Below are 57,671 nucleotides of genomic sequence, written 5' to 3' on the forward strand. Positions count from 1 at the left end.
AAAAAGGAGCTGCCCTAAACAGGCTGGCACAAAGCCGCCTTGAAAAATAAAGATAGAAATTATTTGGAATTCATCACAGAATCTTTAATTGGCCCCTTAAAGCCAATTAAAGATACAATGGACAGCGTGTAAAAGCGCCCAAATAATAATATTCTGATCTTAAATAAATTTGAACATTTTTTAGATCATCTGGGCGTTACCCTGAAGAGGGTCGCGCTTTACGTTGCAATCTTTTTGCTCGTTCCTCGCAAAGGATTTCCTCTGCAATCGCTAACAGTGAAATAGACATCACTTCCAAGCGCTAACGACGGGGCCAACCAATCAAATTCTCCTTATTATTTGAATAATGCAAAAAATTTATTAGTTTGCGATGACCTTTTAGGACAATACTAACCAATCCTTTACCAACCAAACTATGTTCAAATACGCTACCCCGCTAAATGTTTTTTTGCTAAGTTTCCTTTTTATTTTTACAGGAAGTTCTGATAAAACCCCACCGATCAACCCAAAATGGCAGCAACTTTTTAACGGCAAAAACCTTAAAAACTGGTATGCAAAAATTCGTTATCACGATTTGGACGATAACTTTAAAAACACTTTCCGTGTGGAGAATGGCTTACTTAAAGTTAGTTACGATCAATATGAAGATTTTAATGAAACCTACGGGCATTTATTCTACAAAAAGCCATTCTCCTATTATTTAATAGCGGCGGAATATCGGTTTGTAGGTGCACAATGTAAAGGCGGCCCTGGATGGGCAAATAGAAATAACGGCATCATGATTCATGGCCAATCGCCTGAGAGCATGAAAAAAGATCAAGACTACCCAACCTCAATGGAGGTGCAATTGTTAGGCGGTTTGGGCGGCGGCGACAGGTCTACTGCAAACCTTTGCACACCAGGCACCCAGTATGAAAAAGACGGAGAGATCGTATCGCAACATTGTACAGATTCGAAATCAAAAACATATAATGGCGACCAATGGGTTCGTGTTGAGGCATTGGTGCTGGGAGATTCTCTAGTGGTCCATTATGTGAATGGAGAAGAAGTATTCCGCTATCAAAAACCACAAAAAGATCCTGCAAAAGGCCAAAAAGAGGGAATGTTTTTAAGAAGTGGCAGCATCTCTATTCAGGGAGAAAGCGCACCTACCGACTTTAGGAAGATAGAAATTATCGATCTAGAAAAATACGCAAACGATCCGGCTGAACTGAAAGCTGTTGTTGATAAACTGATGTCTCAAAAAAGAATAGCGGCACAAAACTAAAATTTACCGAATTATGCTTAAAATAACTTTCAGCTTTCTCTCTGCCTTCTCTATTTTTTTTTGGATAGCACGCGTTTCTGAGAAACCAACCGCAATATTTGCCAATCCACCAGAACTTAAAATTACTCCCTTTGCTGGTCCGGATTTGACGCCAAGCCCTGCTTGCTTAACGGTTGCCGCAACCGGCGAAGTTTATGTGGGCGTAGACATGATTGGATCATTAGGTAAAGAGGCCGGAAGAGGCCGTATTATTAAATTGATAGACAGTGACAACGATGGCAAAGTAGACAAACACATTGAATTTGCGCGGGTAGATAATCCTCGTGGTATAATTGTTAATGGGAACAAAGTGTATGTGCTACACACCAATTTCTCTAAAGAAACCGGCATCGCTACTGGCATGAGCCTTTCCGTTTTTGAGGATAAAGATGGGGATGGCAAAGCTGATGGACCTGAGCAACCACTTATAGAGCACTTTAGTAACACGAAATACATTCAAGAACGCGGCACAGATCATGCTACAAATGGCATTCGCATGGGTATAGATGGTTGGATTTATGTGGGTGTGGGCGATTTTGGTTTCCATAATGCCGTTGACCGTAGTGGCAAAAAACTAACGATGCTTGGCGGAGGAATCGTACGTGTGCGCCCCGACGGCACAAATATGGAGGTTTACACGCATGGTACCCGCAATGTTTATGATGTAGCGATAGATCCATTAATGAACATATTTACCCGTGAGAATACGAATGATGGAGGTGGATGGAATATTCGGTTTTCCCACAGCATCCAATCTGGGGAATATGGTTATCCCCTGCTTTTTCAACACTTTACGGATGAAATTATACCCGCACTGGTAGACGTTGGTGGTGGTTCGGGAACCGGAGCACTTTTTATGGACGAGCCTACGTGGCCAGATAAATACAATAAGGTGCCAATGATGGCAGATTGGGGGCGCAGTATGCTATACATTCATCGGGTTACACCAGATGGTCCTACATTTACTCAAAAAGATGAAGAATTTATAAATCTCCCACAAATAACAGATCTAGATGTTGATGGTTCGGGCAGACTGTATTTATCTGCATGGGATGGCGCCGGATATAGCGGAAATCCAAGCAAGGGTTATGTAGTTAGGGTGGTCCCAAATAATTGGACATATAAAGCATTTCCTGACGTGCAGAAGATGTCAGTAAAGAAACTAGGCGATCTATTAAAATCCAAAAGTGCCGTTGCACGACTTAACGCTTCGCAGGAGTTATTGAGGCGACCTGCAAAACAGGCTGCTGAAATTAGTCTAAAAATAGCCGCAGACAAAAACTTAAGTTTGGAGAGTCGTGTGGCCGGGATATACACGTTTGCGCAAGCAGAAGGCGAAAAGGCAATCCCTTTATTAACAGTATTTACGAAAGAATCTACGATGCGAGAATTTGCTTTGCGTATTCTTGCCGACCGCAAAGAATGGGCGTCTAAAGTATCGATCGAACCTTTTTTAGCAGGATTGAAAGATCCAGATCCACGCGTGCAAGCCGTGGCAACCATTGGGTTAGGGAGACTTGGAAACCGAGCAGCTATTCCAGCCTTGTTGTCAACAAAAGTACCTGATTCTTTTGCTGCTCCTGCAAAAGAGGTTGCCGAAGGACCACATGCCACACCAAATTCGCCCATTATAATACCACATTTAGCAGTACAGGCCTTGTTGGCGCTTAACGCTGTGGATGCATCTGTGGCAGCTATTGGCACAGCAAATTCGACCCTTGCTTTGTGGACCCTACGTTATACGCACAAGAAAGAAGCAGTAACAGGGTTAATTGCTGCTTATAAAAGTGCCAACGATAAAAAACTGAAAACCCAAATTCTAACCACAATATCACGACTTTACCGCGAAGAAGGGCCTTATGATGCATCATGGTGGTGGGGAACTCGCCCTGACGCTCCGGGTCCGTATTATAAAGCAATTGTTTGGTCGGAATCGCCAACAATTGAGCGTTTCTTGAAAGCCGAATGGGAAAAAGCAGATGCAAATGGAAAAGAATACTTCACTTACCTAAATGTCCGTAACCGCATGGACATAGACGCCTTTGGTGTTGCAGATAAACCCATTTTGGCAGATAACGAAACTAAAATAGACTTAGAGAAAATTAAAAATCAAAAAGGTCAGGTGGGTAAATCATCTATCGAAGATGTGCTGTTGGCAATTAATAAATTAGAGGGCGACCAGGTAAAGGGAAGAGTAATTTTTAATCAGCAGGGTTGTAAAAATTGCCACACTTTGAGTAAAACCGAGAAATTGAAAGGCCCATTTATGGGACAAATAGGATCGATTATGAACCGGGAGCAAATAGCAGAGTCGATACTTAAGCCAAACGCTTCTATATCGCAAGGCTTCGCCACCAACTTAATAACTTCTAAAGACAAGAAGAGTTACATGGGTTTTGTCACTTCAGAAAGCGCCGATCGATTGATAATGCGCGACATTACGGGAGCTATTTTTTCAGTAAAAACGAGCGACATACTTACGCGAAAAGAGCTTGGAACGTCCATGATGCCAGAGGGTTTGGCAAACGCTTTATCTTATGAAGAAATGGCTTCGTTGGTCACGTTTTTAGCTAAACAAAAAAATTAACAGGCCAAAACAACTTCAAAGCCCGTATTCTTTAGGTTTACGGGCTTTTTTTTTAGCATCTAACTTCTCCGAGAATTGGATCAGCAGGGCCAGTCCTGACATCGGTATTGATTTGAATGTTTCTAAATTTATATTTAAATCCTTTTATATTTTCCCCATAGCAACAAATTTTTACAGCCATCTCATACGCAGTAAATTCAACTTAGAACACCATTCAAAGCTGAATGGTAAGATGTAAAACCATTCAAGGGTCAAAATCGCAGTTTAAGAAACGTCAAAAAACATAAAAAATTTCCATTTCTGATTTCCGAGTCCTGATTTCCGAGTTCCTACCGCATTTTTTCTAACCGAAAAGAGCAAAAAATCCGCAAGGAGATCCGAGCGAGGATTTGCAAGATTATCCCGACCCATCGCTGGAGACACGATCAAAACACTAATACCTCTAAAAACTTAGGTAAAATTTAACACCTCTTAAACGCATTGTTTTCTCCGCGCGTCACCGCAAAAGGGTGTAGCGCTTTCTATTGCGATCTTTACGCGCGTGCCCCTCAAAAAGCGCACTCAATGCGGTCTTTAAGCCGGAAATAACACTTAAAACGACAATTTCAGTTTGATTTCTGCAAAACTGTTTTACTCTGAAATGGCTATCAATTATGAATAAAGTAGTAAAATCTTGATCTCAGGCCGGTCTCGCGGCATGCACAAATACAGAAATAGAAAACGTTTGCCCTTTTAAAAAATCAGCGCGAAGGGCTAAATTAAGCACTAGGACTAGTAACCGAAATAAATTATTAGACTAATCTAATTTATTTGTTTTGTTATAATAATTAAATTAATAGATTTGAATAAAATAAAATTTAATCATCTGAAACAATCACTAAATGAAGTTTACTCCCTTATCCTTCGTTAAATTCGGTACCATCTACACGTGTTTAACAATTTTATCGACCCTCATTTTCTTCAATGCATTTTCGCAAGACGTTACAATAAGTGGCGTAGTAAAAGAAAACCAAACCAATCAGCCAGTTGGTTACGGCACTGTAATCCTAAAAGCTTCTTCAAAGGGCACCAAAACAGACAATGAGGGCAAGTTTAATTTGAAGATTCCAAAAACCAAGATCGGGGCTGTTCTAATCATTTCCTCTCTTGGGTATCAATCACAGTCGGTTTATCTAGAAAAAGATAAAAGCAATTATCAGATATTTTTAGAACCTTCAAACAACTATTTAAACCAAGTGGTGGTTACCGGGGTTGCCCGCGCAACACTAGCAAAAGAAAATCCGATACCGGTAGTGGCGGTTACTACCTTAAAATTAGAGCAAGCGACCGAAAGCAATGTAATTGATGTGCTGGTAAAAAACGTACCCGGATTGAATGCTGTTAAAACGGGTCCAAATATCTCTAAACCCTTTATTAGGGGTTTGGGATATAATAGGGTGCTTACGCTCTATGATGGAATAAGGCAAGAGGGACAACAGTGGGGAGATGAGCATGGTATAGAAGTTGGCCCATACAATGTTGAACGCGCGGAGGTCGTAAAGGGTCCATCAAGTCTTATTTATGGATCAGACGCACTTGCGGGCGTAGTGGGCTTAATTCCCTTTGGTCCACGAAATACGGATGGAAAAATAATTGGAAAGTTTACCACAGAATATCAGGGAAATAATGAAATGATAGGAAATGGCATACACGCTATTTACGGAAATAAACATTGGAGTTATGCCTTGAGCGGCGCTTACCGCCTCGCAAAAGATTATGAAAATAGCATTGACCGGAAAGTTTACAACACAGGTTTTAAAGAGGCAAATGCTACCGCTGGGGTAAAATACACCAACGACAAAGGCGCATCTTCCATTCATATCACTTTGTACGACAACTATCAGGGGATTCCAGACGGGAGTCGCGATTCTTTGAGTAGGGCTTTTACCTATCAAACGAAAGAAGGCAGCGAAGATAATATTTTTGATAGGCCGGTTGTTCCTCAAAATGTGCTAAATGCTTATCAACAGAGTCCTCTAAATCAGCACATCCAACATTATAGAATTTATACCAAAAACCACTATCAGCTGGGCAAAGGCGACTTTGACATATTACTGGCGTTTCAACAAAACATTAGGAGAGAATACACACACCCAACAATCCCAGATCAGGCAGGGATGTATGTTCGATTAAATACCCTAAATTATGGTTTAGATTACCATGTCCCTATTTTTAAGGAAATTGAGCTGTCTGCGGGATTTAACGGTATGTACCAAGGCAACATCAGTAAGAATGCAACCGATTTTCCAATTCCTAATTATACCCTTCTCGATGCCGGAATATATAGCTATGCAAAATGGAAACATAGAAAATGGACTGTCGGCTCAGGCATTCGTTATGATCAACGCCATTTAAAAGGGGCAGATTTCTACACAAAACCAGATCTTATGGGTTTTGTTAGGCAGGTAAAAGATGGCCATATAAACGGGGCTTATTTGCAATTCCCTTCTTTCGAAAAAACTTTTCACGGGGTTTCGCTAAGTGTTGGAAGTACCTACGCTCTAAATGATTACGTCAGTTTAAAAGCAAATATCGCAAGAGGATACCGCGCACCGAGTATTCCAGAGTTCTCATCAAACGGACTGGATCCAGGCGCGCACATTACTTACTTGGGCAATAGAAGTTTTAAACCAGAGTTTTCACTGCAAGAAGACTTAGGCATAGAAGCAAGTACCAATAACTTTACGGCAACTTTTAGTGTTTTTAATAACAACATCTCTGATTATATTTTCCTTACCCAATTGGTAGATGCAAGTGGTAATCCGGTTGTAGATGCGCAGAAAAATAAAACTTATCAATACCAACAATCCAAAGCACAATTATATGGTGCGGAGGCAACATTTGGCTTACATCCTGCCGCGTGGAAAGGATTTGAATTTGATCACTCTTTTTCCATTACCTATGGTTTTAATCGAGGCGATAAACTTACGGATAAAGGTTTGCAAGGCGCATATTTACCGCTGATTCCACCCTTACATTATCTGGGAAGTATTAGCCAAACGTTCGATTTAAAATCAACTATTTTTAGCTCCATAAATATTAAAGGTGTCGTCGATTTTAATGGTGCCCAACCGCGTTATCTTGCATTAAATAAAACAGAGACTTTTACCCCAAGCTATACCTTGATTGATTTTGGAATAGTAACGAGTATAAAATATAGTGATGATCGTAAAATACACCTGCAATTTCAAGTAAATAACATATTAGATAAGGCATACCAATCTAACTTAAACAGATTAAAATATTTCGATTACTACGCTGCTTCGCCAAACGGACATTTGGGTATTTACAACATGGGCAGAAATGTGAGTGTGAAAGCAATCATACCATTTTAAGATTTTAATTTGTTTGTTAAATAAGGAAAGTCCACCGCGCTTGTGTTTGGAGAAATGTTTTTAAAGTTTATTTTTGATAATGGTTTATAAACGTTCCCTGCCCAATTTAGTAACACACTAATCTTCGTTGTTTACCTCATTTTACAGATCTGTATTTTTTAAAAAACCAGCATTAAGATTACTTTGAAGACGTTGTTAACTCCTAACTATTTAATCGAATGACATCCCTTGCATTATCTAGATAATTACAACTGCGTCGGCTAATTTTTCCATATTACTCCAAAAGCATATAACAAGATCCGTTGGATAAGCCATGCTCGAAACCCATTCCACTGACTTATTCAATTGTAAACGTTTTAGCATTTCTGCTAAGATTGAAAAAATGCCCGCTCGCTGTGCTACGTCCAAACCCTAAAAGTCCATTTCGCTAGATACGTAATTTGCTGAAATTCGAAAAACTTTCCTTCCTTTTGAAAATTAAATGTTAATTTGACAAATATTATTTCATATGAGCGAAAACAACTATGTAATTGGTGTGGACTTCGGCACAGATTCCGTTCGTTCGGTAATTCTAGATGCCTCAAACGGGGATGAATTAGGTGCTTCGATAGCACACTATCCGAGGTGGAAAAAAGGACTTTATTGCAATGCGGAGACTTCTCAATTTAGACAACATCCCGCAGATTTTATTGAAGGAATGACCGAAGCGATTGCTAAAAGTCTTGCGGTGGTAAGTGAAGAGGTACGGAAGAACATTAGGGCAATTTCCATAGACACCACTGGTTCTACGCCGGTTGCAGTAAATGAATCAGGAACTCCCTTGGCTTTGCTGCCCGAGTTTAGCGAAAATCCGAATGCCATGTTTGTGTTGTGGAAAGACCACACTGCAGTTGCAGAGGCGGCGGAAATAAATGCACATGCCAAGCTTTTTAAGATTAATTACCTACAATTTGTAGGTGGGGTTTATTCATCGGAATGGTTCTGGGCAAAGCTGCTTGGAATACTTCGAGCAGATGAGCAAGTGAGAAGCGCTTGCTTCTCTTGGGTGGAACACTGCGATTGGATTCCTTTTTTATTAACTGGTGGCAATCATGTAGCCGACCTAAAAAGAGGCGTGTGTGCTGCTGGTCATAAAGCACTCTGGGCTGAAGAATTTGGTGGACTTCCACCAAAAGATTTCTTCGCTTCTCTAAGTCCATTGTTAAACAATTATACGTGTCTATTCGACAAGACCTACACCTCTTCTACATCAGCAGGAAACCTATCTAAAGAATGGGCGGAAAAGTTAAACTTAAGTGAAGAAGTTAAAGTAGGTGTCGGCGCTTTCGACGCACATATGGGTGCAGTTGGTGGACAAATTGAGCCTTATTATTTAAGTAAAGTGATGGGCACTTCCACTTGCGACATGTTGGTTGCCCCTGCAATAGAAGTGAACGAAAAGCTCGTTTCTGGTATTTGCGGACAAGTTAATGGATCTATTATACCTGGAATGATTGGTATGGAAGCTGGACAATCTGCCTTCGGAGATGCATATGCATGGTTTAAAGAAATACTCCTCTGGCCTACGAAAAACCTTTTGGGCGATTTTGATCCCGGAACCCAACAGAAAATTTTAGAGAGTTTAAATACAAATCTCATTGCTGCTTTAAGCGAGAAAGCTGCGCAACTGATCGTAAAAGAAAATGACGAAATTGCCGTTGATTGGTTAAATGGAAGAAGAACTCCAAATGCAAACCAGGCATTGACTGCGGCCTTCTCCGGCTTAAATTTAGGCACAGATGCGGTTAAAATGTTTCGTTCCCTGGTTGAGGCGACCTGCTTCGGAGCTAAAAAAATAATCGATCAATTTGTGAGTGAAGGAATAGAAGTAAAGGGTCTAATAGGCTTAGGCGGAGTGGCAAGAAAATCCAAATTCATTATGCAAATGATGGCTGATGTGACTGATATGCCGATAAAAATTCATAAATCAGAACAAACCTGTGCAGTTGGAGCAGGCATGTTTGCTGCAACCGTTGCAGGTATATATCCAAGGGTGGAAGATGCAATGTTGGCCATGGGTCAAGGTTTCGATAAAGAATATCATCCAAACCGACAAGTTGTTGCCCTATATGCGAGCCGTTACAAAAAATATTGTGAGCTAGGAGATTACATAGAAAAACCTAACAAATAAACGTTATGGGAAAATACGAACACATAAAAGAAGAAGCACTAACCGCCAATTTAATGCTGCCTAAACTAAATCTTGTACTTTTTACATTTGGAAATGTAAGCGCAGTTGATAGGAATTTGGGAGTTTTCGCCATTAAGCCCAGTGGTGTTCCATACGAAGAACTCGAGGCAAACAGCATGGTGGTCGTTGATTTTAATGGTAAAACCGTAGAGGGAGCACTAAGGCCTTCGTCTGATACGAAAACCCACGCGGTGTTGTATAAAAACTGGACCGATATTGGCGGAATTGCGCATACGCATAGCACCTATGCAACCGCTTGGGCGCAAGCTCAGAAAGCAATTCCAATTTACGGAACCACGCATGCCGATCATTTAACGGTCGATGTGCCCTGTGCGTCGCCTATGGACGACAAACGCATTGCCGGGAATTATGAACACGAGACAGGTTTTCAGATATTAGATTATTTTAAGTCGCTCGGACTAAGTTACCTTGAGGTAGAAATGATTTTAGTAGGAAATCATGCACCGTTTACCTGGGGAAGCAGTGCAGAAAAAGCTGTCTACAACAGCGCCGTTCTAGAATCACTCGCTCAGATGGCTTTTTTGTCTGAGGGAATTAATCCATCCGTGCAGCGCATGAAAGACAGCTTAATTAAGAAACATTTTGACAGAAAACATGGTAAAGAGTCCTATTACGGGCAATAACTATCAATACTTTATGAAAAACTTAAAAAACTTCGAAGTTTGGTTCCTTACCGGTTCACAACATTTATACGGTGCAGAAACTTTAGAAAAAGTTGCCAATCATTCTAAAGAGATTGCAGATTTTATGCATAAATCGCAGAAGATTCCAGTTTCCATTGTGTATCAACCAACGGTGAAAACGCCTGAGGAAATACATGCGGTTATCTCGGAAGCAAATAAAAACCCAAATTGCATTGGCATCATCACTTGGATGCATACTTTTTCTCCTGCTAAAATGTGGATCAGAGGATTAAACATCCTACAAAAACCCTTATTGCATCTACACACTCAGTTCAATAGAGATATTCCTTTTGAGGAAATAGATATGGATTTTATGAACTTAAATCAAAGTGCACATGGGGATAGAGAGTTTGGGTTTATGGTATCGAGAATGCGTTTAGAGCGAAAAGTAGTCGTTGGTTTTTGGCGCGACGAGGAAGTGTTGGAAGACATTAATGTTTGGTGTAGGGCCGCTGCAGGATGGAACGATTGGCAAGGTGCAAAATTTGTTCGTTTCGGCGACAATATGCGTTATGTTGCCGTAACTGAAGGCGATAAAGTGGAAGCAGAAATTAGACTTGGATTTTCTGTAAATACATACGGAGTTGGCGATTTAGTGGCTGCCATTGGAGAGGTTGGCAAAGGAGCTTTAGATGCACTAATACAAGAATATGAGCATTCCTATCAGCTTGCAGAAAGTTTAGGCGTAAATGGCAAGCAACGGAATGCGTTGGTCGAAGCGGCTAAAATTGAGCTCGGCATTAAGGCATTTTTAGAAGATGGAAATTTTAAGGGCTTTACAGATACTTTCGAGGATTTACACGGAATGGTGCAACTGCCCGGCATTGCAGCCCAGCGGTTGATGGAGCAGGGTTATGGCTTTGCTGGCGAAGGCGACTGGAAAACAGCTGCTTTGGTGCGTGCGTGCAAAGTAATGGGAACGGGATTGCCTGGGGGAAATGCCTTTATGGAAGATTACACATATCATTTAGACCCAAATAACCCGATGGTTTTAGGTTCACACATGTTAGAAATCGATAGTTCTCTTGCGTCAGAAAAACCAAGATGCGAAGTGCATCCTTTGGGTATTGGGGGAAAAGCAGATCCCGTTCGGTTAGTGTTCAACGTAGCTTCTGGAAAGGCTTTGAACGCCTCACTCATTGATATGGGAAATAGATTCAGGCTGTTGGTAAACGAGGTAGAAGCGGTTAACCCGAGAGAAAATATGCCAAAATTACCCGTTGCAAGAGTTTTTTGGAAACCGCTTCCAAATTTTAAAACCGCACTCGCTGCTTGGATTTATGCGGGTGGAGCGCACCATACGGTTTACAGTCAAAATTTAAGTACCGCTTATTTTAAAGATTTTGCCAAAATGGCGAAACTTGAACTTATAACTATTGATGCGGACACCTCTTTAACCCATTTTGAGAAAGAATTAAAGTGGAATGAGCTGTATTATAGATAAATTTTAAGACTGCCTATACATTTTATTCAAAGACAAATTTAATTTTAAAAATGAGGTATCAAGGTCAAACTCGAATTTTGGTCGCAGTGGATTGTATTGTGTTTGGCTTTGATGGCGAAAAGATTAAACTTTTGCTTATTCAACGGGGTTTTGCACCCCAAAAACTCCACTGGAGCTTGATGGGAGGCTTTTTAAAGGAAAATGAGCATTTAGATCATGCGGCACATCGAATACTCCATCATCTAACGGGATTAGAAAACGTTTACTTGGAGCAGATGTCGGCGTTTGACAAAGTTGACAGAGATCCGGTAGAAAGAACGTTGTGTTTAGCCTATTTTGCACTAATAGACATCCATAAATATGAAAAGCAACTGACAGAGGAATTTCATGCAGAGTGGTTTGATGCCAGCGATTTACCTGAATTAATTTTCGATCATTTGGACATGGTGAAACAGGCAAAAATCAAGTTGCGTTATAAAGCGGCCCTGCACCCAATCCTGTTTGAACTGCTGCCAGAAAAATTCACCATTCCATCGCTCCAAAATCTTTATGAACAGATTTATGAAAGCAAATTCGATAGCCGAAATTTTAGCCGGAAGTTACTCTCTTTGGGCCTTCTTGTTAAGTTAAAAGAAAAAGACAAATCCTCTTCAAAGAAAGGTGCATTTTACTATCAGCTTGACAAACAAAAATATAGGGCAGATTTTCAGGCTTTTTTAAACTTAATTCCTCATCCAGATAGGCTTTCAAAAGAACATATGTATCTGTAAAAAAACCCTTTTCCATAAACAATAGAAAAGGGATCTTTTTCAAACCCATAGTTGGCTATTTCTTACCAAAAAACGGTGTAAAGGGCTACTAATATTCCTATAATCAAAACAGCACCTACAATAAAACCTGGTCTTGGCTTGAACATACTCGCATCTATTTCTAGACCTTTTGGATTTTTGCTGTGTCTAAATTCTAGCAGGCTGATCAAGATCATTCCGATCACAGAAAAGATAAATACAAATCCCATCCTGTCCAGAAATGGGATTTCGTAAACGCCATTTACAGGAACCGCAAATCCTGTAGAATACAGAAAAGACAGATCCGCAAACTGTGGCAGAAATTTTAAGAAAACCGATAACATAAAACCTCCGATGGTGGCGAAAAGTGCCGCTGAAGAAGTAGTGCGCTTCCAGAAGAAGCCAAGCAGAAACATGGCAAAGATTCCCGGAGAAACAAAGCCAGTATACTCCTGAATAAATTTAAACCCGCCTTTTTCTATTCCAAGAAATGGGGAGATAATGATTGCTAACAGCATGGCAACTACCACAGCAATTTTCCCGGTAACCACCAGATTTTTTTCAGTTGCGTTTTTGTTGAATACTTTCTTGTAAATATCCAGTGTAAAAATGGTGGAGATGCTGTTTGCCTTACCAGCAAGTGAGGCAACTACTGCAGCGGTAAGCGCCGCGAAAGAAAGCCCTTTTAATCCACTTGGCAGTAAATTTAACAATACAGGGTAGGCCCTATCTACTTCCAATCTACCATTTACCAGCATTTCTGAGTTAAAAACCTCCTGTTTGTAGAGTACAAAAGCCGCTATTCCAGGCAAAACAACGATAATAGGCATTAACAGTTTTAAAAATGCAGCGAATAATATTCCCGCTCTTGCTGTTTTTAGATCGGCTCCGAGAGCTCTCTGTGTAATGTATTGGTTACAGCCCCAATAGTTTAGGTTAACAATCCACATACCGCCGAGCAAAACTGTTAGCCCAGGCAATTCTATATAGTTTTTGTTGGTCTTGTCGAAAATCATGTGGAAGTGGTCACCAGCTTTTTCTGTCATCAAATGAAAGCCTTGAATAACTCCGGATTGGCCGAAATGGCTAGAAACCATATCTAGTGCGAGGTATGTAGTAGCCAATCCTCCCAAAATAAGGAAAAATACCTGAATCACATCCGTGTAACCAATCACCTTCATCCCGCCAAGTGTAATCACTATGGCGAAGATGGCCATTCCTAGCATGCATACCGTAAAGTTTATTCCCGAAATACTGCTTACTGCGATGGCGCCCAGAAACAAAATGGATGTTAGGTTGACGATAATGTAAAGCAACAGCCAGAAAACTGCCATAATCATTGCTACGGTATCATTGTACCGCTTGCTAAGAAACTGCGGCATGGTAAATATCTTGTTTTTTAAATAGACAGGAATAAAAAACACCGCCACGATCACCAGCGTAATCGCCGCCATCCATTCATATGTGGCGATGGCAAGGCCCAACTGAAAGCCAGATCCACTCATGCCAATGAACTGCTCGGCAGAAATGTTTGAAGCAATGAGCGACGCGCCAATGGCCCACCACGTCAGAGAACCTTCTGCAAGAAAATAATCTTTAGAATCGGCATTGATGCTCTTTTTCCGTCGATAGATCCAAAAACCGTAGCCGGCAACAATGATAAAATAGCCTAAAAATACGATGTAGTCGGCGAGGGACAATGAATCGGTTCTCATTAATTGGTTAAATTAGGTTTGGTTTGGTTAATAAATATTATAACGTTTCGCTACTGGTTACTTTCCTCACTTCAAAAAGTGTGAAAAAAATTCATGCTCATTTCTGGCTCATTAGAAAATGGGTAACTGTTTGCTAAAAATAAATGTTATTTTGACAATAAAAAAATTTTATTGATATTTTATTTAAGGTGCTAATTTTAGCACGCAAATTATCGCTTTGCTTAGTTAGTAAATTGTTACAAAATTTATTAGGTCGTGTTATTGGTAGAGATTTAAATCGCTTGGTTAAACAACTCTAAAAAACCCTACCTTTGTGTTCGTAAACATAAAATTAACGCCTAAAAAAGTGGAAATTATGTTTGAGGAAATTGCGTCGGCATTAAGTTTTCCTATTGGATTTGCTTTTCCTATTTACACACCCTTCAATTCTAAATAAATGTCAAATCTCAGTAGTTTTAAAGCCCTTATAATTATCTTAGTTTTTTCATTTTTTTGGTCTGCAAAAGGATTTGCTCAAAAGAAGCCAAACATCGTAATTATTATTTCCGACGACCACTCCTACCAAACCATCGGAGCTTATGGGAGTAAATTGGTTAGAACGCCAAACATAGACCGCATCGCAAAAGGCGGGGTAACATTTAACAAAGCTTATGTAACCAATTCTATTTGCGGTCCAAGCAGGGCAGTGATTTTAACCGGAAAGTACAGCCATAAAAACGGATTTAAAGATAACGAGACATCGACATTCAATTACAAGCAAGATATGTTTGTAAAACACTTTACTGCAAATGACTATCAAACAGCCTGGATTGGGAAACAACATCTGGGCAATAAAACCGAGGGTTTCAGCTATTATAATTTGCTACCGGGTCAAGGCAGTTATTACAATCCAGATTTCATCAACATGGACGCAACAACAGAAAAAGTTGAAGGGTACGTAAGTAACATTATCGAAGATAAAGCAGAAAAATGGTTAGATCAGCGTGATACCACGAAACCTTTCTTATTAGTTATCGGACATAAAGCAACCCATAGAACGTGGATGCCAGATACTTCAGATTTTTCTCTGTACAATAACGTTAAATTTCCATTGCCCTCTACTTTTTATGATGATTACAAAACACGTAAGGCCGCAGCTGTGCAAGATATGACCATCGATAAAACAATGCAAATGGGCTACGATTTGAAAATGATTTACGACAGCCCAAAGGGTGATGGAACAATAAACAGACTAAATCCAGAGCAGCGCGCAAAATTTGATGCGTATTACAAACCTATTCAAGACGATTTAAAAGGTAGAAACCTTTCGGGAAAAGCATTAGTAGAATGGAAGTTCGAAAGGTATATGCGAGATTATGCAAGTACTGTTGCTTCGTTAGATCGGAATATTGGAAGAACACTCGACTATTTAGATGAAAATAAACTCACTGAAAACACGGTAGTTATCTATTTATCAGATCAGGGTTTCTATATGGGTGAACATGGATGGTTTGACAAACGCTTTATGTATGAGGAGTCTTTTCGCACACCGATGGTTATGCGTTATCCAGGGGTGATAAAGCCGGGAACAAAAAACGAAAACATGGTGCTTAATTTAGACATCGCTCCTACCATGTTAGCCATTGCAGGCTTAAAAATTCCCCAAGATATGCAGGGTGAGTCGTTTCTTCCACTAGTTACAGGAAAAGAAAAAGACGGCCGAAAAGCAATCTTCTATCATTACTATGAAAACGGAGAACATTCTGTTTCGCCACATTTTGGCATTCGAACCAAAAAATATAAGCTGATCCGCTTTTACAAAAGGGTAGACAGTTGGGAACTGTTTGATTTAGAAAAAGACCCAAGAGAAATGCGCAATATCTATGGCGAAAAAGGAACGCAAAAAACTATTGAAATGCTCAAAAAACAGCTTAATCAACTGATCGAACAGTATGAAGATACCGATGCGAAAAAGATTTTGGCAGGTAGTTAAAAGCGCTATCTGTTTCGGAGAAGTTGCTATTTAAAAATTATTCTATCTGAGAAGTTTTACACTAATGTTGTGTTTAGGGTTTTATGCATTTGCTTCCTCTGCACAAAGAGATACGATTCCGTTCAACAAAAATTGGCACTTTACTACCGATAAAAAAGTGGAAGGTTTAAATCAGGAATGGTTCAAAAATAATCTAAAAAACGCTAGAATAGTTACTGCTCCGCATACTTGGAACGTAGAAGAGGAGAATCAGAATTTCTACGGAATGGCTTGGTATCAAAATGAGATTGTTGCACCGTCGGCTTGGAAAAATAAGAACGTGGTTATTGCGTTTGGCGCGATAAACCATACTGCCTTTATTTATCTAAACGGAGAAAAAATTCAAGAAAACATTGGTGATGGCTTTGATAAAATCTACGTTAACCTCAATGGAAAACTGAAATACGGTCAGAAAAATGTGCTAACTGTTGCCGTTAACAATGATTACGGCAAAAACAAGGTTCCCTTTGGAAGCTCATTTGATTGGCCAAATGATTGTGGTCTAATTAGAAAGGTAAACTTAATTGTGTCGGGAAAGCCTTCGGCTTCTTACCTCAACGTCGATCCAATGCTAACTTTGAAAGACAGTTCTGCAACGGTTAAAATAAAGTTAGGCTTTGATAATGCTGTACAAAAAGATTTAACCTATAAAGTAACCATCACAGAAGATAACCAGCAAACCAAAAAGATACTGTTAACTAAAACGAGCAGGGCGACTATAGAAAATGGCGAAGCAGCGATAAACTATAACCTCGCTAAAGTTAATCCATGGCATTTCGATCATCCAAATTTATACCGTATTGATGTCCAAATTTTAAATAAAAACAAAGCGGTAGATCATATTTCTACCAGTGTAGGTTTTAGAGATTTGCATTTTAAAGAGGGCAAAACCTATCTGAATGGCGAACAAGTAAAGCTTATGGGCATTGAATGGACCGCCGGTTCTAATCCTAATTTTGGTTTCGCCGAACCTGATGAAGAAATAATTAAGCATGGCAGATTGATGAAAGAAGTCAATGCTATTTTCAGCAGAATCCACTTTCAACAAGATGATTTATTCTACGATTTCTGCGATAGAAATGGGATTATTTTACAAGCCGAGGTTCCGTTATGGGGCGGAGAAACTCCAGCGAACGACACCATTGAAAGTATTGCCATGAGTCAGCTAAGCAAGATGATTCAGCAACGCTACAATCATCCTTCTATTTATGCTTGGGGAGTTGGTTATGTTAGCAATACCATCACACAAGGATTTAAAGAAAGCGCAAATTTCTAACCTGATGCGGGAAGTCTTGGAGATTATTTGATGATGAACGAATATTCGGCAAGTTGGTGGAGTATTCCAGAAGCAAAACTTTCTAATTATTTGGATAGCGTTCATAACTCCTACCCTACCAAAGCACTCTTTATATCGGAGTTCGGCTTATGTGGGCCAAATTTTAAAGGAGGGGATGAAAGACGAGTTCGTGATATGATTTACCACATGGCAGTGTACGAGTCGAAATCTTACGTAGAAGGCGCAATCTATTTCGATTTAACCGATTACCGCACGCACTATCCAGGAACAAGCGACAATGATAAATTTAGAAGACGGGTGCACGGTGTTTATGATATGTAAGGCAAACCAAAGCCCTCTGCAAAAACGCTGAGAGAACTTTCTTCTGGCATTACTCTGTTATCCTTATGCTTATACTAAGTAGTTTAGCGGTAGCAAATGTACTCTGGAACAGGAAGAAATTTGATAAGGGTTTGGAAAAAAACTAGAACTTCAACTGCTGAGACTAATAATATCTATTGCATCTAAGCGCTGTAATAGTGGATCTAAATCCGGAAGGACTTAAGGTAGGTCATATTATTTTGGCAAAAAGCCAGATATGATGCCAGTTTCCCAAAGACATTTTTTCTAAATGATCTTTAGCCCGAAATAACTTAAGCCACAAAAACTACGCGTTAATTTTTCGTTTAAAGAACCAATTTTAAAATTAAATTGATTTGGGCGCTTTAACACGCTGTCCATTATATCTTTTTGGCCCAAAAGCCAAAAAGGATGTCATTCCCATCGTTAGCGCAAAACATCCCGTGGAAAAAAAAATTACCTTTTGTAAGGAATATAATCCAGCTCTAGTGCTAGATGAGAATCCGGCGATTGCTTAAACCATAACGCAACCCAACCTAAGAACCACTTTACATTGTACCTAAACCCGATTGCCGTGAAAAGCCCGGAGCGAGGAACGAGTGAGGACTTGCAACAAAAAGCGGGGCTACAATTGCCGATACTTGCTAAACTTTCGTTTTCAAGTCATTAAGATCATTTATACCCCGCGCCTGCTTTCGCAGACGTCTACCTTCAGCCATCAACCTAAAACCCTTAACCCTCAACCTTCAAAATCTACTTTTTAACCTTTATTCTCACCCCTTCACTATGGCTGCTAAATTCTGGCGCATACATACATTGAATGGTAGTGATGCCATTGCTGAAATCGCCAGAATGGGTTACAAATAATGGATATTCGAACACATAAGTTCCCTTTGGCAGCTGAGAAAAGAAAAAATTGGTACTTGCATCTTTAGTGCTTTCGTAATAACCAAGTCCATCTTGATATTTGTAACTGCTAATCACATTTACCGGTTCGGTAGCAGAAGCGCGCATATCTTTCATATGCACGTATTCCATATCCCGATCGGCACGTAACTCTATCCGAACTTTAAGCTTATCGCCAATCTTCAGCGCTGCGCCTTCTTTAACTGCTATCAACAACGGACCTTTGTCAGAATTGGTTTCTATAAAAAGTTTTTTAACCAATTTTAAGGGGGTTTCTGCAGTGGTAATCTTATCCAAATCCTCAAAATATTGCCAATAAACAGCGCCCCAAGAAGTGGAGCTAGATTTTGTATTTGTGCTAGTCATATCCACCCTTATATTCCCCATTTCGGGAGTTACTTTATCGCCATCGATTCTTTTCTTAAAGTAACCAGTTCCTGCTTCAGCGCCATCCGAAGAAGAAATTACAGTATTTTCTCCTAGTGTAATGGCTACCTTTTTTTCTTCTGTGAGCCAATTGCTACCATTAAGTAAAAGTGCATAACAAGCTTCTGCAGTTGCCTTTGTTGTCCGCCAATTCTGAGTTTGCTTTTGCTTAAGCAACCAGGTTTTCAAATCATTTACTGTTGCCTCATTTTGATCAATCGCAGCAAATGCTTCTATAATAATGGCTTGACTCTCTATAGGCGCTTGGTACCAATACCATCCTCCTTTAGTAAGGTCTTTCCAATACATACCCATTTCTTCATTAACAATTGCTGTCTCTTTTAACGAAGTTATAATTGCTTTTGCAGTTTTACTAGAACCACTCCGGTGCATTGCCAAGGCAATCATCGCTTGGCTGTATTTATTATTTTTTAGCCAGTATTTCTCTGCCTGACCGAAATAATATTTATAGGCAGTATTTGCTTTTGCAGAAATAGCTGTCTCCGGGAAAAAGCTGCGCATGTACAAATATTGAACAGCGGTATTGCTTAAATTATTATCCGTCAGATTTCTCTTATATTTAATCAAATCCTCATACTCGTCATTTAATCTTGCATCTAAATACGGAAGCGCTTTGGCTACCATCTTTTTTAATTGATAGTAATCTTCGGAAGACAACGCCTTTAATTCGCGTAAATGGCCAATTCCAGTAATAATATATTGGGTAATGTACCGATCATCGCGGCCACCTTTAAACCAACTGAATCCTCCAGCGGCAGATTGCATTTCTTCTAGCTTACTGAAAGTTTTTTCTTTTTCTTTCGCTAGGCGGACCATGTTGAACAAGATGCCAATATTTTTTTTCTGCTCGGCCTCGTTCTTTGCTTGTAAAACCCAAGGCGTTTCTTGAAGCAAAGCAGACTTTAGTTCTTCATTTTTTTGCAGATTGCTCATTAGAGCCTCACCCCCCGCCCTCTCCAAGGGAGAGGGAGCTCCTGCCGCTTGGGTAGAATCTTTGCCGCTCGCTTCCCACTTTTCAAAAACTGCTTTAATTTTAGGTGTGCTATTTGCCATATAAGCGGCTAAGGTGTTTGCATAGTATCGGTTAAAACTTTGTTCTGCACACTCGTACGGATATTCCATTAAATAAGGCAAAGCTTGCACCGCATACCAAGCCGGATTGGATGTATACTCTACCGTAAGTGATTCATTTGTAAGTGAAGTGGAAGTTTTTTCTGAGCTAAGTAGTTTATCGAAAGTAAAACTCTTACTATTTGTGTTTCTCACATTTAACGGAAGTGATTCTGTAACCAACATCCTATTTGTCAACACAGCCAATGCCGCTTGTTCGCCATCGCTAAACGTATTACCGGTACTGTCTTTGGTTGAAGACTGCGCAGTAATTCGGTAAGATAACGCACTGTTAAAGTTCAACGGAATGGCAATTGGAAATTTTACCGCTATACTTTGTCCGGCAGGAACAATAAAGGTTTGATTTTGGGTCGCGTTTTTAAACAACACATCTACATTCTTATTGGTAACTGCATCGAACAATTTCAATATAGCGTTACCTTTAATTTCCTTATCCGTTAAGTTTACAATTTTTGCAGAAAACTCTAGTGCGTCTCCCTCTCTTAAAAAGCGTGGGGCATTTGGCTGAATCATCAATGGTTTTTGGGTGATGAGTGTTTTTTCACCGTAAACAGATTGCAGGTCTTGGGTATGGGCCATCGACATCATTTTCCAAGAAGTTACCGCTTCTGGCATGGTAAACGAAAAACTAATGTTTCCTTGCTCGTCTGTCTTTAAATCTGGAAAGAAGAAAGCAGTTTCATTAAAATTCTTCCTAATTTTTATTTCTACTTGAGGTTTTACTAAAGTGTATTGGCCCGTTTTTGTAGTAATTATAATTACTCCATTTTTACCTTTTTCCCCATATAATGCAACTGCAGCTGCATCTTTTAAAACTTCTATGCTTGCAATGTCAGTTGGATCAATTTCAGAAATATCTGTTAATTTGGTATTAACGCCATCAATTACAATAAGTACATTTCCGCCTAAGTTCGAATTAACGCCGCGCACAACTATTTGCTGCACATTAAGACCTGCCACTTTGCCTTGCAATAGCTGCTCTACGTTAGCAACTGGCACATCCTGAACAGCACCTCTAAAACCTGATGCAGCTGAATTTCCCTTTCTTACTAATTTGCCATTAACTATATCACCTGAATTAATCGACTCGAAATTGTAGACCTTATTATCATCCCCAAAAGCCACAGCTATCCTTGGTATTTCATTTAGCGAAGAATTAATGATAGTCGGATAAACGATGTTGTTAATTATTAAATATTTAGACGCTAAATTATTGTCGTTTCTGGAATTGTCTTGCGTAAAAGTTCTACTATACCATTGTGCATAGTATCTTAAAGGCTTCCAAACATTCTGAAGACTCTGCCAACTATGCGGCCTTAATTGATCTAATGAAGCATCGTACATGCTTATTAATGCTTCTGCCGCAATTGCATCCTTCTTTTCTCCACTTATTTTTACACTCCATTTTTCTTCGCTACCCGGCAATATATTGTCTCGAAAAGTGGTGTATTCTATATTTAACACTTTATTGCTCCATGGAATATCTGTAGTCTTGCTAGAGGTATAAAGTCGGTTATGTTGCACAAATGCTTGTGATTTTAAAACTCCGCCCCTGTCATTTTCCGTAACAGAGATTTTATTTTGGTACCCTTCACCTTTCGAAACTTTTACGAAATTAAACGTCGGATCGATTTCCATTCTTTTCGTCTCTTCTATTACCCAAATATTATCGAAGCCTGTTTTATATTCATAGTTGATATCTTGACCTGGCTGATAAGTCGTTTTATTCTCTGTGGCTACGAACGGCGCCACGTATATTGTTTTTTTACCCGTGAGTTGGATGTATTTTATGTCTTTTACTTCCTCTCCAAACTTATCCTTCGTGCTTGCGGTAAATCGATACCAACCCTCAGGTAATTTTAAGTTGGTAAGCGACCAACTGCCATCTTTTTGAGTTTCGGCGGTAATTACCTTGTAAGTTTTCTCCGTCTGCCAAGTTTGTACTTTAGCCTCATCATTATATTCATCGTAAGGAAAATATTTATGATACTCCTCAGTACTCATTGCAAACTGATCTGGCTTTTGCCAATACCTAGTCCGATACATTCGTTCAACAGCAACTAATTTTTCTACCTGCAGGTTAACTTTGGCGGGCTCAAATGCTCCACTCGTATTGATAGACGCAATTTTTAGATCTTGTAATTTTTCAATCTCAAATTTATCAGCACTCAAAATACTCACCGTTAAAGCCTGATATTTAACTGAAACGTTTGTACTAGCGCTATGCGTTTCTCCATTAATATCCGTAACATCTGCACTTATTTGATAAGTAAATGTAGGCTCAGCGTTCCTTTCCACAGTTTCATCTGGTATTGCCCTAAAAGTAATTTTAAATTCGCCTTTAGCATCAGTGTCTAGCGTGCCGTTCGTAATTTCCATTTGTGCATTCTGTCTGGAAGGCATTCTCCATCCCCACCAAAATGGATATTGTACATTTCTGACTACCCGATACTTTACCGCAGCACCATCTACATTATTTCCTGCAAAAGCTTTCGCATTTCCCACAACGGTAATGCTGTCATTTACCCGGTAGGTGCCTTGCGGCTGATTTATCTTCGCAGAAAATTTTGGCCGTTTATATTCTTCTACAGAAATATAAACGTTGCTATTGGTAACACTATCTTGCAGATAGAATTGCCCATTCATCTGTCCTTCTGGCAACACGAAACTACCATTATAAGAGCCAAAAGAGTTTGTATTAAGTTTCAAAGAACCTTGCTTCTGTCTGTTCGCATCAAATAAAATAACGGTAGTCTTACTATTTTTAACCACACTATCTCTCCTACCTTTCTTTTCTGCGGCAACCATAATGCCTTTGAAAAATACGGTTTGTCCGGGTCGATAAATACTCCGATCTGTAAATAAAAAACTCGTTGGTTTAGAAAGCTGAGCGCTCGCATTATTATAACCTAGAAAATAATCTGTTTGGGGAAAAAGCTCATCAGACCCATAATTTAACTGTAGAGAGAAATTTCTATAATTATTATTAACCTCTGTATTGGTCGTAAATTTTATATATCCGTTTTTATCGCTCACATATTTTTCTTTTTTAGTAAGAATATTTTTTTGCGCGATGTTATTGTAAACCCGTTGCCAAACCTGTGCAGTTGCACCTGCTAGCGGTTTTCCGTTATCTCTATCAACTAAAAAAAGTTCTTTATTGTTATGCAAAATTTCACTAATGTTTGAGATGGAAGTAAATTGATAAGAAACCAAATTGTTATCCTCTTTAAAAATTGGCGATAATGATGCAATAATATAATATTGTCCAGATGGCAATCCATCTACTTTAATCTCCGTACTATGCTCGAGAAAATCTGTCGTTTTTGGTAGGGCCTGGTTCCACTCTCTTACTGGCGCAAGAGCTAAAATCTCATCAGTTTCTTTTTCATTATACCTCAAATAATTTGAAGTAACTTTTACTGCACGCAAATAGACTTTCTCGACATTTTTATAAGTCACGAGAAGGCGAAATGGAGTATTTATTGTATTTACCGCTTCAGTTTTTAAAGAGAATTGGGGTGAGGTGATTTCATTTATTAAATTCTGAGCCTTAAGGGCGGCTTGAGTTTTCGGATATTTTCTCAATACAGCTTCTGCGAGATTTTTAGCTTTTGTTTTATTCTTCGAAGGCGAATCTTTCTGATTTTCCTCAATCTCAAAAACAGTACTAGCGATTTGATAAGCAGCCTCTGCGCCTTGTTCTGTATTTTTAAACTCCTCTTCCAATTTCTCCAGCGCCTTTACATACAATTCTTCTTTACCTGCAAAAACACCATGATCGTTTACAAAATCAAGGCGCTTTAAATCTGCATCGGCCAATGCCGACTTGTTTCCATCCTTTAGATGAAATAGAAATAGATCTTGAAAAAGATGTAGTGCATTAAAATAAAACGAAGCACTGTCTTTAGTAGTGATTTGGAGTGTTGCAAACTCTTCTACTGGCCCAAAATATTTCTCCTCGTTAATGATAAATTGGAAAGCAGGTTTCGTTACCTCATTTTCCCCGTTAGAAAAAAAATCTATTGCCCGATGAGCAAGTAAATCGTAAATAGTTGACCGGAGCGCTTCGCTATTTTCACCTTTATTTATAATTGCAGCATATGCGTCAAGCGAGGTGTTTTGTAAAATACTTTCGTCTTTCAGGGACGCAAGATATTTTGTTGAAGCTGTTGCCAGTAATTTCGGCAAACTCCAAGTGGCAATATCTTTGCTATTTTCAGTTTGAAGTGCAGTGCGATTGTAAAACTTATAACGATTCCGATTCCGATAATCATTTAGCATCTCTGCCTGTAAACTTTGCAAAATATTTTTAGCAGGCGCTTTCGTCTCTGAAATTAAGGTGTCTAGATAAAAATAGTTATTTATTCTACTTCCCTCTTCTATCGCGTTGCGATAACTCATCACAAACATTGCTGCCTTAATCTGTTGTGGGTTATTCTCCGCTTTTGTCGCGTTAGCGAGTAACTTTAATGCTTCCTTACTGGCAGAACTAATCAATCCTTTTTGCTCTAGGGAATCAATCTTTTTCCAAGAATTGAGATAGTCTCCGTTAACTTGCGCCTGCACATTGAATAAATTTAAAAGCATTAGAAGGCCGAGGGCGAAGATTAGTTTTTGTAACATAGTAAGGTCTATACCGGTGGATTGTAAAATAAGGTTTTTCCGATAATTTTGAGCAGATTAATTTAAATTAGAGATGCAAACCCATGCATGTTTCCATAATACCTAAACAGGATTATTTGACTAAAAAAATGTTTAGACGATTTTGATGACTTAAATCAACAAATTTCACGGTTCAGATGTTGACTTTTGTATTTGATCCTCTTATGAGGAGATTAATTTTTTTTTCAACTATGAAAACGCTATCAAAACTGCAGGTATTTATAATGGCTTTTACGGCCGGTATAGCCGTTGCGAATGTATATTACAGTCAGCCAATTTTAGAAGCCATTGCCCACAGCTTAAATATTCCAATAGAAAAAGCTGGCAGTATTTCGGTGCTTTCACAGGTGGGTTATGGTTTAGGCTTATTCTTTTTAACTCCTATCGGGGATATGATTGATCGGAAAAAACTAATTCTGTACCTTCAATTGTTATTGATTGCTTCTTTGTTGTTGTTCGCCTTTTCTACCAACATCTTACTACTCTTTTTAGCGAGTGTGCTGGTTGGCACTTTTGCCGTTGTTGCGCAAGTCGTATTGCCGATGGCGGCTAGCTTAATAGATGAAAATAGGGGGAAAGTAGTTGCTCAGATTTTTACAGGCCTGCTTATTGGTATTCTAACAGCTAGAGTTTTTAGTGGTTTTATAACCCATTTATGGGGCTGGAAGTATGTTTATATCATTGGCGCTTTATTTGTAGGAATCACGACGGTTTTAATGCAGACCGATTTTCCTTCAGCCAAAGTACAATTTAGTGGCACTTACAGGTCTCTATTAAAATCTACCATTGCACAACTTGGCCGATTTCCGGCACTCCGGGCGGCATCCATTACAGGAATGCTTAGTTTTGGCACATTAAGTGCATTTTGGATCACACTTACGCTGCATTTAAGTGGCGAACCATTCCTTTACAATCCGTCTACCATTGGCTTATTTGGTTTGCTTGCTGTTGTTGGAGCTGTTATTGCACCCGTATTTGGCAAAATTGCCGATAATGGTGGACAGTCAAAGTCGCTTATTTTTTCCACAGGAATTGTGGTGCTAAGTGTTGTTGTTTTATTTATTTTCCCAGCATCTGTAATTGCGATTGCAGCCGTGGTAATATTGTTAGATATGGGCGTTCAAGGTGCACAAGTAACCAATATTTCCATCATATATAATTTAGATGCGCGCTCAAATAGCCGAATAAATACGGTCTATATGACCGCCTATTTTATCGGTGGGTCTACGAGCGCCTTTTTATCGATAGAAGCCTACAAAATGGGTGGATGGATGTATTCGGTGATTTTTATGGGGATTTTAAGCATTTTAGCGGTAGTCAATGTGTTGATTAGCCGAAAGAACCCCAAATAGAAATATAAAAAAGAAATAAGCAAATTAAAAATCGGTAAAAGGCGGGGGTAATCTTATTTTATGCAGTTGAATAAGTTGGGAAGGATTGTTTGAAGGATCCATTGCTGCTTGGTTTGAGCAACATTCAATCGCTAGCAATGGAAATTGCATCCTTTCTAACTTTTGCTTGCCGAAAAATAGCATGTGCAGCGTTTAAAAGCGCCCAAAGAAATAAAAAGTAGAATTTTAAAATAGATTTAAATTCTAAGAACTACTGTGCAAATTACGAACCGTAAAATCTTTTTCTTTTGGCTATTTCAATTCTCTGAGCAGGATTTTGTGCTATAATCCAACCAAAGCCTCTTTTTATTCCTTTTTAACGTTAACAGTAGCCTTCATCAAAAAAACATTGTACTGACCCCATAAAGACATATTAAAATAAATTTCGTCGCTATCATCTTTAAATGGATACATATAAGGACTATATAAACCCGGATACTGCTTACCGGTAAGCAATACTTTTGGACCGCTCCAAATCCCGTTTATTTCCTTAGAGGTTCTATAAACAATGGCGTAATCAGACACCACCGGGTTTTTATCGTGTGTAAAATCGTAGATGTACATTAAAATCCACCTTTTATACTTTTCATGATACTGCAAAGAAGCTTCGCCTATTGGCCCATCGAAAATATCGCTAGCCGCCGATTCGTCGTTGGTCACCCATTTTTTCTCGTCATGATTCCAATATTGATAAAGATGGAGTTTTTCTATATTTTTCTCCTTGAACCGTGCTAAACTTGCACTACTTCCTCTGCCTGCAAGTGTACCAATCATATAAACATAGCCGTCTTTTTTTGCATAGCATATCTGAGAAAACTTACTACTCTTGTTAAAAGTGAGTTGTTCTTTTCTTTGCCAAGTCTTACCGCCATTGTAAGAGGCATAAATAGAAGAGAAATTTGTAAGCCACCTACCTTTCGGCCCGTTCCAATCGTAAATATTCATGTAATGCACGTAATCGGCGCCGTTCGCATGTATAGCTCCGGTAGGAATAGAAGTTTGATAATTGGAAGGATTTGCCTTTCCTCCTGCTGCGATTTCTCTCGCTTTACCATCCTTCTCTACCGCCCAGGATGAAATGGTTATTCCGTCCGAGAAATTATTATCTTCAGAAAAAGCGAGGACATTAGAACGCCAGTTTCCGCCGTTTCCGCCGCCGCCTTTATTAAATGGAACAAAACCTTGCCCATTTGTGTCACCAAAAAACAATCCGATTTTCTTATCAGCCATTTTCCAAATGATGCCTAAATCTGTTCCAAAAACATCAACTCGATTAGGTGAATCGTTTGGACTTGGCAGATGCTCGCTTGATAACGATTCTCCAGTTACTCTGGCAACTTGTGTAGGACCCGATATGGAAATCTCACGATTATCAAAATGTTCTGTTTTATTCTTCAGCGCGCATGCTATTCCAAAAATCGTTAGGAAAATAAGGACTGTGGCTCTATAAAGGATAGATTTCAGGGACATAAGATAAAATTATTTTAAAATTCAATAAATTTATTTACTTAATCTTCAATATGTAAATACGAATGTTGGCTTTGTGGCACAATAAATTAATCTTTTAAACATTTCGGCCAATCACTTGTACCGTTGTCTGGAAAATATGAGTTAAAAACAACTAAGAACGATCAGGTTTTGCGCTTCTTATTGTTCCAAGAAATTTTTATCATCGAGGAGATGGCTTAGTTTCCGCATCCGATAGGCATTTATCGCTGTAGTTCCTAGCTTATTCACCAACCGATAATTCACTACAATACCCACTGGCGCGCCAATTACTGGAATTAGTTGTGCCATTTTAGCCAAATCGAGAAAATCCCTATATTCCTGTTGAAGACTTCTCCAGTCGAATTGATTAATGTCCTCGGGCAAAAGCTTTTTATTTTCATCCCAATCCAGCATTTGTAGATACACATTCCTCCGATGCACATCGCTCGAAAAAGCTAGTTCAAAAATATGCAAAAGATATACCCTCTCTTTATAATCAGTTAGGTCGAAACCATATAAAGCGGCAATTTCATAGAGCATTTTCATTTTTATACCTATCAAAACGGGAAAATCAACAAACCCTAATAAAATACCACCTGCTCCAGTAATACCACCCTCAACCGCCGCGGTACTTTGATAGAATTTTATTTTATTCTTTACAGCGATTTCTATTAATTGTAAACTTTCTGCTGGTCGCTCAAAAAAAGTAGTCACCTTTGCACCGAACAAAATCCCACGAATCAGCTGCTTCAGCGCACTTGTAATCGCAGCATGAACTTTTTCGGGAATGTAGCTGTTGATCTTTATCTGTAACTTCTTAGAAAGATTGTTGAAAAATCCGGGGCGGCCGAGCATTTTCCGCTGCCATTGGAGCAATTCATCTCTAACAAAAGTTTCATAATCAACCATCAGAAAAACTATTCTTTCTCTGGTGGGCTAATCATAATGTGGGCTCCATAAGTTCCCGGATCCATTAACCAAGGCATACCAGCTTCAGATGGTTTTGCAGGAAGGCCGCTCGAGGCGAGTGTTGCATAAGGCGTATATACTACATACCTAAAGTTGCCATCCTTTAATTCTCCAGTGGAAGGATTATAATTTTCCTCTTTTCCTGACAAAACAAATAATGTGGTTGGATTATTAGGCATTTTTAGCTTGCCCTCTTTAACTTCTTTATCCCTTATTTCTTTCTTTTGCAATGAAGTTTTTCCCTCTTCAGTAAGTTGTCTCCCGCGTGCCATGAAAGGTTCTAATTTTATGGAATAACAGGCTACTTTTATCCCCTTTGATTTTGGATCATCGGCCAGACAAACAATGGAACCATTTCCTTTTTTTAGCGTAATAAATTTTCCTGACGGGCTATAACCTATTACAGTGGCATCAGCCCTCAATTCTGGAGGAGCCGCCAATAAAGCAGTTTTAATTTGTACATCTGCAGGCAAAATAGTTTGCGCAGAAACCTGTAGCGTTAAAAGCAGGAAGCATGCCATCATAAATATTTTCATAATCAATAGTGTTAATGTTCTACTAATTTAAGAAAAAACTTGCGATTACATGCTCATTTTGAACAAATTGACTGCCAGCTAATCCCTCGTTTCTTGTTGCATTCTCTACCTCAAACACAAAAACCTTGGCTCTATCTTACCTAAAATGCATGGGTGTTTTGAAAAGCATATTACAATGCCTTCAGAACCTGAGCTTTAATTAAATAACTGTTTATAAAAGGCAAGTCCTTCTATTGCTAATTCATCCGCACTATTTGCAAGAGGCCGCCATATTGAAGCCGCCTTTGCAAGTTCTTTGGATGGAGCCCCAAAAGTTTCTATCACAATAGCGCCATTGTATTCAATGTCAATCAGTGCTGCTTTAATTCCCTGCCAGTCTAGATTTCCCGTTCCGGGCGTACCTCTATCACTTTCATTCGCTTGAACATGGCATAATAGATCTTTACCAATTTTTCTGATGCTATTGGCGATACTTTTTTCTTCAATGTTGCCATGAAAGGTATCCATCGACACTTTTATGTATGGGCTCGAAAGCTCATTAACAATCGACAGCGCTTGATCTGTCGTATTTACCATGTCTGTTTCAAATCTGTTTAGGGGTTCCACACCTATAATAACATTGTGGTCTGCCGCAACTTTTTCGGCTTTTAAAAGATTTTCAATACACCATTTCCGCTCTTGGGCTTTTTGTTCTGCCGACACATACCTAGTTTTGCCTACGGCAGAATAGACCGGCCCGGTAAAAATAGGACTCTCCATATATGCCGCTATTTTGACGCAATCAATAATATAATTAAGCCCCTGTGCCCTAACATGAGCATCGGTACTCGATATATCTCTATCTGCGCCAAATGCACCACTAATTGTAACCTCTAACCCTAATTCTTTTACAATTTCTTTTAATTTCTTCCAATCAATTAAGTCTTTGTCCTCAACAGCAACTTCGAGTATATCATAACCCATGCTTTTAACTTTGTAAACAAGATCAAAAGAGTTTGTATGAAAGGGCGAAACCCAGACAAATGTGCTAACACCAAATTTTATCATAAATTATTTATCGAAAATTATCCTATTCCTAATTACAATTCAAAATCTGGAATACTAATTCTTATGCCACCATTCATTGCAGATTCATGGGCGCAAATTCCCGCACAGGTATAGTTTGCTGCCACATCCGCATCAACGGCAGAATTTCTATTCTCAACAATGGCGGCAATAAATTCCTGAACCAAATGCGGATGTGATCCACCATGACCAGCACCCTGAAGAAACGAAACGTGGTTTGGATCGTCTATTTTTTCTCTTTTTGTAAAGTGCGCTATTTCATCGATTAGCATTTCATCGGTATCTGGAGCATCTATTTTTTTAGCGTTCTCCCCTCCATCAAAAATTACATGGCTTTCATCTTGTAGTTGCTCCCACTCGAAAGACATTTTGGTGCCATACACATCGTAACTTTCCCTATATTGCCTCACTACATCGAATAATGAGCGAGTTGCCTCTGCAATAACGTCAGAATTTTTTAATGTAAAAGTAGCTGTTTCAACGGCGAAAGGGGCGTTGTATCTTTTCGCAAGGTCATCGCTTAACTTACCCGAACCGTGGCAAACAACCGTTTCAGCCTTTGTATTATTAATTCGCAAAAGCGGTGAAATAGCATGTGTGCCGTTCAACATTGGAGGAAATCCTTTCCAATAGTCAGCCCATCCGTCCATACTCATATCTTGAATGTGCGATCCTCTTACAAATTGTATTCGACCCAGCTGTCCGGTTTCTGCCAAATTAAGTCCATACAAAAACTCCCTGGTATAGAGGGCAGTTTCCATCATCATATAAACTTTTTTCGCTTTTCTTTTAGCTTCTACTATCGCTTTACAATCTTCAACGGTCATCGCCATTGGTATGGTGCAAGCGGTGTGTTTGTTGGCGTTTAAAGATGCCAAGGTCATTTTTGCATGTTCCGGAACGGGTGTTACAATATGTATAGCGTCTACATCGTCTCGTTTTGGAATGTCTTCAAAATTTTCAAAACAAAGATTTTTATCTAGGTTGAATTTAGCGGCAAGTTCTGCCAGCGTATCTTTATTACGGGTACAGATGCCTACTGCTTTAACATTAGGATGGCTTTGATAAATTGGGATAAACTCTTTTCCAAATCCCATACCAACAATAACAACTGTTATTTGATTCTTGTTCATAAGATATAAGTGCTAGTTATTTTTTAAGTGAATGGTTTTAACGTGCTTGCAAACGCGCTTTTAAAGCGCTCGATGTTAGACGATTGTCACTTCGAAAAACAGGTAAAAATTAATTATTTATGTGCAACCCAATTCATGGCATTTACCAAAATTGTTTTATAGAATGCCGTATTGTGCGATGCTGCATCATGGCCCAATGCAATGCCTACTATTCGTGCCTTGTTGTTTTTAACTACAAATATTGAAGGATAAACTGCTGCAGAACCCGAAATCTTATTACTTGTCGCCAAAACTTCAATACTCGGACCCGCTGCATCCAGTTCATAATGATATCTTTCGTCTTTTAAGGTAACTTTAGGCTCAACGTCTTTTGTTATTGGATGATTTCTATTTACAATAGTCACTTCAAAATCGCCGTAACTGTCATGCGATTTCGTGCCGCCACTAACCAACTGCAAATTATATTGGGGCCAATCCTCCCAGTTATACCATAGGGCTGCGTGCGCCAATATTAAGCCCTTTCCGGCATTTACAAAATCAAAAATTGCCTTGCGTACTGCAGTATTTTTGATTGGCTGATTGTTACTCAGATAAAGAACATCTGCTTGCTCCAAATAAAAAGCAATAGAATCTGTATTGTCCGTATATCGCACTACCGCATGCCCCTCTTTTTCTAATGTTTTGGCATCAGCATCCTTGTACCAAAGATTAAAATCATGAGAAGACCCTCCACCCACAATAAGCACTCTGGTACTTTTGGAAGCTGTTTTGTTTCCCGCTGATTTAATTGCGCAGGAATTAAGAAAAATACATACAAGCCCAAAAAATAAAATTAAATATAACCGATGAAGAACGTTAAATGAATGATTTGATTTTTTCATAAGAGAAGATTTTAGACCGTCCTGTCCGGCCGGCGGATTTGAGATTATGTAATTTTTCATACTTAACAAAATTTATTTAACCACCCGCATTATTCCGTTCATTCCTCTCCAGTGCCCGGGAAAAGTACAAACGAAGGGATAATCGCCAGGTTCATCTGGTACTGTAAATGTTAATTGAAAACTTTCTTCTGGATTCAATAGTTTAATGGCATGCAATACTTCAGGGATTTCCGGAGCGTAGTTTTTCTCTGCAGCTTTCGGATCTCTCAACATGGCATCAGCTGCAGCGCCTACCTTTTGCAGGCTGCGAGGCTTTAAAATGAGCATATTGTGCTGCATGCCGTCTGGGTTTTCAAAATCAATTGTAACCACCTGACCTGCCTTTACCGTAAACAATTTCTTGTCGTATTGCATCATATCTTGCACCACTTTAATACTGATAACTAAGGGCTTTAACGTGCCAGCTTTGACAATTGTCGTTTCAGAAGATGTTTTATTTGGGTCTTTCAACTCGATAGATGAATTTTGCACATCGCCCTTTAAGGCAAATGTACCAACATAATTACCTATGTTATCTTCCCCTTCTAAATCTCTCGCAATTCTAACTTCTTGGTTTAGGGGTTTTGTAAATAGGGAAGCGGCTTTTGAACTAGCTACTTTCTTTTCATCAATTTCAATAGTCATGGTTCCTTTTTGAGTCAAGCTGGCTAAAACGTCAAATTTTTCTGAAAGCGAATCCGTTGTGCTGGCTGTATAGGTTTTACCATTTTGCTTTACTACGAAATTGAGTTTTCCGCTTTGAATGTAGATGCCATACCCATTATTTTTGTCGCCCTGGGCGATAACCACTCCCTGCAAACTTTCACCTCTTCTAATTAGAGATGCTTTAATGAACAATTCTTTTCCTGTTACATCAGGAGCGGTTACAATCGGATTTTTTTTATCTAGGATATAAATTTCCTGATGTACCAAGTTAGCAAGCCGCTGGCTAAAACTCAACTGAATAGAGTCGTTAGATGATTGAAAAACGGGTGCGGCAGCAAGAAAACCTTCTCTATGGGTAATGGCAGCAGCAAATAAGGCTTTAGAAAGCCACTTATCTTTTTCATTTTCAGCATTCGTGCTTGCTTGGTATAGCAACTCTCCCAGATCGTTAGATGGAGGCATAGCTGCAATGGCCAAAAGGACACTCTTTCTTACGTTTAAATTGGGATCATTAATTAAGCCGCTGTTTTGAATTGCGTCTATGCCCTGCTGATTATTTGATAAAACCTCAATGGCAGCTTTTCTCACACCAGCTGCCGGATGTAAAAAAGCCTTTTTAACTACTTGTAACGCCTCTGCATTCGAACCACCTATGGCGCCAAGACCCTGCAATGTCCAAAGTGCATTTATAGCCGGTCCATTAAGCCCGATTTCATCAACTTGCTGATTGTTTATTATTTTATAGAGTCCCGGAAGAGCGGATTGATTTTTTGACTCAACCAATAAACGTTGTGCCGTCATCCGCCAAAACATGTTGTCATTTTCCAACGCGGCTAGCAAGCCAGGAATATCATTTTTGGATAAGTTAATCGATGTATATGGTTTCGCTTTTTTATAAATAACTCTATATATCCTACCTCGATCTAGATCTCTTAAATTACTAATAAGCGCATTTCCCTGGCCTCCCTTTTGATCTGCAAGAGTTATTGGCAGAATTTCTTCTGTAGGCGCCTGACCGGGAACGAATGTGTTGTGTTGTATCACAAAATTGTACCAATCTGCTACCCAAACGGCACCATCAGGGCCAACCTCAGCCTGTACCGGCGCCACCCATTCATCGGAACTGGACAACAGATTCCACCCATCTTTTTCCGTAAAACCAGCGCCATTTGGTTCGATAACGGCTTTATGGATAAGACGAACAGTCGGTTCGCAAACAAACGCGATTCGATTCCAGTACTCTTTAGGATAGTTTCGCGCGGTGTACAGATGATGTCCTGCCGCAGCTGTGAAACCTCCAACTACATCAACTTGACGTAAATTCGGTGTCATGGCGTGCACATCATAATGACCATCGAGTTTTTGTACTGGTTGAATGCCATTGCCTGCAAGGTCCCTTTGCATATACTTTGCGGGCATAGAATAATACGCGCTATGGGTATTATTAGCTGTAGAAATAAATATATTGTTTTCCTCAGAGAATCCAAGACCCCAAGTGTTGTTACTGGTTGGCGCGAGGTACTCTAGATTTTTCCCATCAGAATTGAATCGATACACGCCCTGGCCAAATCGCACATTTTTACCATTTATGTTGCCGTTAAATCCGGAATAACCTAGTACACCCCAAATCTTGTTATCAAATCCATATTGCAGATTGGATGGACCTGCGTGGGTGTCGTTTTTTCCAAAACCTGTAATGATTGTCTCCCGGATATCTGCTTTATCGTCACCGTTTGTATCTTTCATAAAAACAAAATTTGGCGCCATAGAAACAATTATTCCTCCGTTGGCAAAAACCATACTTGTAGGAATATTTAAACTATCGGCAAACACCGTAAACTTATCTGCTTTCCCGTCGCCGTCTGTATCCTCGCAAATCTTTATTCGATCGTTCGCTGCGCCATCGGTTTCTATGAATGTGTTGGGATAATCCACTGATTCTATCACCCACAATCTTCCTCTTTCATCCCAAGCCATCGCAATTGGGTTGGTAATGTCTGGTTCTGCTGCAAAAAGCTTTATGTCAAAATCTGCTGGAACCTGAATCAGCTTTAAAGATTCTTCAGCTGTTAAGCCTTCCTGAATTTTAGGAACCAAATGACGGGCGGTAAAGTTTGACACGGTATCTGGATAAATACTAACATTAGGAATTTTTAATGCTGCGATTTGGCGCTTTACCTGATCTCCCATTGCCCATAGGGTTCCGTTTTCAACTAACTTCAAAAAGCCTAATTTTTTCCAGGTCACATCATCGTGCCCGTAAGCGGTATAAAACACCCGGCCTTTTCCTTCATTTCTTATCCATGTATTTGGTTCGTGAGTTGCGCCGTTAGTGCGCTCCATCAAAACAGTTATATCCGCATTTAAGCGCTGGTGTACATATTGCTCATCCCTGGTTTCAAACTCATTAAGTCCTTTCATAATCGGATGTTCTGAGTTGATGATTTTGGCTGTGAAGCTACCTGTGGTTTCTGATTTGTATTGACCACCAACCGCACTCGCGTACCATGCTGAATTTCTGAAGCAGCCGGCAGCAGAATGCAACGGTATCAATCCTTTACCATTCTGAACAAAGTCCTTTAATGCGCTTTCTTGTACGGGCGATATGGAATCATAATTTGCATAAATAATTAATCCATCATACTTACTTAAATTTTCGGTATTAAGGTCATTTATATCGTTGGTATAAGTAAGATTGATCCCGCTTTCGAATAGTTTAATCGCAAGCCAGGGCGCAAATCTGTTCGAATCGTGGTGCTTACCTATGTTGCCAAGAAACAATACCTCTCCTCTTCGGGCATCATTTACACCGATAATTGCTGTTTTAGATTTATTTCCATTCGCTAAATATTTGTTTGCACAACTATTAAGAAGTAACGACGTAATAAACAGCAGATAGGCTATTTTTCTCATTGGTTTTAATTTGGTCAAACAATATTAGCTTTTATAAAAAATAAAAACATGCTTCATTTTGTCCAATTATGACTATATTATATCATAAAATAAATTTTAAGCTTATATTTAATGATAATATAAGTTTTGTATGAAAAAAATTGTACCTAAATCAGCTATTCCTGATTCTAGATCATTTGTGATTAAAGAGATTCTTGCACCCCATTTTGATCCTACTTTTCACATGCACCCCGAGTTTCAGTTAACTTATGTTGTTAAAGGCGAAGGGACCCGATTTGTAGGGGACAATGTTAAGCCCTTTATAGATGGAGACATGGTTTTTACAAGCCCTAACCTTCCACATGTATGGAGAAATCATAACGACTATTTTGAAAAAAAGAGTACACTAACCACTAAAGTGATTGTAATTTATTTTCATGATCATTTTTTAGGTGAAACGGTACATAAAAAAGAAGAGATGGAAGGCATTTCAAGACTGTTTCAAAACGCTGAGCGAGGTTTAGAAATCACCGGAGAAACAAAAAAAACGGCAATTAAAATGATGCTAGATTTGCTTACTTTAAAAGGCATAGAAAGTGTTATACAACTACTTAAAATATTAAGTGTATTGGCTAAATCTAATGAGTGCCACGTGATCACACATAACCACACTATTGCTGCAAATACAGAAGCCGAGACGCATCGAATGAATAAGGTTTACGAATATGTAATGAATAACTTTAAGCATAGAATAAGTTTAGAGGACGTAGCAGCCATAGCCAACATGACCCAAACCTCTTTTAGCAGATATTTTAAGACACGTGTATATAAATCATTTTCAGATTTTCTTAAAGAAATTCGGATTGAATACGCGTGTAAATTACTAAAAGAAGAGAAACTAAATATCGACCGCGTCGGATATGAATGTGGCTTTCAAACCCTATCTAATTTTAATAAGCAATTCAAAATGGTTGTAGGCAAACAGCCGCATCAGTACAGAAGTGAATATATAAAGGTTGCTATTGATGCTTATAGAGATTTTTGAAACCAACCACCAGTAAAATACGTTGGCGAACTCGTTTAATTCTCTATTGATTTTTTAAGAAAATAAGTTGAAAAGCCAATTGATTTTATTCAGCATATTCGATATTTTAAATTGAAAGTGCCCCATAATTAGGCAGCGAAACGATGGCATCTATTCCGCTTCTTTAATAATAAATACCAACATTATGAACAGTCAGGAATGCCGTCCGAAAGCCTAAACGAATAGCCGGACAAGCTGTAAGATTCAAAGTTTATAAAAAAGAAAGTGAAATCACCACCAAAATCGGAGAGACTAACGCGCGTAAATCAGAAGTCAGCGATCAATGCTCAGATTTTTTAGAGAAGTGCTGAAGCCATTTTCAAGTGCTCTACAAATCCCAAACTGCCGTTTTAGTTAATCCCAAATTATTTCTTCAAATTAAGAATAATCTTTAGTCCATCGGCGGAGTTTACCTCGGTAATAAACTTATAAAAATCGGCATAACTTTTTGCTGGAAAAGTTCCGTCATTTAAAACAAATTTCCTGTAATAAGTTAACTTCCGGTCAACTAGCGCTGTTTTTGCGGTGTAGGTTCCAAATTCATTCTTAAATTTTTTGTCAATCGTAGGAATATTGGTCGTTAACACCTCTCCTGGTAGGTTGTAGCTAATGCTATCTTCGTCGGTGTAGCCACGGTTAATGTACACTGGTAACTTTCTGTCCACTACTTCTGCAACGCTACTTTTTACGTTAAAAGCGTTCATTTTTATAAACATCCGGTCGTTATTCACCGCAGCATAATGCCTAATGTTAAGCGCAATATCTTCTATAATCTCAGGATTGAGAGACTTTTTAAGCTTATAATCTACGTTGTCGAAATTTATATTATCGATGTCGTATAACGCTGTTAAAAGTTTTTGTTGTTCATTAATGGGTTTGTCCAACATTTCTTCCCGATTGTCAAATTGCGAACCTAAAAAATTGGTTTTCATAGACCCTTTTGCATCTCCGTTTTGGGATATACTTAGCGTGCAGTTCCTCGTTTGCAGATTGCTTTCAGGACTTAATTTTATGGTTCTTAAAAGCTGACCACCATCTGGTTTACAAGCAAGAACTAGCCGATCGTCTGTAAAAGTACTTAAAAATCCAAATGGAATTTTCTGACTAGTACATTCCAGCCACGTGGTATCTCCTTTTAAAGGCATACAAAGGATGATGTGGTTGCCTTGTCCCATACTCGCATACATGGGATCTAAACTTACTTTTTGATTTCCGGCTTCTACCACACAATAAATAGAGGCAATGCCGGCAACATCTAAAAGACTTTGCATATAATTAACCAACGCTTTGCAATCGCCGTAACCCAGTCGATCTACCTCCTCGGCAGTCACAGGCTGGAAGCCACCAATTCCTATTTGTACACTTATGTATCTTGTCTTATTCTGCATAAACTCATAAATTTTCTTCGCTTTGTCTTTATCAGTCTTCTCATTTTTTACAAGCTCTTTAACCATCGATACCGTTGTTGGAGGCAGTTCCCGACGGCTCTTAAGTAAGTCATTATAAATCCATTTGCCTAATCCTTCCCAATTGGTATAGCTCCCTTGGTGCTTGTAGTACGTAAAATCTTTAGCAGAGATTTGTACATTGGTTTGGTAAGTTTCTCGATCTGGACTAAAGGGTTCTGGCTTACTTGCAAACATATTGTCAATTTTCCAAGTAAGTAGTTTTTGCCCTTTGTTGATCGACTCTTCCGGTTTACCTGTAAAACTTTGTGTTTTTATCCTTAGCTCTTCTGTGGGCTTGCAGATGAAAATATAACTACTTTTCTCTACCGAAACATCGTCTGCAGTTTGCGGAGTCCAATCTGGAATGATTAAATTTTGCTTATACCTAATTTCGTAATTGTATACGATGGTATAAGGATAAATCTGTTCTGAGGGCGAAAAGTATTTTAAACGGCTGTCTACAAAAAGCGAAAATCCATCAGCAGCGCTGCCATCGTTAAAACTATTTTGATTAAACTTTCTTGTTGCGACTCCCGAAGCATTATACACCTCACCTTTGATGCCTTTTATGTCTGTATTTTTATCATAAAATAGAACCAACCTACCGTGTTCGACTCCGTTTTCGTTTAATATTGTAACAGCCCTTTTTACACTCAACACCACATTATCCGAAGAACGCATGTCTACCACAGTCTCTTCATTTCTTATTACCGCATTGGCACGATTTTTTAAATTTGAGGGAATTAAATCTGCATCATAGTTTTCTTGAGCAAATCCTTGGAGCGTAAATAGCAGCAAGCAAAGAGCAGAGAAGGTAGCTTTCATTTAGTTATTTTTCTTAATTGAATTTCTGACTTTTGATTTTGAATGATCCGACTATAAAATTCCTTTAAGTAGGGATATTGATCTGCCTGATAAACGGCTTCACTGAATTCTAAAATCTGTCCGACGGAAAGTGTATTCCCTAAAATTTGTGTTTGAAGAAAATATTTACCGCCATTATTAGGCAAGCCCAAAGCCATGTCTTTAGGCTTTTCTATCAACTCAAAATCGCCTGGTAAAGCGATATTTATTTGGATGCGTTCATAAGAAGGAAAACCCAAATCTACGGGATAGGTTCTTTCTGACAAGTTAAATGGGTTCTTTAAAATTGGATTTATAAAAAACGGACTGAAATTTAATTCATCTTTTCCGGTGTTTTCCATGGGAGATATTTCTATTTGGTAGATTTCAGTTAAAGAATTCTCTATACTGTCTAAGTTTTCAATTTGATGCTTTAGTATTTTTAATTTAGGCAAACGCTCATCTAATTTCTCAACATATTCATCAGGAGAACTATACTTTTTAATTTCGTTTCGTTTGTTAAAAGCTTCGTAACCTGTGCTACTTGTAACAATTGTTCCGACGATTCTCCCATCTGCGCTTAATTTCGCATCCAATGCATAAGTAGCCGAAGACTTTTGTTTGGTGGCTAATTCTATCCAATAAGATGGCTTTTTTAGATTTAGCACGCGCCCTTTATCATTTAAACACCGTAAAGGTAACAGACCAAAAGGCATCAAAGGTTCTGTAGCATCCAGTAAATAACTTTGCTTGCCAATATTAACCTTAGCTATCAAGTAATCGAACTCGCTAATTACTGGATATAAATTATTTGGCCTACCGTTTTCGCGGGTAGACAGAATTACCGCTTCTGCATCTAAATTTGCTGCAGAAAAGGCTGAAATTAAGCTTAGGTTAACATCCGCCACATTTCCAGAATGTAAACCAATGGCTTTTTTAATGTTGTCTTCACTATAAATTCCATAATAATGATTCCACTTAATCTCCTTTTTTACATATGCATAAACTGCTTTCGCTTTGCTTAAATCATCTGATGTATTTTTTAACACCTCAGGCATTGCATCTTTAAATAAGTCTTTACGTTTCAGTTGCGCACCCAAGCTTTTTTCGGTAGTCAGTTTGTAATCTACATCTTTCCACGTTTTGGTATAGCTCTGTTTCCTTCCGTCGGGCATTTGCCAGTCTGTTAATTCAAAGTAAACAGCAGATCTGAAATTACTCGGCGCTGTCATATATTCTTCTTCAACAAATGCAGGAATATTTTTCATTACATACGATATTTTAGAGCAATCTATTGGCACGCCGTTAATGCGCAAGCATTCTTTAGCGAGTTCAGATTTCGTATCGGTCAACTTATAAAATCCGCGGAGTGACACATTGTAATTATAAATGGCAGGAATATAGACTAAATATTCACTGAACACTTTTGGTATATTGGTTTGAAATTCCCAAGTTTTAAAATTGAATATTCGAGGCGTTTCTAACCTATAGCTATATTCTATAATGGAGCCATCTTGTATGTTAGGCAGCGTAAACTTTGTAAGGGTAACGTATTTTGATCTATTCTCTGTAAAAAGTGCTTTCTTATCCATTGCCGTTTCTACATACCTTCCGTTAACCTCGTTGAATGTAGACGCCTTAACTTCAGTTATATATTCTTCTCTAGAGCCACTTTTATAGGTTGGGATGGAAATATTAGCCTGATTGTAACCCTCTTTATTGTAAATTTTAATTTTTACATGATAAAGGAAGATTAACTCTGAGCTTCCGGTTTGGTCGTTAATTTGAATAGAAGAGGTTCCAAACTCTTTTAATACAACGGCGTTTGCATTGCTGTCTAACTTATTTCTATTGAAATTATATTCATCAAACGTGATTTTACCAGAGATAAAGTCTTGTGCAAAAGTACTAATTGCGAAGAAGGAAGAGAAAAAGAGCAGAAAAAGGATTTTCATTCGAGCTTGGTTAATTTGTTGCAATATAAATTTAGCGTCTTAGATTATGAAATTTATTACAGCAGTCATTTAACTTTTTTTTTGTAGGTAAAACCTTTATGCAATGACTAAGCGTTGTCAGGTTTTGCGGCCTGGATGGTAAGGGCCGAATGAAATGCCGAATAAGTTTTCCTTTAAAAAAAAACTTAACGAAGCCCCTGAACAGCCAGAGACAGCGGCCAAAAAGTTAAAAGTCTAACGCAGAAATCCTAGATGAGCAAGGAACAAAGAATAAAGAGCAAGGACTGGGCGGAAAGCTAAAAGCAAATTGAGATTGAGACCTAAGTTGAGGTTAGAATGATTAAATGTTATGTCTTAGAGTCGTTTATTATTGGAAAGTTTTATTAGTCTGAATGATTAAATTATTAAAGATTAGCCGCGAGAAGGTTGGCGGCTAGCCATTTCGGTGGTTGCCAATAGCGCGAAGGCCCGCGGCCTGGATGGTAAGGGCCGAATGAAATGAGGGTTAAGTTTTAAAACTTAACGAAGCCCCTGAACAGCCGGATACAGCCGCCCAAAAAGTTAAAAGTCTAACGCAGAAATCCTAGATGAGCAAGGAACAAAGAGCAAAGAAACCTTGGCTGACAACTGATGGCTGATTTCTGAAAACTGCTAGCTGCCAGCTGATTGCTATTCCTTGCTCAATGCGAATGTCTTCGACTTAGAAGTCCGCCGGCAGCTTCTTTAATGGTATTGGCAAAAACAAAAGCTTGTGGATCTACTTGATAGACTAGATTTTTTAGTCTGCGCATCTCTAGTCGTGTAATCACCGTAAAAATAATATCTACTTCAGCACTTACGTCAAATTGTCCAGGTAAAAACCCGCGTTCGCCTTTATAAACGGTAATGCCACGGCCAAGATGGTTTACGAGTTCAAATTTAATTTCCTCGCTTTTACCAGAAATTATAGTCACACCAGTATAAGCCTGAATGCCCTCTACCACATAATCTATGGTGCGCGTGGCGGCAAAATAGGTTAAAACAGAATAAAGTGCGGTCTCGATGCCGAATGAAAATGCCGCAATGCTAAAAATTAAGATATTTATAAAAAGAATAATTTCGGTAATGGTAAATGAAGTACGCTTTAGGGTGTAAAGTGCCAATACCTCTATGCCATCTAACGCCGCGCCGGTTCGCATAACAAGCCCGATACCCATGCCGAGAAATATACCGCCAAAAACCGCAATCAGTAATTTATCGGAGGTGAGCGCAAATTCTGGAATGACGAGAAGTACAATGCTCAAAAAAACAACACTGGTTAAAATGCGTATTGCAAATTTTTTGCTGACCGTAAAATAACTTAAGCAGATAAAAGGAAAATTTAGTATAATCAAAACAACAGAAAGATTGAAATGATAAAGTTCGTGCAGCAAAAGCGAAAGACCGGTTACTCCGCCATCGAAGAAATGGTTTGGGACTAGAAAACATTTTAATGCAAAAGCTGCGATCATTACACCTAATGCGTTTAAAACAATGTCTTGTATTAACTCTTTGGCTGATTCTTTATGTTTTGAGGGTGATTTTTTATTGAGTTCCAGTTTGATTTCAATTAAGTTTTTTTCTTTTTGTATTTCCAGATTGGCCCTTGCGGCAGCTGTAAAAAAGCGATGCGAAGCTAAAAAATCAGCTTGGCTGGTAAGCCATTCAAATCGGGTGTTGAGAATGCCATTCTTTTTAAATTCCTGAAATAACAAATCGGCTTTTGGCGCATAATCTATTGCGCCCAGATAATAAAGATCTGCATCACATAAAACTTTGCCTAGATTTGATTTGGGCGACTGCGGGATTTTAGTTGCCATTATCAAGTCGCAAACCTGAGTAATTTCTTCTTGAAGATAGCCAAAATTAGGCAAGTATTCCGTTGCTATTTCGCAGGAAATGGACTCATGATTTGCATTGTTTTGCAGAAATCCGCTATCGTGAAATAGGGCTGCAGTTTTGAGTATAACTAACTCTTCTCCAATAATTTTCTCGATCGTTGCGAGGTGTTCTACTGCTGCGATTACACGTAGAGTATGCTGGACGTTGTGGTACGATAAATGGATTGGAAGCTCTGTTTCCAATTTTTGTATCATGAACGCGTAAACGGGATCGAATTGCATTTAAAAAATTGCTAAGTTAATTTAGGACCTCAAACAGGACCATCTCCTGTGACTTATTTTTAAGCAACTTAATTCCGACAGATTTGCAACTAAAAGATTGCTTTACAGCATTATAACATTTTTCGGTAATCAGAATCTGGCTTCCTTCTGCAACACTTTGGAGGCGCTGTGCTGTGTTAACTGTATCGCCAATTACGGTATAATCTAATCTTTTTAAAGTTGCAGACCCAATATTACCCGAAATCATTTCTCCACTGTTAATTCCGATGGAAACCTTTGGGTTGAAACCGTGTTCTGCGGGCAAGCGATCTATTCTATTTTTAATAGAAAGACATGCATCAATTGCTCGATCTAGGTGGTATTCCCCCTTAAAAACTGCCATAATACAATCGCCGATAAATTTATCTATCGTTCCATTTTGAGCGATGATCTCTTTGACCATTAAATCAAAATACTGATTAAGCATTTTTACGACCGTATCTGGCGTCTGCGTCTCGCTTACCTTTGTAAATCCACACAAATCAATAAAGGCAACAGTTGCGGTTGCGGCTTCGTTTGCCGTCAAGGAGTTTTCATATTCTCTAGAAGCCATAAAGGCGAGCACATTTTGATCGACATACATTTTAAGAATGTTGTTCTCTTTTATCGCTTGAAGTGTTTCGCGCATTTGTTGCACATACTTAATTGTTTTTTGCATGGTTAGCTCCAAATCATCGAAATTTACAGGTTTGGTGACAAAATCAAATGCTCCGCGATTCATTGCCGTGCGAATGTTTTCCATATCGCCGTAGGCAGATACCATGACGGTTTTTAGCAAAGGTCTAGCTTCTGCTACGCGCGCCAGCAAGGTAAGTCCGTCCATTTCGGGCATATTGATGTCGCTCAATAGAATATCTATGTCTGGATTTTCCGCCAGTTTTTTAAGCGCATCGTTCCCATTTGTCGCAAATAAAAATTCGTATTCCTTTTCTCTGATTTTCTGTCGAAATTTTTGCCTAATTAACGACTCTAAATCCACTTCGTCGTCAGCTACCAATATTTTTGTCATCACAATCGTGTTTTGAGTTTCTCTTTTTTGATTATTAAAATCAACTTGTTTTTTTTAAAAAATCCTCGGCATCTCGTTTTATGGCTTGGTTGTAATTTTTGCAATCTCCCTTTACCGTAATCATCCTAACAAACCTGGTTTAGTTTTTTAAATTAACCAATAGTAGGTAAGGTAATTATAAAATTTGTTCCTATTTTATCTTTAGTTTCCACCTTTATTTTCCCGCCGTGGGCATGCACAATATCATAACTTAAACTTAATCCCAACCCTGTTCCTTTGCCTGTGGGTTTGGTGGTAAAAAAAGGCTGAAATATTTTCTCGACGATCCTTTCGGGAATCCCATTACCGTTATCGGCTACGCCAATGGTCACCTCCAACCTACCTGAAGGAAGTTTCACGGCCTTTGTACTGACGGAAACCATAGGTTGATAGTGATTATCTGTCTCAACATGCAGACGTTTTTCATTCACCGCATAAAAAGCATTCGTTAGTAAATTTAGTATTACCCTCCCTATATCTTGCGGAACAATGGATATTTTTCCGATGCTGTTGTCAAAATCTGTCTTAAGTTCTGCGTTAAAGGATTTGTCCTTTGCCCGCAAACCATGATAGCTTAACCTCAAATATTCATCACACAACGCGTTGATGTTCGTAGGCTCTTTTGCACCACTGCTGGTGCGCGAATGCTGTAACATCGCTCTCACAATGGCGTCGGCACGTTTACCGTGGTTATTTATTCTTTCTAAATTCTGTTTAATGTCTTTAGCAATGGCCTTTACTTCTACAGAATTCCCCTTATCTAGTTGACCAATCATCTCATCGATCAGCTCGTTGCTTAATTCGCTGAAGTTATTTACAAAGTTTAATGGGTTCTGGATTTCGTGGGCTATCCCGGCAGTGAGCTCGCCTAAACTAGCCATCTTTTCATTTTGAACAAGTTGCTTTTGCGTAGTCTTCAATTCGGCAAGGGTATTTTCAACTTCTATCTTTTGTGCTTCTATTATTCCCGTTTTTTCTTGCAATTGCCTGTACGTTTCTCCAAGTTTTTTCTTGTTGCGGTAAATTTGTATTATAATAATCAGTGCAGAAAATAGGCCCGCCAGTGCAGAGAATATCCACCAACGTTGTTGAGAAGTTTTACTTTTAAAAATTTCTTCTTTTTTTGCGATTTCATAATCTGCTTTTAGGTTTGCAGAGATTCTTTCATTAGAAATATTTACAAGGCTATCGGCAAATCTCTTATATCGCTTAAAGTAAAAAAGTGCATTTTTGTCATCGCCTATTTGCTCATATATGTCTGCTACAACAGCCATAGCATCTCTCTGCAACTGAACCTGCCCCATATTTTCTGCTCTTTTTATAGCATCAAGACCAAAATATAATGCACGCATATACTGCTTATTTTTATTATTTAATTTAGCTAAACCAATCTCTGCTTTAGCAATTGCACGCGCATTATCTGTTTTTTGTGCAGTCTTTAGGGCAGAATTAAAATAGGTCGCTGCAGACTGCAAACTATCTATCCTATAATAAGCATCTCCTAACGTATTAGAAATAGACGCCTTCATATCAGGCATATTTTTTTGAGCGGAAAGCGTATAAGCAATGGCCAGATTTTTAATCGCTTTCTGTATCTGACCCTGTTCTATATTTACTTCTCCAATATTGTTGTAAGACAAAACTATATTTTGAGTATCTGCAAGTTCTTTAGAAATTTTTAAAGTTTTTAAAAAAGCTGCCTCAGCATCGCTCATTTTACCTTGATAAAATTGTATCGTACCTATATTATTTAAAGTACTTCTAATTAAAAATTTATCTCCTCTTTTTTCTGCGAGATGTAAAGACTGATAAAATTTTTCTAAGGCAACCGTATAATTTCCTCGATTTAAATATATGATGGCAATATTTCCTAAAATATCTGGTTTCGCTTGCTCTAACCTATTACTTTCGGCTAACCCATATGCCTGTTGATATAAGTTGAATGCACGCTTGGAGTTTCCTTTAGTTAACCAAGCATTACCGAGCGCAGTAATGCTATTTACTTCGCCAAGTAAATAACCCGCCGCCCTACATTGTTGGGTAATGGGTGGCAAAAGTACGAGCGCAGAGTCTGGATATTGATCTGCATAAAAAAAGCCGAGGCTTATAACTCTGTTAAAATAGATCGTATCGGTTAAATAATTCTCTTTTGTTTTAAAGACGTTAATTTGTTTCTTGAGCTTTATTACAGAAAAGGCTTGAGCAGACGAGGTTACAGGTATTGTGAAGAAAAGAAAAGCTATTGTGTAGAATGTGGCTGCATTACAATAAGGCATTTGGCGGATAAAATTTTCTCTGAGGAGACCAATAACGTATTGCTTAGTGTGACTGTAGAAGAATTTTTTCTTGGTTTTCATTCACAATATTTCAGGGTAAAGGAAAGTAGTTGTAAAATTTATTGAATGTACAAATTTATCACACACAATTTTAAACTTTTTAGATGATTTTAGCTGAATGATGTGTAAATTCACTTAGCTAAATTTATCATCACCTAACCTAAACCAAAATCGAAAAAAATGAAAACAAACAGATCTTTTAAAATTGCGGCTATCTTTTTGATAGGCAGCAGCTTGATGTTGGGATGTACCTCGAAAGGAAAGAAGACAACGACCGTAGATACTACCATTACGACTACGAAAGTTAAGACAGATACATTGCCTCCTTTAGATAAGGATTCCGCCAGTACCACCCGTCCAGAAGTTATAAAAAATGGAAGCTCACCAAAGCCGGTTTCAAACTAAAATTTGGCGTTACAGCAATTTAAGGGCACATAAAATGATATGCGTTGCTATATTTTTATTTTGTGCCTTTGCTTTTTCCAATGCTAACGGCCAATCTTACTACTATTTTGTTAATGAAATACCTGTTGGCAATAGTACGATTATTTATAAAACCCTACTTACTCTAGAATTAGATGGCACAGCAAGCGCCAGAGTACAGTACAATGCGGGCAAAAAGCAACAATTGTACTTATATGAGCTGAATTTAATTGATTCTCTTAGCCAACCAGACCCGACAAACAGAAGGTTTTTAATGTGTAAAGCAGTGTCCATTCCGCTGCTAGCTAAGGATTCGACAAATTATTTTGAACCAAGATTTATTTTTGAAAAAACCAAAGATTCAAGCGGTACATTTTACGAACCTGCAGGCGTAGAAATTAAAAATAACGACGGAAAATGGATTGCTGTTATTACATCAGAAAACAAGGAAAAATCCTTCGAAGAACTTAAAAACGATGAGCCTTTCGTTAGCGCTTTCTATTTCGAATCAGATGCGGTTTATAAATATCTTTATAACGATAGAGTGCGCAGTACGATAGCGCCCCGCAAAGAAAAAATGTTTTTAATTGCCGTAGCCAACACCAACGACGAAACTGTTGGAAAAAGTGCTGCAGTCGATCTAAATAACGTTAATAAACTCTTCAACCAGATCGCTTCTAATTTAGGTATTATCAATGTTCTTTCTGTGAAAATTTACGGCAATGGTTATAGCAAATCTGCTGTAGAAGGTGCTTTAAGTAAACTTAAAGAACAAAATCCATCCCCGTCAGACATCATTATATTTTATTATAGCGGTCATGGATTTCGCGTTCCGGGCGATGTTAGTGCTTACGCAAATCTTTCTTTCCGAACAGCATCAGACAGGAAGAAGAATGAAGTTGGAGATTTCTTACCCTTAGAACAGATATACAACACACTAATGGCATTAAAACCACGCGTTTGCATGGTTTTTGGCGACTGTTGCAATGCAGATATTTATCAAAATCCAGTTTTCGGTTCGGATGTCATAACTCCAAAAGGGGGTGGCACACTGGGAACTTTTAATACTGAGACAGCTAAAAAACTGTTTCTTCCTACAGTTCCTATTTCGCTTTTGATTGGCAGTGTACAGAAAGGGCATCTCTCTGTCGGCAACCCAACAATTGGAGGTTATTTTACGTATTTTTTTACCGCAGAGCTACAGAAAAATTTATGGGGATATTACAGCACTAACCCATTTAATGTTTCATCCCAAAGTAACGGCGCTTGGTTGCAAATGTTGGTAGAAGCACGAAAAAACACGTATAGGAAGTCGATAACTAAGCAGTGCGGCGTTACAGAGAATGATCGATGCATACAAAATGCAGAAATTAAGATTACGCCATAGTTATTTTGGCAATGCCGGTATTCTTTTCTCCTCAACATCGTAGTTCACTCTACTTATTCCTTCTCCTTCTGCGTCTTCGTAAATGTTTATGAACGGATACTTTTGTATCATTTTTCTCCAATCTGGTGTGCTCCTTAAATTATTCCAAGCTTCATCGTTACGCAATACATAGTAGAGTTGAAATCCATTGTCAAAAAGATTATTGAGCGTTTTCAAAGCCATCACCTTTTTATTAGTAATCGCTTCTAATCGTGCCTTCGAGTAAGAAACCGAACGCCAAGTGTCGTCGTCTAGTCCTGTATTACCAGTGCCGACGTTGGCAAGCGTGAGCGCTTTTTTATAGGAACCCTGTAACATATTCAACGCAATGTTTAATAGAAGTTTTTTCTCAATTTCTAAAGAATCTCTTGTAGATGTTGTTTGCAAAAGCGCAGCGGAGACCGAATATTTTTTTTGCAGCATAGAATAACCCGCAAGCTCTAACTTTTGAGCAGTTTTTAGATGGCCCCTTTTTTGCAAAAAATTTAAGTTTGTTGCTAGCTCGGGTAATTGATCATCTATACGAAGTACATCAATAAGCTTATTTCTTAACTCTATATTTTGAGGGTTGCGACTCAAGGCGTAATTGTAATTTACAATTGCAGAATCGTTTCTTCCCATCCAACTTTGAACATCTGCCAAGTATTCTGTTAATATTGGATCGGCAAATCTATCACCAGAAAATTTTAGTGCTTGCTGTAAGAAATACTTGGCATATCTAACTGGATTGTATTGGGTATAATCAGGTTTTATTTCCTCAAATGTTCCGAGAAGAAAAACTTTTTTATGCTCAAAGCCTAATCCTCCTTTATCAGCTGAAATATATTCATCGATTGGGTCTACACTTTTTCTATATGGATAGAAATAATTTTCAGAATAATTATAAAAAGTATTTCTTTCTCCTGGATCTACTTGCTTATAAGTCATCCATAAACGTTTGTATAAAAAAAGTCCTGCGTTTTTATACCAGTAGCCATCGCGAGGAAATATTTTCACCATCCGATCATAAAATTGAAAGGTCTCGCGCTCTTGGTCTTCATTAATTTCTAGCCAATATGCATTCGTTCTAGCATCCACTTTAAACGAGAAAAATTTCTCCTGGTTTATTTTTCTTTGGCGTGCGAAACCCGCTGCCTGGTTCTGTGCAACTTGCGCCAATAAAACTTTCTCAGCCTGTAGATAATCCCCCTTTTTTTCTAAAATTTCTGCTGCCTTAAATGTGCCACCCATAAAAATGGGCGCGTTATATTTATATTCAAACCTATCTCTGTCTAGCTCATTATCATAAAGGTACTTTTCAAATTTAACACCAAATATATCTTCTTTTTTATTCGATTTAAAAAACCCAACCAAGGCGGCCTGATCATTTTGAAGCTTATTTTCTAAATCAATGATTGCTTTATATTCGCCCAAAACTGCGCTCGTATCACCATTTTTTTCGTACAAACTGGCTAACAAATAATGGTCTAGTGTTTGATTATAGTCTAGATAAAGAAATGTTTGAACCAAGCATGACGAATCTACTTTTTGGGTCAGCTCATCATTTTCTTGGAACAGGTATTTTTTATTGACAAGAGGCGTTTTACCTAGTCTCTTTTGCAACGAATCTGTAAATGACTTTTTTAAATACGCTTTTAAGGTAGGTTTATCTCGGTAGGCAATAATGGCTCGTTTTAAATAAAATTCTGCTTTATTATAATTGCCATCTTTATAAAATGCATTGCCGAGGTAATGCGCAGCCAATACCACGTCCGCCTGCTGCTCAATAATTTTTTCAAGTTTAAGTTTTCCTATTTTTTTTAGGGAATCTGCGGCAGAATTAATTTCAGACAATCCTGCAAGTAATTCCTTATATTTTGCATGACCATTAAGTAAATTATCATATTTTTCATTACACACGTTTACAAAATATTCGCCGTCAGTAACATCAGGATAACCGCCAAGTTCTATTCCGAATCTAAAAACAGATTCATTTACTGCAAACTGCTCATTGCGCCTATTTGCTTCGTATAAAAAAGAATCGGCTTTTGCATATTCGCCAGTGCGGATGTATAACTTACCTAAATTTTGGTATGGCAAGTAATGCACTTTATTCTCCTTGATGGCCCGTAGATAACGTGATTGAGCTCCCAACAAATCACCTGCTTTTTCCATAGCTATGGCCGCGTTTGTATTCACAAAAGAAAGATCTTTCTGTAATGAATCTGCAATGTAAGCAGCAGCAAGTGCGGCAGGCAAATGATTGGTAGCCAAATTTACCCGTATTTTATTGCTGTATGGAATTGCCCACGTAGGTGCTAAAAGTGTGGCATAATTAAAATGGTAAAGCGCAGAATCATATAGCTTCTTTTGAAAAAGGATATTGCCCATTTCGTTATGAATGTATGCCGAATAAGGTTCTAAGACAATTGCTTCGTTGATTTTTTTTGAAGCCACAGTTAGTAAACTATCTGCTTTCGAAGCATGCGTCGTAATATCTAATCTGTCTATAAGTGCGCCAAGATAAGCTTCGTTTACCTTTAAAATACCTTTTAGATAATCGTTATCTGGAGCCAGCATTATCGCAAGTTTTACTAGCGGTAAAAAATCTCGATAGTTGCGTTTCCCAGTTGAGTAATACTGCCTTTTTTCCAACTCAGCCAAGTCGCCTTTTAGATAGGCGTTTATCATTTCTTGGGTTTTGTCTTGTATCGACTGTACAAACCTTTCCGAGAATCGCTGTCTGCTATATCCGTTTTCCTCTAATTGATTTGAGAGGATATTTAAGTTTTTTAAGGTGTCGGGGGATATCCAAACTATAGTAGAATAATACTTTTTGGAATAAGCATAAGAGTTTTTCAGTTGCTGTATTTTTGCTTGAAAAGAGAAATCCGATTCTCCTGTAATTCTCTTATAGCTCGATATAAACTTTCTTTCTGTCGAGTCTCGTTTTATGGAGTCTGCGAAATGGGCATCTAAAGGCTTTTTAAAGAATTTGATATAATCTTCCAACATTTTTTTGGGCACAGAATCTCGGGAGTAGGATTGATAACTGTTAAAGTTTAAAGCAGATTCAAAAGCCGGCTTTGAGACGATGGAAAAGAAATAATCCATAGGCTGTGGACCAACAGACTTTAAAGACTGTAATCCCGACAGTAAGGTTGCGGTTGACGTTGAGGTCGAGCCCGCGGTTGGAGTCGAGGGATATACGTTAGCTAAGGCAAACAGCGGACTTCCATCAGATACAGGATACTGGACATGCTTGGTTTGTTCTAACTGTTTATCTGCTGCAAAGCTCGAATCTAAAAAAAGCTGTAAGCCTCCTAGCTTTACTAAGTCGTTTGTTACTGCTGCACCCTGTAAACCTTTTATGAGATAGTAGGAAAAAACACCTCGGCCGCCGCCCCACTCTTTTCCCTCTGCTGCTTCTTCATCTTCTCTACAAGATGCCATACGAACTTGATTGTTTAACACGAGCATAAGGTTAGCAGCCGTGAGCTGTTTGCCCTTATAGAAATCGCCCGCCATTTTACCAGAGTGGCAAGCATCTGTAATCAATACAATTTTAGCTTTATTTTTAGTAGTCAATTCATTTGCCGTGTTATTTAAATCGCTTACGCTAATCGCATTGTTTAAATAGTTGTTTGGTGGCGAATTCCATGCGAGCAAATATCCCTGGCTATCATTTTTTGTAGTTTCAACATCGCCATGGCCAGAAAAATAAATATAAACCCTGTCGTTCTCCTTTGCGATGTGCTTCGCCCAATCTAAGGCTTGATAAAAGGCAGAAAGGGTAGCCTTTTCATTTGTTAATAATTTAATATGCGATTGTGCAACACTACCGCCGCTTTTCGTTTGCAACCATTCTGCAAATAGAGCAGCATCTTTATCGGCAAAATTTAGTTGCGGAATTGCTGCATCTTGATAACCGGAAATTCCGACCACAATTGCGTAGGTATTCTTTGCCATAGTTTGAGCATTGACCGAAAAGCAGCACCCAGAACAAAACACTATGTAAAAAATCGTTTTAATCGTTCGCCATTTCATTTTTAAATTTTATGTATTTCTGCAGGATTAGTCGAAATTGAATCGATAAAAATCACTGAAATTGCAGTTGATTGCATTAGCTATTTTAAAAATATCTATAGCTCTCACACATCTCTTTAAGTGCCCTGATTTTACATTTGGTATTTTACGCGTTTTTAAACACAGCAAAAAACCATTTCGGCCTCAGTCAAAAAACTTTAAATAAGCATAACAAATTTAAGACTAATAATTGATATCCAAACACTTATGACATACACTTTTCTTTTATACAAGCAATAGAAACCCTGCGAGAAAGTCCCATTATCCATATAAACCTTAGTTATTCTTATCGTCCATTATTTTTCCTCCGATGCCAAATTCAAAATTTTAATGAGATTAAGTATTGATGACCTAAAACTGCTATACTCCACCTCGCATATGTTTACTTATTTTGGGAACTCGCTAGCGCTCCCGATTGCAGTGGTATCTTTCACCAGCGTTTTCAGCTGAGGAAAGATAAAACGGAAAGCGGGTAAAAGCGCCCAAGAAAAAACAATGAGCAATGGATTTTAGTTCGTAGCGACAATTAACCTCGCACTGATCCTGCTTTCGTTTAATTCTAGAAAACGCATTGTTTTTTATAAACGATTTATTTTCATCACTGTAAAGGCCTCTTTTTTACTAAAGTGATTTTATAACCTTTTGATAGCTGCTTCTAAGAAAATAATTAGATCCTTGAATCGGAAATATATTTTCGCTTATGTCGGTTTAGAAATAAAGGCCAATCCTATTGTCGATGGAAGATCAATGAAACTAAAATGGCAATGTAGATTGATGAAAGAGACTTATTAGACGAAAATTTCCGAGGCAAAAATATGCAAAACTAAATGCACTGTACGTATCACTTCAAATTGATACTTAGAACAAACCGCTCCTAAAATTGTAGTATGTTACGATCAAAAAAAACAATAATGAAAAAAACTGTAGCAGAATACATCATCCATAAGCTTAAGGAAATAGGCGTTAAAAGAATTTGGGCCGTTACCGGCGATGCCTTGAATGCCTTTGCCGATGCCGTAGAAAAAGACGATGACATAGAGTGGATTGCGGTAAGACACGAAGAAAATGCTGCATTTGCGTGTTATGGCTCCGCTCAATTGACGGAAGACATTGGAGTTTGTGCCGGTACAGTTGGGCCAGGCGCACTGCATTTAATCAATGGTTTGTATAATGCCAAAAAAGCTAGAGTGCCAGTATTGGCAATAACCGGACAGGTGCCAAGCATAGAAATTGGATCGGGTTATTTTCAAGAAGTTGATTTGAAAAAAACCTTTGATGATGTGTGTGGATTTCAAGCCATTATTAGAACTGCAGACCAAGTTCCGCGTCTATTTAATAAAGCCATACAAATTGCACTTTGGGAAAGAACAGTTGTAAGGTTAGAGATTCCGCATGATGTCACGACCCAAAAAATCGATGATATGTATCTGGATCACCCAATAATCCTATCAAAATCAAAATTAATTTGTACCGACGAGGATATTCTAAATGCTGCCAATATTATTAACCAATATAAAAAAGTTGCCATTTTAGGCGGTTGTGGTGCAAGAGATGCGAAAGAAGCAGTTGTTGCGCTATCCAAAAAGGTCAAAGCGCCGATTGTACATACGTTGAAAGGAGCAGATATTTTTAGCGAAGACTTGGATAATGTGGTTGGAATAACTGGTTTAATAGGCAGTCAGCCTGGTTATAGCGCCGTAATGCATTGCGATGTTTTATTGATGATTGGAACAGATTTTCCCTATACCAACTTTTTACCTCATGATAAAAAAATCATCCAGATCGACATTAGGCCTGAGAATTTAGGAAACAGAGCGCCGATTAATTATGGAATTATCGGAGATGCAAAAGACACGGTTATCCGTTTAATCAATGCAGTTGAGATGAAAAGCAATGATAGCTTTTTAGAAGACCATAAAAAAGCACATAAAAAATGGCGCAAGCAAATGGACGAAGAAAGCGCGTTAGATAAAGATGGAACACCATTATTACCAAGTTTATTTGCCACAGAATTAAATAAGCAAGCTTCAGCAGATGCTGTTTTCGCATTGGAAACCGGCGAATCTGCAGTTTGGGGCGCTCGATATATGGTCTACAAAGATCAACGGAGAATACTTGGTTCCTTTAATCATGGTTCTATGGCCGTTGGTTTACCTGCCTGTTTGGGTGCGCAAGCGGCCTATCCCGGAAGGCAAATTTGGGGTTTGCTTGGCGATGGCGCTTTCGTAATGTCTATGCAGGATTTGATTACAGCGGTGCGCTATAAATATCCTATCAAACTGATTATTTTTAACAATCAAGAGTTGGGATTTGTGAAAATGGAAATGGAAGAAGCCGGCTTTGCAAGGAGCAACGAAGCGTTGAGATTACAAAATCCAGATTTCGTTGCCTACGCAAAATCGTGTGGCGCCGACGGAATAAAAGTCGAAAAAGCAGCGGATATTCCAGCCGCAATAGCAAAAGCAATTGCATCGCCTTTACCATTTATTATTGATGCAGTAGTTACCGCGGGCGTATTAACGTTGCCACCAAAAATCACGTTGGAAGAAGCTTATGGCTTTAGTAAGTCTAAAGTTAAAGAAGCGTTACTTTCCATAAAAGGCGACCAAAGTCAATGGGAAAATATCAAATCGGAAATAGGCGCTTATTGGAATAAAATTTAAAACAGCAAGCTTCTCAAATTAAATACTTCAAAAATACAAAGCCATCTCTTTAAAAATGAGATGGCTTTGTATGTTAATATTGTAAGTGGAGAAACGAGTTATTTTAAAAAAAATTAGGTTGTCGGTCTACTCATAATTGTTTAGTGCAGATTTTTTCCCGCGATTATCTTTGCTCCAAACGGTAGCCATTCGGCTGATATAAAGGTGACAACATTTTACTCGAACTCGCAAAATAAAAAGAAGGTCAATAAATTTTAACTTAAAAAAAAGGGAGACAGAACCTCCGTTCTATCTCCCTACCTTAAACTAAACATTACCTAAAAAATGTTTTATCTTTATGTTTTATGACAATTTTTTTCCTGGCATTAAGAACAAGTTTGCAATTGCAAGAACTGCAGCTTTGGTTAATGGTTCATCAAAACACTCTACAGCAGCAGCTTTAGTAACAGCAGTACCATTGATACCCACTATATTAATACCTGCTTGAACTGTTAAATCCTCACCTGCATAAACAGCATCTACTTGAGGAACTCCAGAATCATTCGCTTGACCATTTGCGCCTAAGCTGACATATGGCTTATATACTGGCGAACCTCCTGAAAGTGCGGTACGCATTCCACGAATATGCGCAGCGTGACGCGCTTCTACCGAGTGAATTTGTAAAGCGATGGTTAATTCTGGTTTCTGCACTAAGAACCCTGCTTGACCTTTATAAGCTCTTACACCAGTATCTTCGAAGCCTTGCGCAACGGCTAAAAACGTTCCATAGTCGCTAAATACAGTTGGAAAAGTTCCACCTGCGGTAAAATCAGTGTCCGCATAAGGAATTGGCGCAATGGCTGAAGCACCTAAAGCGCCTTTTAATAAATTTACGTGAGCCAATTCATGATTACGTATTAAAGTAATTGCTGCTAGCGGTGCCCCAGATGGAATTGGTGTTGGTACTGGAGCGTTCAAAGCATGGTTGTAAAAATTGTATTCTAGATACTCTAACGCCAATGCAAAATTTAATACATCTGTTACAGAACTTGGTGTAGTTTGTCCGTAAGCTTTTGTAAACATAGAACCTAATGCCATCGGAGCAACAGCCAAAGCCACTTTTTTACCGATGCCATAAAATTCTTTCATGGCATTGCGTCTCGGGTTCAACCTTTCGTAGATTTCTCCGTCAACTTTTTCTATTTCGTCTAATATATTTAAGATATTCATGTTTTCTCAGTTTTAGGGATTATAAATTTTTAACAGTGATTTTTGTTTTGATGTATTTACCAGCAGCAGCCAATACTACATCAGGCGCAAGGGCCATATCTAATGCAGTCGCATCATTAACCTGTGGCGCAGTAGCAAAACTACCTGGAGAAACTAAGTCGCGAATGTATGCAGCGTGACGAGCCTCAACGGATACAATTTTACCAGCAAGCAATAAATAAGTAGTACTTGCAATACGAATACCAGCACCGTTATAAGCGCCAACTCCCAAATCTTCAAAAGCCATAGCTGCTCCCAACACACTTGATCTATCTGAAAAATTAATGCTAGAGAAATCAACTTCTAAACTTCCTATAGCAGCTGTACCCAACGCGTTTTTGAAGAATTCTCTGTGAGCCAACTCATGGAACTGAATGTCCTGAAAATAAGCTTTCTCTACTGAAGAAAATCCTGATGGTGGTGCAGATGCTACCTTTACATAAAACGCGGCCTCTAATTGCTCTAATGCATAAGCATAATTCAATACACCGAAATCATCCTTAAAATCTAAGGTTGCGCCTGTAGAAATTGGTGAAAAAGCACGGTCTTTTCTACATCCTGCAGCTACTAATGCAATTCCTGCTGCGCTAGCTCCTGCAAACTGAAGAAATGATCTTCTGCCTAGGGCTGCTTTCATTAAGCTACTATCTAGTAACTCATTTTCTTTTTCTAGTTCTTTAACTTTCATAATACTTTAAGTTTTTATTAAGGTTTTTTTGATTCGTTTGCAGTTATATACGGGACAAAGGACCTTGCAGTTTTTACATTTTTGGTTTTTTTTTATAAACCCTTTTTAATACATTCACAGACACATAAACTATGAGGTCTTTAAAAACCATTATTGTCGATGACGAAGAGTTCGCGCGGTCATCTCTATTTTTTCTTTTACAGCAGAATTGCCCGCAACTAGAAATTGTGGGTATTGCCAAATCTGTAGCCGAAGCACAA

The 57,671-nt window shown here is 38.6% G+C and carries 33 protein-coding genes (1 of these 33 running past the window's edge); 16 read left to right on the forward strand and 17 right to left on the reverse strand.

From position 1 onward, the window contains the following. Positions 1–415 precede the first annotated feature (415 nt). The 7 genes from ACVWYG_RS12085 to ACVWYG_RS12115 all read left to right on the forward strand — a co-directional run bounded on the left by ACVWYG_RS12085 (position 416) and on the right by ACVWYG_RS12115 (position 12,415). On the forward strand, positions 416–1,267 hold the full coding sequence (locus ACVWYG_RS12085; protein WP_457270481.1) for a 3-keto-disaccharide hydrolase: 852 nt from the start codon (positions 416–418) through the stop codon (positions 1,265–1,267). A gap of 13 nt (positions 1,268–1,280) precedes the next feature. After that, on the forward strand, positions 1,281–3,893 hold the full coding sequence (locus tag ACVWYG_RS12090; RefSeq protein WP_457270482.1) for a DUF7133 domain-containing protein: 2,613 nt from the start codon (positions 1,281–1,283) through the stop codon (positions 3,891–3,893). A gap of 881 nt (positions 3,894–4,774) precedes the next feature. Further along, positions 4,775–7,267 carry a TonB-dependent receptor gene (locus ACVWYG_RS12095; RefSeq protein ID WP_457270483.1) on the forward strand — a complete coding sequence of 831 codons (2,493 nt, stop codon included), beginning with the start codon at positions 4,775–4,777 and terminating at the stop codon, positions 7,265–7,267. A 508-nt stretch (positions 7,268–7,775) separates the two neighbouring features. Next, on the forward strand, positions 7,776–9,437 hold the full coding sequence (locus ACVWYG_RS12100; RefSeq protein WP_457270484.1) for a ribulokinase: 1,662 nt from the start codon (positions 7,776–7,778) through the stop codon (positions 9,435–9,437). Positions 9,438–9,442: 5 nt separating this feature from the next. After that, positions 9,443–10,141, forward strand: a complete 699-nt coding sequence (gene araD, locus ACVWYG_RS12105) for an L-ribulose-5-phosphate 4-epimerase AraD (RefSeq protein ID WP_457270485.1) — start codon at positions 9,443–9,445, stop codon at positions 10,139–10,141. Beyond that, positions 10,113–11,645, forward strand: a complete 1,533-nt coding sequence (gene araA / locus ACVWYG_RS12110) for an L-arabinose isomerase (protein WP_457270486.1) — start codon at positions 10,113–10,115, stop codon at positions 11,643–11,645. Before araD ends, araA begins: the two co-directional genes overlap by 29 nt. A 50-nt stretch (positions 11,646–11,695) precedes the next feature. Beyond that, on the forward strand, positions 11,696–12,415 hold the full coding sequence (locus ACVWYG_RS12115) for an NUDIX hydrolase (protein ID WP_457270487.1): 720 nt from the start codon (positions 11,696–11,698) through the stop codon (positions 12,413–12,415). A gap of 62 nt (positions 12,416–12,477) precedes the next feature. Here ACVWYG_RS12115 and ACVWYG_RS12120 read toward each other — a convergent pair whose 3' ends face one another. Further along, complete coding sequence (locus ACVWYG_RS12120; protein ID WP_457270488.1) at positions 12,478–14,148, reverse strand: sodium/sugar symporter; 1,671 nt, start codon at positions 14,146–14,148, stop codon at positions 12,478–12,480. A 436-nt stretch (positions 14,149–14,584) separates the two neighbouring features. On the opposite strand from ACVWYG_RS12120, the gene ACVWYG_RS12125 reads away from it, so the two are divergent. The 3 genes from ACVWYG_RS12125 (at position 14,585) to ACVWYG_RS12135 (ending at position 17,777) form a co-directional block, all read left to right on the forward strand. After that, complete coding sequence (locus ACVWYG_RS12125; RefSeq protein ID WP_457270489.1) at positions 14,585–16,120, forward strand: sulfatase family protein; 1,536 nt, start codon at positions 14,585–14,587, stop codon at positions 16,118–16,120. A 64-nt stretch (positions 16,121–16,184) separates the two neighbouring features. Beyond that, the gene (locus ACVWYG_RS12130; RefSeq protein ID WP_457270490.1) at positions 16,185–17,435 is read left to right on the forward strand and encodes a glycoside hydrolase family 2 protein; all 1,251 of its coding nucleotides are present in this window, start codon (positions 16,185–16,187) and stop codon (positions 17,433–17,435) included. 30 nt (positions 17,436–17,465) lie between these two features. Beyond that, the gene (locus tag ACVWYG_RS12135) at positions 17,466–17,777 is read left to right on the forward strand and encodes a glycosyl hydrolase (RefSeq protein WP_457270491.1); all 312 of its coding nucleotides are present in this window, start codon (positions 17,466–17,468) and stop codon (positions 17,775–17,777) included. Positions 17,778–18,548: 771 nt separating this feature from the next. On the opposite strand, the gene ACVWYG_RS12140 is transcribed toward ACVWYG_RS12135, so the two are convergent. Continuing rightward, entirely contained in the window at positions 18,549–24,905 is a 6,357-nt protein-coding gene (locus ACVWYG_RS12140; RefSeq protein ID WP_457270492.1) for an alpha-2-macroglobulin family protein, read from the reverse strand. A gap of 230 nt (positions 24,906–25,135) precedes the next feature. Here ACVWYG_RS12140 and ACVWYG_RS12145 point away from each other — a divergent pair, with 230 nt between their 5' ends. Then, positions 25,136–26,296 carry an MFS transporter gene (locus ACVWYG_RS12145; RefSeq protein ID WP_457270493.1) on the forward strand — a complete coding sequence of 387 codons (1,161 nt, stop codon included), beginning with the start codon at positions 25,136–25,138 and terminating at the stop codon, positions 26,294–26,296. Between the two features lie 345 nt (positions 26,297–26,641). Here the strand turns inward: ACVWYG_RS12145 and ACVWYG_RS12150 are convergent, their stop codons facing one another. The 7 genes from ACVWYG_RS12150 to ACVWYG_RS12180 all read right to left on the reverse strand — a co-directional run bounded on the left by ACVWYG_RS12150 (position 26,642) and on the right by ACVWYG_RS12180 (position 36,025). Continuing rightward, complete coding sequence (locus ACVWYG_RS12150) at positions 26,642–27,805, reverse strand: DUF4185 domain-containing protein (protein ID WP_457270494.1); 1,164 nt, start codon at positions 27,803–27,805, stop codon at positions 26,642–26,644. 177 nt (positions 27,806–27,982) lie between these two features. Beyond that, positions 27,983–28,732 (reverse strand): EcsC family protein, encoded by a 750-nt coding sequence (locus ACVWYG_RS12155; protein WP_457270495.1) that lies wholly within the window; start codon positions 28,730–28,732, stop codon positions 27,983–27,985. An 8-nt stretch (positions 28,733–28,740) separates the two neighbouring features. Further along, positions 28,741–29,328, reverse strand: coding sequence for a hypothetical protein (locus ACVWYG_RS12160; RefSeq protein ID WP_457270496.1), 588 nt, complete (start codon positions 29,326–29,328; stop codon positions 28,741–28,743). 195 nt (positions 29,329–29,523) lie between these two features. Then, a complete protein-coding gene (locus ACVWYG_RS12165) occupies positions 29,524–30,375 on the reverse strand; it encodes a sugar phosphate isomerase/epimerase family protein (RefSeq protein ID WP_457270497.1) in 852 nt (283 codons plus the stop codon). Between the two features lie 32 nt (positions 30,376–30,407). Next, positions 30,408–31,526: a Gfo/Idh/MocA family protein gene (locus tag ACVWYG_RS12170; RefSeq protein ID WP_457270498.1), complete on the reverse strand. Its 1,119-nt coding sequence runs from the start codon at positions 31,524–31,526 to the stop codon at positions 30,408–30,410. Positions 31,527–31,639: 113 nt separating this feature from the next. After that, a complete protein-coding gene (locus tag ACVWYG_RS12175; protein ID WP_457270499.1) occupies positions 31,640–32,467 on the reverse strand; it encodes a ThuA domain-containing protein in 828 nt (275 codons plus the stop codon). 12 nt (positions 32,468–32,479) lie between these two features. Further along, entirely contained in the window at positions 32,480–36,025 is a 3,546-nt protein-coding gene (locus ACVWYG_RS12180) for a PVC-type heme-binding CxxCH protein (protein WP_457270500.1), read from the reverse strand. A gap of 130 nt (positions 36,026–36,155) precedes the next feature. On the opposite strand from ACVWYG_RS12180, the gene ACVWYG_RS12185 reads away from it, so the two are divergent. Further along, positions 36,156–37,049: an AraC family transcriptional regulator gene (locus ACVWYG_RS12185; RefSeq protein ID WP_457270501.1), complete on the forward strand. Its 894-nt coding sequence runs from the start codon at positions 36,156–36,158 to the stop codon at positions 37,047–37,049. Positions 37,050–37,453: 404 nt separating this feature from the next. Here the strand turns inward: ACVWYG_RS12185 and ACVWYG_RS12190 are convergent, their stop codons facing one another. From ACVWYG_RS12190 to ACVWYG_RS12210, 5 genes are all read right to left on the reverse strand, one after another. Continuing rightward, positions 37,454–39,361, reverse strand: a complete 1,908-nt coding sequence (locus ACVWYG_RS12190) for a DUF3857 domain-containing protein (protein ID WP_457270502.1) — start codon at positions 39,359–39,361, stop codon at positions 37,454–37,456. Then, on the reverse strand, positions 39,358–41,334 hold the full coding sequence (locus ACVWYG_RS12195; protein WP_457270503.1) for a DUF3857 domain-containing protein: 1,977 nt from the start codon (positions 41,332–41,334) through the stop codon (positions 39,358–39,360). The genes ACVWYG_RS12190 and ACVWYG_RS12195 overlap by 4 nt, the downstream gene beginning before the upstream one ends. A gap of 680 nt (positions 41,335–42,014) precedes the next feature. Beyond that, entirely contained in the window at positions 42,015–43,475 is a 1,461-nt protein-coding gene (locus ACVWYG_RS12200; RefSeq protein ID WP_457270504.1) for a YitT family protein, read from the reverse strand. A gap of 16 nt (positions 43,476–43,491) precedes the next feature. Beyond that, positions 43,492–44,523, reverse strand: coding sequence for an adenylate/guanylate cyclase domain-containing protein (locus ACVWYG_RS12205; protein ID WP_457270505.1), 1,032 nt, complete (start codon positions 44,521–44,523; stop codon positions 43,492–43,494). 152 nt (positions 44,524–44,675) lie between these two features. Next, positions 44,676–46,919: a tetratricopeptide repeat-containing sensor histidine kinase gene (locus ACVWYG_RS12210; protein WP_457270506.1), complete on the reverse strand. Its 2,244-nt coding sequence runs from the start codon at positions 46,917–46,919 to the stop codon at positions 44,676–44,678. Between the two features lie 159 nt (positions 46,920–47,078). Here ACVWYG_RS12210 and ACVWYG_RS12215 point away from each other — a divergent pair, with 159 nt between their 5' ends. Both ACVWYG_RS12215 and ACVWYG_RS12220 read left to right on the forward strand, forming a co-directional pair. Then, positions 47,079–47,303: a hypothetical protein gene (locus ACVWYG_RS12215; protein ID WP_457270507.1), complete on the forward strand. Its 225-nt coding sequence runs from the start codon at positions 47,079–47,081 to the stop codon at positions 47,301–47,303. Positions 47,304–47,337: 34 nt separating this feature from the next. Further along, complete coding sequence (locus tag ACVWYG_RS12220) at positions 47,338–48,708, forward strand: caspase family protein (protein ID WP_457270508.1); 1,371 nt, start codon at positions 47,338–47,340, stop codon at positions 48,706–48,708. Here ACVWYG_RS12220 and ACVWYG_RS12225 read toward each other — a convergent pair whose 3' ends face one another. Beyond that, positions 48,709–52,695 (reverse strand): hypothetical protein, encoded by a 3,987-nt coding sequence (locus tag ACVWYG_RS12225; protein WP_457270509.1) that lies wholly within the window; start codon positions 52,693–52,695, stop codon positions 48,709–48,711. A 1,028-nt stretch (positions 52,696–53,723) separates the two neighbouring features. Between ACVWYG_RS12225 and ACVWYG_RS12230 the strand changes: the two genes are divergently transcribed. Continuing rightward, on the forward strand, positions 53,724–55,475 hold the full coding sequence (locus ACVWYG_RS12230; protein ID WP_457270510.1) for a thiamine pyrophosphate-dependent enzyme: 1,752 nt from the start codon (positions 53,724–53,726) through the stop codon (positions 55,473–55,475). Positions 55,476–55,817: 342 nt separating this feature from the next. On the opposite strand, the gene ACVWYG_RS12235 is transcribed toward ACVWYG_RS12230, so the two are convergent. Then, positions 55,818–56,684 (reverse strand): ferritin-like domain-containing protein, encoded by an 867-nt coding sequence (locus tag ACVWYG_RS12235; protein ID WP_457270511.1) that lies wholly within the window; start codon positions 56,682–56,684, stop codon positions 55,818–55,820. Between the two features lie 19 nt (positions 56,685–56,703). After that, a complete protein-coding gene (locus tag ACVWYG_RS12240; RefSeq protein ID WP_457270512.1) occupies positions 56,704–57,411 on the reverse strand; it encodes a ferritin-like domain-containing protein in 708 nt (235 codons plus the stop codon). Between the two features lie 131 nt (positions 57,412–57,542). On the opposite strand from ACVWYG_RS12240, the gene ACVWYG_RS12245 reads away from it, so the two are divergent. Further along, a protein-coding gene (locus ACVWYG_RS12245; RefSeq protein ID WP_457270513.1) for a LytR/AlgR family response regulator transcription factor crosses the window boundary here: on the forward strand, positions 57,543–57,671 show its 5' portion. 645 nt of this gene lie beyond the right edge of the window; only the first 129 of its 774 coding nucleotides appear in the window; its start codon is at positions 57,543–57,545; the stop codon falls past the right edge of the window.

The sequence above is a fragment of the Pedobacter sp. UYEF25 genome, assembly GCF_054061655.1.

What these genes read in the sequence shown, in the direction of transcription:
- ACVWYG_RS12130 (WP_457270490.1), top strand. Translation starts at nt 16,185, where the DNA reads ATGTTGTGTTTAGGGTTTTATGCATTTGCTTCCTCTGCACAAAGAGAT.
- ACVWYG_RS12155 (WP_457270495.1), bottom strand. Translation starts at nt 28,732, where the DNA reads ATGGTTGATTATGAAACTTTTGTTAGAGATGAATTGCTCCAATGGCAG.
- ACVWYG_RS12215 (WP_457270507.1), top strand. Translation starts at nt 47,079, where the DNA reads ATGAAAACAAACAGATCTTTTAAAATTGCGGCTATCTTTTTGATAGGC.
- ACVWYG_RS12195 (WP_457270503.1), bottom strand. Translation starts at nt 41,334, where the DNA reads ATGAAAATCCTTTTTCTGCTCTTTTTCTCTTCCTTCTTCGCAATTAGT.
- ACVWYG_RS12150 (WP_457270494.1), bottom strand. Translation starts at nt 27,805, where the DNA reads ATGTCCCTGAAATCTATCCTTTATAGAGCCACAGTCCTTATTTTCCTA.
- ACVWYG_RS12185 (WP_457270501.1), top strand. Translation starts at nt 36,156, where the DNA reads ATGAAAAAAATTGTACCTAAATCAGCTATTCCTGATTCTAGATCATTT.
- ACVWYG_RS12240 (WP_457270512.1), bottom strand. Translation starts at nt 57,411, where the DNA reads ATGAAAGTTAAAGAACTAGAAAAAGAAAATGAGTTACTAGATAGTAGC.
- ACVWYG_RS12180 (WP_457270500.1), bottom strand. Translation starts at nt 36,025, where the DNA reads ATGAGAAAAATAGCCTATCTGCTGTTTATTACGTCGTTACTTCTTAAT.
- ACVWYG_RS12095 (WP_457270483.1), top strand. Translation starts at nt 4,775, where the DNA reads ATGAAGTTTACTCCCTTATCCTTCGTTAAATTCGGTACCATCTACACG.
- ACVWYG_RS12145 (WP_457270493.1), top strand. Translation starts at nt 25,136, where the DNA reads ATGAAAACGCTATCAAAACTGCAGGTATTTATAATGGCTTTTACGGCC.
- ACVWYG_RS12210 (WP_457270506.1), bottom strand. Translation starts at nt 46,919, where the DNA reads ATGAAAACCAAGAAAAAATTCTTCTACAGTCACACTAAGCAATACGTT.
- ACVWYG_RS12200 (WP_457270504.1), bottom strand. Translation starts at nt 43,475, where the DNA reads ATGCAATTCGATCCCGTTTACGCGTTCATGATACAAAAATTGGAAACA.
- ACVWYG_RS12190 (WP_457270502.1), bottom strand. Translation starts at nt 39,361, where the DNA reads ATGAAAGCTACCTTCTCTGCTCTTTGCTTGCTGCTATTTACGCTCCAA.
- ACVWYG_RS12090 (WP_457270482.1), top strand. Translation starts at nt 1,281, where the DNA reads ATGCTTAAAATAACTTTCAGCTTTCTCTCTGCCTTCTCTATTTTTTTT.
- ACVWYG_RS12205 (WP_457270505.1), bottom strand. Translation starts at nt 44,523, where the DNA reads ATGACAAAAATATTGGTAGCTGACGACGAAGTGGATTTAGAGTCGTTA.
- ACVWYG_RS12120 (WP_457270488.1), bottom strand. Translation starts at nt 14,148, where the DNA reads ATGAGAACCGATTCATTGTCCCTCGCCGACTACATCGTATTTTTAGGC.
- ACVWYG_RS12085 (WP_457270481.1), top strand. Translation starts at nt 416, where the DNA reads ATGTTCAAATACGCTACCCCGCTAAATGTTTTTTTGCTAAGTTTCCTT.
- ACVWYG_RS12125 (WP_457270489.1), top strand. Translation starts at nt 14,585, where the DNA reads ATGTCAAATCTCAGTAGTTTTAAAGCCCTTATAATTATCTTAGTTTTT.
- ACVWYG_RS12135 (WP_457270491.1), top strand. Translation starts at nt 17,466, where the DNA reads ATGATGAACGAATATTCGGCAAGTTGGTGGAGTATTCCAGAAGCAAAA.
- ACVWYG_RS12175 (WP_457270499.1), bottom strand. Translation starts at nt 32,467, where the DNA reads ATGAAAAATTACATAATCTCAAATCCGCCGGCCGGACAGGACGGTCTA.
- ACVWYG_RS12160 (WP_457270496.1), bottom strand. Translation starts at nt 29,328, where the DNA reads ATGAAAATATTTATGATGGCATGCTTCCTGCTTTTAACGCTACAGGTT.
- ACVWYG_RS12235 (WP_457270511.1), bottom strand. Translation starts at nt 56,684, where the DNA reads ATGAATATCTTAAATATATTAGACGAAATAGAAAAAGTTGACGGAGAA.
- ACVWYG_RS12230 (WP_457270510.1), top strand. Translation starts at nt 53,724, where the DNA reads ATGAAAAAAACTGTAGCAGAATACATCATCCATAAGCTTAAGGAAATA.
- ACVWYG_RS12165 (WP_457270497.1), bottom strand. Translation starts at nt 30,375, where the DNA reads ATGATAAAATTTGGTGTTAGCACATTTGTCTGGGTTTCGCCCTTTCAT.
- araD (WP_457270485.1), top strand. Translation starts at nt 9,443, where the DNA reads ATGGGAAAATACGAACACATAAAAGAAGAAGCACTAACCGCCAATTTA.
- ACVWYG_RS12225 (WP_457270509.1), bottom strand. Translation starts at nt 52,695, where the DNA reads ATGGCAAAGAATACCTACGCAATTGTGGTCGGAATTTCCGGTTATCAA.
- ACVWYG_RS12220 (WP_457270508.1), top strand. Translation starts at nt 47,338, where the DNA reads ATGATATGCGTTGCTATATTTTTATTTTGTGCCTTTGCTTTTTCCAAT.
- ACVWYG_RS12115 (WP_457270487.1), top strand. Translation starts at nt 11,696, where the DNA reads ATGAGGTATCAAGGTCAAACTCGAATTTTGGTCGCAGTGGATTGTATT.
- araA (WP_457270486.1), top strand. Translation starts at nt 10,113, where the DNA reads ATGGTAAAGAGTCCTATTACGGGCAATAACTATCAATACTTTATGAAA.
- ACVWYG_RS12140 (WP_457270492.1), bottom strand. Translation starts at nt 24,905, where the DNA reads ATGTTACAAAAACTAATCTTCGCCCTCGGCCTTCTAATGCTTTTAAAT.
- ACVWYG_RS12170 (WP_457270498.1), bottom strand. Translation starts at nt 31,526, where the DNA reads ATGAACAAGAATCAAATAACAGTTGTTATTGTTGGTATGGGATTTGGA.
- ACVWYG_RS12100 (WP_457270484.1), top strand. Translation starts at nt 7,776, where the DNA reads ATGAGCGAAAACAACTATGTAATTGGTGTGGACTTCGGCACAGATTCC.